The sequence below is a fragment of the Burkholderia sp. AcTa6-5 genome (genome assembly GCF_017815075.1).
GTDB classification, from domain to species: Bacteria; Pseudomonadota; Gammaproteobacteria; order Burkholderiales; family Burkholderiaceae; genus Burkholderia; species Burkholderia sola.
The window spans coordinates 1-57,671 of sequence record NZ_JAGIQE010000015.1; the positions used below are offsets into that span (position 1 = coordinate 1).

A 57,671-nucleotide genomic window follows, 5' to 3' on the forward strand; every position below is an offset into this window, starting at 1 on the left:
ATGAAGGATTCGAAGGTGATCGTCGCGATCAACAAGGATCCCGAAGCACCGATCTTCAGCGTGGCCGACTACGGCCTTGTCGGCGATCTGCACGAACTTGTTCCGGCGCTTACCGCGTCGGTTTGAATCCTGCCATCCGTCAGGATGCATCGAGCCTGCACGCGCGCCGCGTCATCGCGACCGGCGCGCGATTTACGCGAAGAACCGTGACCTGATGTCGGCGGTTCGAGCGAACTCCCAAGCGCAGTTTTCCACCGGTCAGGAGCCGAGCATGGAACGTACCGCTTTACCTGTCGCCAATACGTCGCTGATCGAGCGCCGCTCGATCGACCATATCCCCGATGCCGAGCGCCACGGCAGCCTGTTCAGTCAATTTACCCTGTGGTTCGGCGCGAACCTGCAGGTAACGGCGGTCGTCGTGGGCGCGCTGGCGGTGGTGCTCGGCGGCGATGTGTTCTGGTCGTTGATCGGCTTGCTGGCCGGTCAGGTGCTCGGCGGTGCGGTGATGGCGCTGCACGGCGCGCAAGGGCCGCAGCTCGGGCTGCCGCAGATGGTCTCGAGTCGCGTGCAGTTCGGCGTGTATGGCGCGATCGTGCCGCTCGTGCTCGTGTGCGTGATGTACGTTGGATTCTCGGCTGGCGGCACCGTACTCGCCGGACAGGCCATCGCGGAGCTGCTGAACGTCGGCCATACCGCGGCGATCCTCATCTTCTCCGCGCTCGTCGTCTTGCTCACGGGCCTCGGCTACCGAACGATTCATGCGATGGGGCGCGTATCGAGCATCGTTGGCACGCTGGCATTCCTGTATCTGTTTGCGAGCCTGCTTCACGGGCACGCTTTCGACACATTGCTCGCGAATCGCCACTTCACGCCCGCATCGTTCCTGCTCGCGGTTTCGTTGTCCGCATCCTGGCAGATCGCCTACGGCCCCTATGTCGCCGACTACTCCCGCTACTTGCCCCGCACGACGTCACCCGCGAAAACCTTTGCAGCGGTGTTCTGCGGAACCGTGATCGGGGCGCAGGTATCGATGACGTTCGGTGTGCTGGCCGCCGCGCGCGCCGGCGAGCGCTTCTCCGGACACGAGGTCGCCTTCATCGTCGGCCTCGGTGCGACGGGGGCTATTGCCGCCGTGCTCTATTTCACGATCGCGCTTGGCAAGCTGACGATCACGACGCTCAACGCATACGGTAGCGTGATGTCGGTCGCAGCGATCCTGACCGGCTTCGGTGGGCGGCGCCAGATCCCGTCGCGCACCCGAATCGCGTTCGTACTGCTGAGCGTTGCGGCGTCGAGCGGCATCGCGCTGGCCGGGCAGCACGATTTCCTGAAAGCGTTCTCGTCGTTTCTGCTGTTTCTGCTCGTGTTCTTCACGCCGTGGAGCGCGATCAATCTCGTCGATTACTACTGCGTGACCCGTGAGCATTACGACGTGCCGGCGCTGTTCGATCCGGACGGGCGGTATGGCCGCTGGAACGTCGTCGGCATCGCCGTCTACGTGCTCGGCGTGCTCGTGCAGATGCCGTTCGTCGCGACGGGGTTCTACACCGGGCCGTGGGTCGAGGCACTGGGCGGCGTCGACGTGTCATGGATCGTCGGCATCGTCGTACCGGGGCTGCTGTACTACGTCGCGTCGCGCGGTGCACGCTCGAACGTGCCGGAGCGTCTGATTCTGTCCGATGCCGACAGCGAGTGACACGCGGTGCGCGCGTGTGCATCCGACGGTGCTTCGGTATCGTGCGATGCACGGTGCACCGCCTCCATCGCCCGCGCCAGCGCATCGAACACCGCCGGCCCCTTGCAGCGCGACACGTTGAAGCGCATGTACGACGACGCGCTGCGCGACACGCTGAATACGTCGCCCGGCGCGAGCACCACGTCGTGGTCCAGCGCATGACGTGCGACGCGCGCCGCGTCGAGCCCGTCCGGCAATTGCGCCCACACGAACAACCCGCCGCGCGGCTCCGTCCAGATCCCGAGCCCGGCTCGCGCGAGGCGCCGGATCGTCTCGCCCATCGCATCCGCGAGCCGCGCGCGCAGGCTGTCGAGATGGCGCCGGTACGTGCCGTCGATCAGCAGCCGATGCACGACGTTCGCGCCGATCTGCGCGTTGCCGAACGACGTCGCGAGCTTCAGGTCGACGAGCGCGTCGATCCATTCCGGCCGCGCGGCGACATAGCCACAGCGGATCGCGGCCGACAGCGTCTTCGAGAAGCTGCCGATCGACACGACGCGCGACAGCCCGTCGAACGCCGCGAGGCGCGGCGCGGGCGTGCTCTCGAAATCCGCGAAGATGTCGTCCTCGACGATCAGCAGGCCGTGCTCGGCCGCGAGCGTCAGCAGCCGGTGCGCGACGGGCGGCGCGAGCGTCGCGCCCGTCGGGTTGTGCAGCGCGGCGTTGGTGATGTACAGCCGTGGCCGATGCTCGGCGAGTGCTTGCTCGAAGCGCACGAGATCGGGGCCGTTCGGCGTGAACGGCACGCTGACGATCCGCGCACGGTGCGCGCGCAGCAGCGCCTGGAAGTTGAAGTAGCACGGATCGTCGAGCACGACGGTGTCGCCCGGCTCCAGCAGCAGGCGGCACACGAGGTCGAGCGCGTGCGTGCCGCCGTCGGTCAGCATGATCTGCGCGGGTTCCGCGTGGACGCCGTGCTGCGCGAGCCGCCATGCAAGCTGCTGGCGCAGCGCGGGCAGGCCGAGCGGCGTCGCATAGTCGGTCAGCGCATCGGCTTCGTCGCGCGACACGGCGCGCAGCGCGCGACGCAGGCTTTCGTCGGGCAGCCACGACGACGGCAACCACCCGCAACCGGGTTTCACCGACGTCGGCGCCGCTTCGAGCGACTGGCGCGACAGCCACAGCGGATCGAGCTCGCGATCGAGGCGCGGGCCCAGCTCGGCGAGCGCGAGCGGCGGTGCGTGGCCCGACACATAGAAGCCCGAACCGCGCCGTGCGACGAGCACGCCTTCGCTCGCGAGCCGCTCGTACGCATCGACGACCGTCGATTTCGATACGTTGAGCGCGTCGGCCATCATCCGGATCGACGGCACGCGCGCACCGGGCATCAGCGCGCGGCTCGCGATCCGCGCGCGCAGGGTGTCCATGACGGTTTCCACGCGCGTGCGCGACGGTGCGGGCGGAGCGGGAATCGGGGCGGAAGGGCGCATGGCGGACGATGAACTGTACGGCCGGTTGTCCAGTACAGTTTGTCTGAATTGTATTGGGCTGTAGCTTACGCCGTTTTCGCCGGCGGCGGATCATCGGTCATCCACTTTCCATTCAGGGTTGACCGTGCAAAAGACGACCGACGGATGGCTCAGCGGCATGCTGGGCGTCATCATCTTCAGTGGCTCGCTGCCCGCGACACGGGTCGCGGTGCAAGGGCTCGACCCGCTGTTTCTCACGTTCGCCCGCGCGACGATCGCCGGCGCGCTCGGCCTGCTGCTGCTCGTCGTGCTGAAGCAGAAGCGGCCGTCGCGCACCGAGGCCGTGTCGCTGGCCGTCGTCGCGCTCGGCGTCGTGGTCGGTTTTCCGTTGCTGACGGCGCTTGCGCTGAAGCACGTGACGTCCGCGCATGCGATCGTGTTCGTCGGGCTGCTGCCGCTCGCGACCGCGCTGTTCGGCGTGTGGCGCGGCGGCGAGCGGCCGCGGCTGCCGTTCTGGATCTTTTCGATCGTCGGCAGCGGCGCGGTGGCCGCGTTCGCGCTGCGCAACGGCGGGCACGCGTCGGTGGTCGGCGATGCGCTGATGCTGGCCGCGATCGTCGCGTGCGGGCTCGGTTATGCGGAAGGCGCGCGCCTGTCGCGCCAGCTCGGCGGCTGGCAGGTGATCTCGTGGGCGCTCGTGCTGTCGCTGCCGCTGATGCTGCCGCTCACGTGGCTGACGTGGCCCGCGTCGTTCGACGGCGTCGATGCCGCCGCGCTGTGGGGGCTCGCGTACGTGTCGCTGTTCAGCATGTTGATCGGCTTCGTGTTCTGGTATCGCGGGCTGGCGCTCGGCGGGATTGCGGGCGTCGGCCAGTTGCAGCTGCTGCAGCCGTTCTTCGGCTTCCTGCTCGCGGCCGGGCTGCTGCACGAGACGGTGCCGCCGTCGATGGTCGTCGTGACGGTAATCGTGGTCGGCTGCGTGGCGGGCGCGAAGTACTTTTCGAAGATGGCGCCCGTGCAGCGCGTGGGGTGATGCAGGCGCCGCGGCTGGCGGCAAGCCCGTTGCTGCCGAACGCGCGATAGCGATCCTGCGCGCGGCAGCAAGACCCCAGGCAAAACGGCCAGGCTACCGGTAGCGGCAAGCCTGGCCGTTGGCGTTCGTCACGCCGCGCGCGGGTTACTCGAACGTTTCGAGCGCGAGCAATTCGCCGATCGTCTGCCGGCGGCGGATGAGCCGCGGCGTGCCGCGATCGACGAGCACTTCCGGCGCGAGCGGCCGGCTGTTGTAGTTCGAGGACATCGACGCGCCGTACGCGCCGGCGTCGTGCAGGAACAGCAGGTCGCCGATCTGCGGCTGCGCGAGCTTGCGGTGCGTGACCACGCCGCCTGCGTCCTGCGTGAACACGTCCCCGGATTCGCACAGCGGCCCGGCGATCGCGAGGTCGACGAGCGGCCGGCCGGCGGGCAGCGCGCCATCGTGCGCGTGCACCGACACCGCGTGATAGCTGCCGTACATCGACGGGCGCATCAGGTCGTTGAAGCCCGCGTCGATCAGCACGAAATCGTGCTTCGGCCGGCGGTTGACGGCCTGCACCTCGGTGACGAGCGTGCCGGCTTCGGCAACCAGAAAGCGGCCCGGTTCGATCTCGATGCGCACCGGATGGCCGAGATGCCGTTCGATGCGCTTGCGCGCGGCGTCCCACTGGCTGAAGTAGTGTCCGACGTCGACGCGCGGCTCGCCGTCGCGATACGGAATCGACAGGCCGCCGCCGGCCGAGATCGCGTCGATGTCGTGGCCGAGCGACGTGACGAGATCGACCATCGCATCGCACACCTGCGACAGGTGGCCGTAGTCGACGCCCGACCCGATGTGCATGTGGATGCCGACCAGCTTCAGCCCGTACTGGCGCACGATCTCGATCGCGCGCGGCACGTCGTCGATCCAGATGCCGTGCTTGCTCTGCGGGCCGCCGGTGTTGGTCTTGTTGCTGTGGCCGTGGCCGAACCCGGGGTTGACGCGCAGCCACACGCGGTGGCCGGGCGCGTGCTCGCCGATGCGCGCGAGCATGTCGAGCGAGCCGGCGTTCACGGTCACGCCGTGTTTCAGCACCGCCGCGAGCGTCGGGCGGTCGATCAGGTCGGCCGTGAATACGACGCCTTCCGGCTCGCCGCCCGGGCTGAACCCGGCCGCGAGGCTGCGCTCGATCTCGCCGAGCGACACGGCGTCGACGCATGCGCCTTCGTCGCGCATCAGCTTCAGGATATGGACGTTCGAATTTGCCTTCTGCGCATAGCGGATCACGTCGAACTGGCGCAGTTGGGCGATGCGGTCGCGAATGACGTCGGCGTCGTACACCCACAGCGGGGTGCCGTATTGCTGCGCGAGCGTCGCGAGCTGGCGGGAATCGAGGGACATGGCGGATGAATCGGATCGAATGAACGGATAGCCGGATGATGCGCCTGATTGGCTATACAGTAAAATGCCTGTTTATCTTCATTCGATTCATTTCTGATATATACGACCATGCTGACGCACCGTCATATCGAGGTCTTTCGCGCGCTGATGGTCACCGGCAGCACGACGCGCGCGGCCGAGATGCTGTACACGTCGCAGCCGACGATCAGCCGCGAGCTGGCGCGGATGGAGCAGGTCGTCGGCTTTGCGCTGTTCGAACGCGCGCACGGCCGGCTGCGCCCGACGATGGCCGCGCTCACGCTGTTCGACGACGTGCGGCTCGCGTATGCGGGGCTCGAACGCATCGCGGCGACGGCCGCGCGCCTGCGCGAGTTTCGCGACGGGCAACTGTCGGTAATCGCGTTGCCGGCGTTCTCGCACGCGATCCTGCCCGGTGCATGCCGGCGCTTTCACGACGCGCATGCGGGCGTCAGCGTGTCGGTCGCGACGCAGGAGTCGCCCGTGCTCGAGGAGTGGCTCACCGCGCAGCGCTATGACCTCGGGCTGACCGAGCGCGATGTCGCGCCGGCCGGCACGGTGCTCACGCCGCTGCTCGAAGTGGATGAAGTGTGCGTGCTGCCCGGCGGCCATCCGCTGCTCGCGCAGGACGCGATCGACCTGCTGGATCTCGCCGATCGCCCGTTCGTGAGCCTGTCGCTGAACGATCCGTATCGCATCCTGATCGACGAGGCGTTCGCGCAACTCGGCATCGCGCCGCGCTCGGTGGTCGACACGCCGTCGGCCGTGTCGGTGTGTGCGTTCGTGCGGCAAGGGCTCGGCGCCGCGATCGTCAACCCGCTCACCGCGCTCGATTTCGTCGGCCGCGACCTGCACGTGCGGCCGCTGACGCGGTCGTTTCCGTACCGGGTCAGCGTGATCGTGCCCGAGCACCGGCCGAAGAACCTGCTCGTCGACGCGTTCGCCGATGCGCTGCGCGCCGAAGCGAAGGCGATCCGCCGCCGGCTGGCCGCCCACCTCGGCTAGCGGCACCGCCGTATGATGGGCGTTTCGCCGCCATCGCCGTCATTTTCCGGAATCCCGTCATGACCGACGCATCGTCTTTCCTCGAACAACCGACCCTCACCGGCGCACGTGTCGTCCTGCGTCCGCTCGACACATCCGACCGGCAGGCGCTGCTGGATGCCGCGGCCGACGGCGAGTTGTGGAACCTGAAGGTCACGGTCGTGCCCGGCGCGCAGACGGTCGACGCGTACATCGACACGGCGTTGCAGGGGCGGGCGGCTGGCACCGTGATGCCGTTCGTGATCGTCGATCGCGTATCGGGCCGCGTGATCGGCAGCACGCGCTTCTGGAAAATCGACCGCAAGAATCGCAAGCTCGAGATCGGTCATACGTGGCTGAGCGAATCGGCGCAGCGTACGCGCGCGAATACCGAAGCGAAGCGGTTGCTGCTGGGCTATGCGTTCGACACGCTGCGATGCGTGCGCGTGCAGTTCACGACGGACGAGCTGAACGAGAAATCGCGCGCGGCGATCCTGCGGCTCGGTGCGAAACAGGAGGGCATCGTGCGTCACGAACGGATCATGCCGGATGGCCGCAAGCGCAACTCGGTGCGCTTCAGCATCATCGACGACGAATGGCCGGAAGTGCGGGCGCGACTCGACGCGAAGCTGGCGACGTAACGCGTGACGTGCGAGGCGGAGCGCTCGATGCTCGGGACGTGCGTCGCGCCGCCGGCAGGGGAGGCGGCGGCGCGACGGCGGGGGAAACGGTGCGCCGCGCGCGATGCGCGGCGCTGCATCGGATGAATTACTGCGCCGATGCGAGGTGATGACGCTGCGCGAGCTTCTGTGCATCCGCGTAGTGCGCCTGCAGGATCGGTAGCGCCTGGCGGGCGACTTCCTTCAGCTTGGTGTCGCGGCCCGATGCGATTTCGGCCTGGAACGCCGAGATCGCCTTCTGCTGGCCGGCGAGCGCGACCTGTTCGATATACGCCTTGTCGAACTCGGCGCCGCGCAGGCTCTTGATGCCGTTCAGCACGGTCGTGTCGGGGTCGTTGGCCGGCACGTCGACGCCGCGCGGGCTGGCCGCGCGCATCGCCTGGATGATCTTCGCATCGTCGGTCGACACGCGTTGCGCGAACGCCTTGACCTGGCTGTCCGACGTGCGCGCATCGGCGATGCGCGCGGCGTCGTGCTGGGTCGACACGGTCTTCGTGCCGTCGTTGATGAAGGTCTGGTCGGCTTCGTGGATGCGCGTCGCGGTCGCGGCCGGCGCAGCCGATGCGCCGGGTGCCGGTTGCGCGGTTTGCGCGGTCGCCGTCACGGCGACGAGAAGCAGGCCAGCGGCAGACAAGGCAAGGCGCGAAAGGTGGGGAAAGCGGTTCATGGGACCTCCTCGATCGGGACTCTGGTTGAAAAACGGATCGTGCGATCCGTCGCTGTGCGAGAGACCGGGCGCGCCCGGGCCGGGTTCGACTGCCGCTCTGCCGCGGCGGCGTTCGAAGTGTTTTCCGGCCCGACTGATTCTAGGAGAGCGGTCGGGTAGCAGGTGCAACCGTGCTGTGGCTTGTGTAACGGTTGGTAAGACGAAACGATGAGCACGCGCGCAGCCCGGTAGGGCGTACCTGATACGCATGTGGCGGCGGCAATTTTTGCGTGCGCGTGGCGCATGCAATGGATGAGATGCGTGCGCGTGTCATCGGCATTTCAGCGGTGCGATGTCGTCGCGGCAGTTGTCGTCGCGGCGCGTCGTGCGAGGGGCGGGGTGCGGGCGTGGCGTGCGTGAAAGCGTCACACGCGATCGAGCAGCGCATCGAGGCGCGGCAGCAACGGCGTCGCGCAATGCGCCTGCAACGCGTCGGGCGCGGTGTAGCCCCACGCGACGCCCTGAAATGCAATATGTGCACGCCGAGCCGCGTCGGCATCGCGGATTTCGTCGCCGACGTACAGCACTTCGTCTGCGCGCACTCCGGCCTCGCGAACGAGCGCGCGCAGACGGCGCGCCTTGCCGAACAGCGGAATGCCGCACGCGAAATGGTCGACGCGTGCGCCGGCGCGCGGACCAAGCCGGTCACGCACGATCTCCTCGGTATTCGACGTGGCGATCGCGATGCGGATGCCGCGCGCGGCGAGCGCGTCGAATGTTTCGGCGACGCCGGGGAACAGTTGCACGTGCGCGACGCGCGGCCGCATCAGGCGGCGCATGTCGATCGTCACGCGCGGCACTTTCCACATCGGCACGCCGAGCGCGCGAACGATGTCGCGCGCCGACATCCCGCGCAGCGCCGGGCGCAGTTCGGGCGTGGCGTCGCGAAAGCCGTGCAGGCGCGAGGCTTCCGTCAGCGCGGCGAGAAAACTGTCGAGCGAATCGGCGAGCGTGCCGTCGAAGTCGAAGGCGATGAGGCGGAAGGTCATGAAGCGGCGTCTCGGGTTTATCGGCGGGTGCCATTGTCGCCGAATCGAGGGTGGCAGTGCGGCTGTTCGTCCACGGCGGACTCCAGTGCCCCTTGTCCCGCCCCCCACGGCGCGGTATCGTCGATGCTCCGCCTTCCGCCCCTCGAACCGGAGAACAGACGTGCCCGCAGCCACCCCCGCCACGCTGAGAATTTCCACCGACAAGCGCGAACTCGACATCGACGCGATCTTCGATTTCCTGCATCGCGACGCGTATTGGTCGCAGGGCATTCCGCGCGACGTGGTCGAGCGGGCGATCGAGGGCTCGCTGTGCTTCGGCGCGTATGTCGGCGACCGGCTCGTCGGGTTTGCGCGGCTCGTCACCGATCACGCGACGTTCGCGTATCTGTGCGACGTGTTCGTGCTGCCGGCCGAACGCGGCAACGGCTACGGCCGCGCACTGATCGACCATATCTTCGCGCAGCAGATGGTGCAGCGGCTGCGCCGCATCATGCTCGCGACGACCGACGCGCACGCGCTGTACCGGCCGGTCGGTTTCGGTCCGCCGGCGAATCCCGAGCGGCTGATGGAGATCCGCCGGCCCGACATCTACACGAAACGCTGACGCGCGCCGCAGCGCATACAATACGCGCTTTCCGTTTTTGCCGAAGAGAAGCACACCATGACCGAACAGGAAGCCGAACAGCTCGCGACGCACCGCCACTACAAGGGCGGCCTGTACCGCTACATCGGCGTTGCGCGCCATTCCGAAACCGAGGAATCGGTGGTCGTCTACGAGCATCTGTGGCCGCATGCGCGCGGGCTGTGGGTGCGGCCGGAAGCGATGTTCAACGGCAACCTCGAAGACGGCACGCCGCGGTTTCGCAAGCTGCGCGACTGAGCGGGCGGCACCGGGGCCGGCGCCGGTGTCTAGCCCGCGCTGCCCGGCTTGTCGTGCGGCGATTGTTGCCGCAGCGCCATCGCAAAGAAGCGTCGAATTTCATCCATCAATTCCGTGCGGGCCGACGCGAAATCGAACGCGCGCCGGTTTTCGTGTGCGTAGCGCTGGCGCCAGTCGTCGGCCGCATGCCGCGCTTCGCGTGCGCGCAGGTCGTCGAGTTCGGGCGTGCGCAACGCGTGATCGGCGATCAGCGTCACGCCGTCCCGGCTGACCTCCAGCACGCCGCCCGCGACGAGCAGGCGGCGATGCTCGCCGGTCGGCGCATCGACGAGCATCACGACGCCCGGCCGGATCCGCGTGAGCAGCGGCGCGTGGTGCGGGTAGATCCCCAGTTCTCCGCTTTCCCCCGGAACGACGACGAAATGCGCGTCGCCAGCATACAGCACCGCTTCCACGCTTACGATGTCGAGCCTCATCGACGTCTTCATGCATGCTCCTTCAGACCGCCGCCGCGCCGGCGACGATTTCGCACAGCTCGGTGGTGATCTGCGCCTGTCGCGTCTTCTGGTACAGGTGCCGCAGTTCGCGCAACACGCGGTCGGCGTTGTCTGTCGCGGTCTGCATGCTGAACATCCGCGCGCATTGCTCGCACGCGTAGTTCTCGACGACGGCCTGATAGAGCGTCGCCTCGACGTAGCGCAGCAGCAACGTGTCGACGACCGGTTTGGGCGCGGGCTCGTACAGATAGTCGGACGCGGGTGCGGACACGGGCGCGCCGTCGGTCGGCGCGCCGGTGTCGAGCCCCACGATCGGCAGCATCGCATCGATGCGCGGCTCGTACGCGAGCGGGCTCGTCAGCCGGTTGTATGCGACGTGTACTTCGTCGAGCTCGCCGTTGACGAACGCGGTCAGCGGCACGAGCAGCGCACCGAGCAACTGCTCGAAGTGCGGCTCGGCGGCCAGGCCGCTCGCACGCGCGGCGATGGTCGCGCCGTGGCGCAGCAGCGGCGCGAGGCCGCGCGCACCGATCACGCTCAACTCGCATGCGACACCGGCACGGTCCCAGCGTTCGAGCGCATCCACGCATTCGACGAGCAGCCGCGCATTGAGCGGGCCGCACAGCCCGCGATCGGTGCTGACGACGATCAGGCCGACGCGGCGCACGGTATCGCGTCGCGCCATCAGCGCCGATACGTGGTCGGGACGGTCTCGCAGCACGCGTTCCGCCATCGCGGCGATGCGCGCCGCATACGGGCGGAACTCGCGCGCGCGTCGCTGCGCGCTCGCCATCTTGGTGCGCGCCATCATTTCCATCGCCTTCGTGATCTTGCGCGTGGACGAGGTACTGGCGATCTTCGAGCGGATTTCGCGTATGTGCATGTCAGGGGGGGCGTTGCGGCCGTCCGGATGTCATCGTGCGGATTCATGCTATCGGGACTTCACCTGAAACGATTGACGGAAATCAAACGACTTCGCCCGGTCCCGCACCAGAATCCGTTCACGTGATCCTTGCGAAGGGGCAGTCGATGACCGAATTGCACACGCATCAGAAATACGACGCGCTGATTGCGCGTTGCCACGCGTTGCGGCCTGTGACGGTCGCGGTCGCGCATCCCTGCGACGAGGTATCGCTGCACGCGGCCGCCGCCGCCGCCCGGGCCGGGATCATCGTGCCCGTGCTGGTCGGCCCGGTGGCGCGGATCACGATGCTCGCCGCGACGCTCGGTATCGATCTGTCCGGCTATCGTCTCGTGGACGCGCCGCACAGTCATGCGTCGGCGGCGCGCGCCGTCGAGCTGGTGCGCGCGGGCGACGCGCAGGCGCTGATGAAGGGCAGCCTGCACACCGACGAGTTGCTGGCGGAGGTGGTGTGCGCCGACACGGGGCTGCGCACCGGGCGGCGCCTGAGCCACGTGTTCATCATGGACGTGCCGACTTACCCCAAGCCGCTGTTCATCACCGACGCCGCCGTCAATATCCGTCCGACGCTCGAACAGAAGGCCGACATCGCGCAGAACGCGATCGATCTCGCGCATGCGCTCGGCATCGCCCGGCCGAAGGTGGCGATCCTGTCGGCGGTCGAGACGGTCAGCTCGAAGCTGCCGTCGACGCTCGACGCGGCCGCGCTGTGCAAGATGGCCGAGCGCGGCCAGATCACCGGCGCGCTGCTCGACGGGCCGCTCGCGTTCGACAACGCGATCAGCCCGGAGGCCGCGCGGCTCAAGCATCTCGGTTCCGCGGTCGCGGGCGATGCGGACATCCTGCTCGTGCCCGATCTCGAGGCCGGCAACATGCTCGCAAAGGAGCTGACGTTCCTCGCGAATGCCGATGCGGCCGGCATCGTGCTCGGTGCGCGCGTGCCGGTGATCCTGACGAGTCGCGCCGACAGCGAACGCACGCGCCTGGCGAGCTGCGCGGTCGCGGCGCTCGTCGCGGCGGCGGCGCGCGCCACGGCGACGCCCGTGGACGCGCCGGCGATTGCGGCCGACGCACACTGACGAGGCCGCGATGCGACATCCCGTCCTGGTGCTCAACGCAGGCTCGTCGAGCCTCAAGTTCTCGGTCTACGACACGCGCGACGATCGTTCGCTCGATGCGGGCCTGCACGGGCAGGTCGAGAACCTGCATGGCGCACCGCATCTGTTCGTGGCCGATGCGCACGGCGCAACGCTCGCCGACAGCCCCGTCGCGCGACCGGGGCATCAAGGCGCGATCGAGGCGCTGCACGCGTGGTTCGCCGCGCACGTCGGGCGGGAGGCCGGGTTCGACGGCGTCGGGCACCGGGTCGTGCATGGCGGCCCGTATTTCACCGCGCCGGTGCGGATCGACGCGCACGTGCTCGATGCGATCGCGTCGCTTTCGCCGCTCGCGCCGCTGCACCAGCCGCATCACGTCGACGCGATTCGCGCGGTGGCCGCGGTTGCGCCGAACCTGCCGCAGGTCGCGTGTTTCGACACCGCGTTTCATTCGACGGTGCCGGCGCTCGAACGGGAGTTCGCGTTGCCGCGCGCGCTGACCGAGCAGGGCATCGTGCGCTACGGGTTTCACGGGCTGTCGTACGAGTACATCGCGACGGCGCTCGCGGCCCTCGATCCGTCGTGGGCGCAGCAGCGGACGGTGGTCGCGCACCTCGGCAACGGCGCGAGCCTGTGTGCGCTCGCGAACGGCCGCAGCGTCGCGACGACGATGGGGTTCACGGCCGTCGACGGGCTGCCGATGGGTACGCGCACGGGCGCGCTGGACCCGGGCGTGATCCTGTACCTGCAGCGTCACGCAGGCCGGTCGCTCGACGAGGTCGAGCATCTGATCTATGCCGAATCGGGCTTGCTCGGCGTGTCCGGCGTGTCGAGCGACATGCGCACGCTGCTTGCGAGCGACGCACCGTCGGCCGCGCATGCGGTCGAGCTGTTCGCCTATCGCGCGGCCCGCGAGCTCGCCGCGCTGGCCGGCGTGCTCGGCGGTCTCGACACGCTCGTGTTCACGGCGGGCATCGGCGAGCACGCGCCGCACGTGCGTGAACGGATCTGCAATCGCGCCGCGTGGCTCGGCATCGTGCTCGACGACGCGGCGAACGCGGCCGGCTTGCCGGTGATTTCTAGCGACGCGTCGCGCGTGACGGTGCGCGTGATTCCGACCGACGAGAACCTGATGATCGCGCGCCACACGCGCCGCGTGCTGGACGACGCGATCCCTTCCACGCCGTATCCGACCCGGTGAGACCTCCGATGACAGCACGCGACACGCCTTCCCCTGCCGTCAGCGCCCCCGCGCTGCCGATTTTCTGGCCGATGGCCGCCGCCACGGCGATGTTTGCCGCCGGCTCCGAGATCACGGCGCGCAATCTCCGCTTCCTCGCGGAAGAGGAGAAGCTCCATTTCGAAGCGCATCCGGTGCTCGCATCGGCGAACCGGCCGTTGCTGGAACTGCGGACGATGACGTTCCGCGATTATTCGGTCGCGCCGGCGCACGGGCTGCCGACGATCGTCGATGCGCCGTACGCGGGGCACAGCGCGATGATCGCCGACTACCAGCCGGGGCAGAGCCTGATGCAGACGCTGCGCGAGCACGGCGTGACGCGTCTGTACCTGACCGACTGGCGCTCGGCCACCGAGGACATGAAGGACCTCGAGATCGACCAGTATCTGGCCGAGCTGAACGTGTGCGTCGACGAACTCGGTGGCCGCGTGAATCTCGTCGGCCTGTGTCAGGGCGGCTGGATGTCCGCGATGTATGCGGCGCGTTTCCCGCACAAGGTCGCGAGCCTCGTGCTGGCCGGCTCGCCGATCGACACCGACGCGGGCGACGGCCCGATCAAGCGGATGGTGCACACGTATCCGACGTCGTTCTACGAGGAACTCGTCACGATGGGCGGCGGGCTGATGCGCGGGCGCTTCATGCTGCGCGGCTGGAAGAACATGCATCCGGACCAGCACTATCTCGCCGAGCACGTCGACCTGTACGAGCATCTCGACGATCCCGAATACCTGCGCAAGCGCGAGGTGTTCGCGAACTGGTACGAAAGCCCGATCGACCTGCCGGGGCGCTGGTACCTGCAGGCGATCGTGCAGATCTTCAAGGAGAACCGGCTCGCGAAGGGCACGTTCGTTGCGCTCGGGCGCACGCTCGACCTGAAGGACGTCGCGTGCCCGACCTATCTGCTCGCCGGCGAGGCCGACGACATCACGACGCCGGAGCAGGTGTTCGGTGCGCACGATCTTCTCGGGACGCCCGCGTCGCGGATCGAGAGCCGGCTCGTGCCGGGCGGCCATATCGGTCTGTTCATGGGGACGCGCACGCTGACGACGGTGTGGCCCGACATCGCGCGATGGATCGCCGCGCAGCGCTAGGCCGGCGCGGATCGGCAAGGGAGGCGGCATGACGTTGCGACACAAGCGGGGGCTCGTCGTCGGCATTGCGAACGAACAGAGCATCGCGTGGGGATGCGCGCGTGCGTTTTGCCGGGCCGGCGCGACGCTCGCGGTGACCTGGCAGTCGGACAAGACCTTGCCGCACGTCGAGCCGCTGTTCGCGCAACTCGACGCGCCGATCCGGATGCCGCTCGACGTCGGGCGGCCCGACCAGATGGCGGCGGTGTTCGATGCAATCGCGGCCCAATGGGGCGAAATCGACTTCGTGCTGCATTCGGTTGCGTATGCACCGAAGGCCGATCTGCACGGCCGCGTGGTCGACAGTTCGCCGGAAGGCTTCGCGTTGGCGATGGATACCTCGTGCCATTCGTTCATCCGGATGGCGCGGCTCGCCGAGCCTCTGATGACGCGCGGCGGGAGCCTGATGGCGATGAGCTATCTCGGCGCGGAGCAGGTCGTCGCGAACTACGGGGTGATGGGGCCGGTCAAGGCCGCGCTCGAAGCGAGCGTGCGGTACCTGGCGGCCGAACTCGGCGGCGCGGGCATTCGCGTCAACGCGATTTCGCCGGGCGTGCTGCCGACGCGCGCGGCGTCGGGCCTGCCGGACTTCGGCCGGCTGCTCGACGATACCGCGCGCCGGGCGCCGCTGCATCACGCGCTGGACATCGACGACGTCGGCGCGTTCTGCGCGTTTCTCGCCAGCGACGGCGCACGGGCGATCACGGGCGGCACGCACTATGTCGACGCCGGCATGCACATGCTCTAGCGCGCCGGCGGCGCGCGGCGTTCAGGTCCGCGCGAATGCCTGCACGAGGGCCGGCGGCGCGTGGGCGACCGTGACCTCCGGCGTGCCGTGCCACGCCGCGAGTTTCTCCACGGCCTTCGCGACGTCGGCTGCGAGCCCGGCGCCGAACCGCACGCCCGGCTCGACATGCACGGCTTTCAGCTCGAACGTGCCGAGCGTGCGATGCGCTTTCGCATCGACGCGGCCCACCAGCCGGCCGCGATGCAGCACGGGCAGGCAGAAATAGCCGTAGCGCCGCTTGTGCTCGGGCGTATAGCACTCGATCGTGTAATCGAAACCGAACAGCGTCGACGCGCGCCGCCGGTCCCACACGACCGGGTCGAACGGCGACAGCAGCGTCGTGACCGTCGAGCGCAGCGTGTCGGCAGCGGCCGCCGGCAGCAGCGCATCGAGCGAGCGATGCACGTAGGTCGGTTCCTTCCAGTCGTCGATCTGCACCGGAATCAGGTCGCCGGCCTCGGCGAGCCGCTCCAGTTCCGCGCGGTACGAACGGCGCGGCAGCCGATAGTAGTCGGCCACCCAGTCCGCGCGCACGACGCCGAGCGCGCGGCACGTGTAGTCGAGCAGCGCAGGCAGCACCGCATCGCGCGGCGGCAGGTCGCGCGTATCGTCCCAGTCGGGCAGCACGCGTTCGCGCACGTCGTACACGCGCTGGAAATTGCGGCGTTCCGACACCATCAGGTCGCCCGTCGTGAACAGCACTTCCAGGTGACGTTTCTCGGGCTTGCGGTCCCACCAGCCGTTGCCCTTCACGCCGTCCTCGCGCGCGAAATCGGCCGACCGCACCGGGCCTTCGTCGCGAATCCGCGCGAGCAGCCGTTCGATCTCCGGACGATTCTGCTCGTGCCATTCGGCCGCATATTTCCAGCCCATCCCCGACGGATCGAGCATCTTGTAGCGCATCAGCCCGAACTGCTCGATCGGCAGGAAACACGCTTCGTGCGACCAGTATTCGAACAGGCGCGCCTCGGCGAGATGTTCGTCGAGCCAGCGCGGCGGGAAATCGCCGAGACGGCTGAACAGCACGAGATACGGGCTGCGTGCGACGACGTGGATGGTGTCGATCTGCAACTGCGCCATCCGGCGGATCGTGTCGAGCACGTCGGACTTGGTCGCCTTGCGGCGCGGCGGGGTGAGCAGGCCCTGTGCGGCGAGATGGAGCGCGCGGGCGGCGGCGGGCGAAAGCGTGAGCATCGGCGGGACGGTCGAGGGTGGCGATCGGGAACCACTTTAGCGCGAAAGCGGCGCGCGCGTGCGACGTGCGGCTGCAACACGTCTGACAATGGTTGACAGATGCGTTTCGCAAGTTTCCCTATAGTGCAGTTCATGGCGCGACGATCAATGCGCGCAACGATTCCGCTTCCGACGCACATATGTCCATGGCACGCAGGAAGCGAATCCGGGATTCCCGACCCCCATCGGGAGACCCGGAGCCCTGAGCGGACATCCATGCGGCTGTGCACCGGCCCCGTGTGGATGTCCGCTGATTTTTTTGTTTTTCCGGTTTTCACCCATTGCCGCGCGACGGGTCATGCCGCGGCGCTCGTCTGTCCGGGCCGCAGCGCGCGGGACAGGTCGTAGTGTTTCGCCGCGCCGTAACGCGGCGAACCGAAGTGCCAGTCGTAATTGCCGCGAATGTACGTCCGGGCCTCGTCGAGCAGGCGCAGCGACGCGCGGTCGTCGGTGCGCGCACGTACCTGTTTTTCCAGATCGAGATAACGCGCGAGATAGCGGTTGTGGATGTCCGCCGCCGCGTCGAGCGCGGCTTGCGGCGCGAGCCCGCGTTCGTGCATCAGGACGCAGACGAGATTGCTGCTCGATTCGCCAGCCTCTTTCGGATACGAGAAGATGTCGTTGCACAGGCAGAGGATCAGGCCGGACAGCTTGCGCAGGCGCTCGACTCCTTCGTCGGCGTAGAACGCGGCGGGCGCTTCGTAGCCGGCGGCGATATCGATCAGCGCGAACGCGCCTTCGCCGCAGCCGTTATAGGTGCGACCGGCAAGGTACTCGGCCGTGTCGGGCACGACGTCGGTCGCGAACCGGCCGGCTTCCCACAGCGTCGAGAACAGGAACGTCATCATCCCCGCGACCCAGCGTGCGTACTGCACGCGCGTGGACGTCGCGGCGATACGCGCGCACACATCCTGAGTCGCCCGTTGCAGGGCGGGCAGGAACGCGGCCAGGTGCGGCAGGCGCGCCGCCAGCGCGGCGCGCAGCGGTGCCGGATCGTGGCCGGTCGGATCGGCAATCGTTTCGTACAGCCACAGGTAGAGCGCGCCGAGCTCGCCGGGCGTGCGCGCGACGCCGTGCAGGCTGCACAGGCCGTCGTCGATCGCGAAGATCCAGCCGTACGCGCGGGTCGTCGTGCACAGGCCGTCGAAGGTGGCGTGCGCATAGACGCGCGAGCAGTATTCGCCGACCTTGCCGTGACGGATGCCGTTGGCCCAGCGCGGATCGTCGAGCAGGCCATGGCCGTTCATCCACGCGAGCAGGTCGGCTTCGGCGCGGTCGGCGTCGGGATGCACCGGCGTTTCGAACGGATGGAACAGGTGCGGCAGCACGAGCGTGGGCGCGGCGGCTTCGGCGGCAACGGTTTCGGCGGTGGACATGGCGTACCTCGCGGATGGCGGGTGACAACAGGTGTCGTGAACGGTGGGACGGCCTACATGCCGAACCGGCGCGCGCGCTTGCCGTATGCATCGATCGCCTGTTCGAAATCGTCGCGTCCGAAATCGGGCCAGCACGTCGGCGTGAAATAGAACTCCGAGAAAGCGGTTTGCCACAGCATGAAATTCGACAGGCGTTGCTCGCCGGACGTGCGGATCACGAGGTCCGGCTCCGGCTGGCCGGCCGTATAGAGCCGGCTCGCGATCAGCTCCGGGCTGAGCTGCGCGAGCAACTGATCGACGGTGCCTGCCGCGACGTGCTCCGCGATCAGCGAGCGGACTGCGTGCAGCAGGTCGAGGCGGCCGCTGTACGCGACCGCGATGTTCACGTCGAGCCCGCGCGCGTGAGCCGTGCGTTGTTGCGCGGCACCGATGCGCTCGGCTGTCGCGGGCGGCAACTTCGTCAGGTCGCCGATCACGTGCAGGCGCCAGCGGCCGCCGGCGGCGAGCTCGTCGAAGACGTCGGCGATGACCGCGAGCAGGCCGCGCAATTCCGCGGCGTCGCGATTGAGATTTTCGGTGGACAGCGGCCACAGCGTCACGAACGGGATCCCGGCTTCCTCGCACCACGACAGCAGCGCATGCACGTTGCGCCCGCCAGCCCGATAGCCGTCGACGGCCGGCAGGCCGAGACGGTCCGCCCAACGCCGGTTGCCATCGAGAATGACGGCAAGATGCGTCGGCAACGGCGGCCGGGCCGTTTCTGATGCGGCAGGCGAGTCGATGGCGAACGTTGCCGGCGCGCGCAGAATCAGCTCTTGAGTCATGGCGACTCCTTCGAGGCGAGGAAGCGATCGAAACGTGAAACAGCAGATGGGATCGTTATGGCGACTGCCGCATGCCGGCGTGGGAATTCTGTTCGCACCGATGCGAGCGATTATTATTGATCAATGAATTTCGGATTTTCAAGTCGTTCGCATGCACCATTTCTCGGCGCGCCAGCGCAAGCGACCGAGCAGGCGTGGCGGGGTGCCGGCCGATATCGAAAGCGGTGATGCGCAGTCGATTTTCGAGCCGATGTTATTTCGACATGCGGATACGGCGAATGCTTTTTGCGTTTCGCGAGATTGAATAAATCGCGGAATTGGAAAATAAAGCGATGCAATACGCGGGCGACCGATTGCGGCGAAAACGTTTCCGCCGCGTCGGCCGTCGGGCGCTTATGCCCGCTTGCCGCGCGCGACTTCGTCGCCGGCGCCGGGCGGCAGCCGCCGCGTGATCGGAATCGACGCGAACGAGCACAGCCCGACCACGAGGAACGCGGGCCAGAAATCCGACCACATCATCGTCTGATGGCCCTGGAGCCAGTGCGACACGTGCAGCACGAGGCCGGCCACCGTCACGCCGAGGCCGAGCGACATCTGCTGGACGACGCTGCCGAGGCTCGTCGCGCGACCTGCGTCGCGCGGCGAGATGTCCGCGTAGATCATCGAATTCAGGCTCGTGAACTGCAGCGCGGGGAAGATGCCGCCGACCAGCACGATCAGCCAGATCGTCCAGGTCGCCATGCCGGGATGGAACACGCCGTACGCGGCGATCGCGAGGCCTGCGAATGCCGCGTTGTAGATCAGCACCGTGCGAAAACCGAAGCGGCGCAGCGTATGCGTGGCGGTCGAACGGCTGACCGCGCCGCCGAGCGCGGACGCGCACGTGATGAGCCCCGAGTGGAACGCGCTCATGCCGAGCCCTTCCTGCAGCGCGAGCGGCAGCAGGAACGGCACTGCGCCGAGCCCGATGCGGAACAGCGACCCGCCGACGACGCTCGCGTGGTACGTCGGGATCTTCAGAAAACTGAGGTCGAGCACTGGGCGTTCCTTGCGGCGCGCGTACGGCACGTACAGCGCGAGCATCGCGGCGCCGGCCGCGCACATGATGATGGCGTTCGAGCGCGACGTGAGCGAACCGTCGATCAGCGTGAGGCCCATCAGCAGTAACGCGGCGCCGCTGGCCGACAGCAGGAAGCCGAACCAGTCGAGCGGGCCCGGATCGGGCTCGTGCGTGTTCGCGATGTGCTTGCTGGCGAGGTAGATCCCGTAGATGCCGATCGGCACGTTGATGAAGAAGATCATCCGCCAGTGCAGGTAGGTCGTGATGAAGCCGCCGACGAGCGGCCCGACCGTGGGCCCGAACAGCGCGGGAATCGCGAGGTAGTTCATCGCGCGCACGAGATCGGCGCGCGGCACCGCGCGGAAGATGATGATGCGGCCGACCGGGACCATCATCGCGCCGCCGACGCCCTGGATGAAGCGCGCGAACGTGAGCACGCCGAGCGAGTTGGATGCCGCGCACATCAGCGAGCCGACGACGAAGATGCCGATCGCGGTGCGGAACACGGCGCGCGCGCTGAAGCGGTCGGCGAGCCAGCCGCAGATCGGAATGAACACGCCGAGACCGACCACGTAGGCCGTGATCGCAATGTTCAACGTGACGGGGTTGTGCCCGAAGTCCCTCGCCATCGCGGGCAGGGCGGTGACGATGATGTTCGCGTCGACGCTTTCCATGAACAACGCACAGGCAACGATGAGCGGTGCTAGAAAGACGGGCGACATGGGCAGGGCGCGCGGTAAAGACGCCATTATGCCCACAATGTGACCGCTGCGTCACGTACGACAACAGTTGTTCCGCATGTTGCAACAGTCGTCTTTTCCGGCGGATGGCGCGGAAAGGACGACCGCGCACGTACGAGCGATGTGCTGCCTGGGCGATGAACGACGCGGCATCGTCGTCGCGATGCGCACGCGTTTTCGATGCGAGGCCGGAGGTTGACGCGGTGATCTGCGAACCGCTTGCCGCACGGCAAGTCGACCGCGCGTTCGCGTTGGAATGCGCGACGAGCGGGGACGACGTGGGGCCCGGTCATGTCGATTCCTTTTGACGGCGTGTCCGTGCGTTTCTAGAATATGAGCACTTGCTCACATTCGAAAGCCGCCTTCCCGCCATGTCCGAATCGTCGTCGCGCATTCCGCTTTCGCCGCGCAAGGCGCCGCGCCAGCGCCGCTCGGTGGCCACCGTCGATGCGATCGTCGAGGCTGCCGCCCGCATTCTGGAGCGCGACGGCTTCGACGGTTACACGACGAACGCGGTGGCCGCGCTGGCCGGCGTGAGTATCGGCTCGCTCTACCAATACTTCCCGAACCGCGATGCATTGACGGCCGCGCTCGTCGAACGCGAGAGCGCGCATCTGCTCGACGACGTCGACCGGGCCGCCGCGCTGTCGTGCTGTGACGACGTGCTGCGCACGCTGGTGCGCGGGGCCGTCGCGCATCAGATGCGCCGGCCGGTGCTCGCGCGGCTGATCGATTTCGAGGAGGCGCGCTTGCCGCTCGGCGCGCGCACCGCGCGCGTCGCGGACCGCATCCACGCGACCTTGCTGCATGCGCTCGGGCTGCGCGATGCGCCGCGCGTCGCCGCGCCCGGCGTCGTGGCACACGATCTGCTCGCGATCGTGAAAGGCATCGTCGATGCGGCGGGCGCGCGCGGCGAGACCGATGCGGATGCGCTCGAAGCGCGTGCGTGGCGGGCGGTACGCGGCTATCTCCGCGAGTCGCGCGAATCGAAACTTGCTTGACATGCATGTTTCGTGCGACAGTCAGGCCCATTCGCACCACAACATGACGCGTATCGATCGAAGGCCATCGAGACGAACGCGCGCGCGAACGAGACCTCGTGCCGATCCACTCACCATTCGAAAGGAGGGGACACGCCATGACGTCACGTCGTGCCGCACCGCTTGCATCTCGCTTCCCGTCGCGTCAGTCACCGCCCGCGCCGCGTCCGCGCTGGGCGGCCGCACTGGCCATTGCCTATCTCGCCGTCGCCGGTTGCGCCGCGCAGGCCGACAATGCGCACCAGGCCGCCGCGCAAGCGGCGAGCCCGTCCGCGTTGCCGGCCACCCCCGCAGCCGCATCCGCTCCCGCGTCCGGCACGCTGCTGCCGCCGCCGAGCCAGCTCTACGGCGACCTGTTCGTCGCGGTGCAGACCGCGCAGCTCTATCCCGACCAGAAGACCTTCGTCGACGCCACGCCCGATACCGATCCCGCGACGATCGTGCAGTTGTATCAGCAACAGAAATCGCAGCCGGGCTTCTCGCTGAAGGCGTTCGTCGACCAGCATTTCACGCCGCCCGCGACAGGCGGCGTGACGCCGCCGCCGAACCAGACGCTGCGCCAGCACATCGACTGGCTGTGGCCGCAGCTCACGCGCACGAGCACGACGGCGCCCCCGTACAGTTCGCTGATTCCGCTGCCGAAGCCGTACGTCGTGCCGGGCGGCCGCTTCCGCGAAGGCTACTACTGGGACACCTATTTCACGATGCTCGGGCTGCAGGTGTCGGGGCGCGAGGATCTCGTCGACGACATGCTCGACAACTTCGCATACCTGATCGATACGATCGGGCACATCCCGAACGGCAATCGCACGTACTACGCGAGCCGCTCGCAGCCGCCGTTCTTCGCGTACATGGTCACGCTCGCCGCGCAGGTCGAAGGCGACAAGGTCTACCAGAAATACCTGCCGGCGCTGCGCAAGGAGCACGCGTACTGGATGCAGGGCGAAACCACGACACCGCGCGGGCAGGCGACGCGCAACGTGGTCGCGATGCCCGACGGCGCCGTGCTGAACCGCTACTGGGATGCGAGCGACACGCCGCGCGACGAGTCGTATCTCGAGGACGTGACGACCGCGAAATCGGTGCCGTCCCGGCCGGCGAACGAGGTGTACCGCGACCTGCGCGCGGGCGCCGAAAGCGGCTGGGACTACAGCTCGCGCTGGTTCGGCGACGGCAAGACGCTCGCGACGATCCGCACGACGTCGATCGTGCCGGTCGACCTGAACAGCCTGATGTTCCATCTCGAGACGACGATCGTGAAGGGCTGCGTGGTCACGCGCGACATCGCGTGCGTGGCCGATTTCTCGGCGCGCGCGGGGCGGCGTGCGGCCGCGATCAATCACTACCTGTGGAATCGTCGCGGCTATTACGGCGACTATGACTGGCAGTTGCGCAAGCCGCGCGACGGCGTGACGGCGGCCGCGCTGTATCCGCTGTTCGCTGGCGTCGCGTGGCCGGAGCGCGCGAAGGCGACCGCGCGCGAAGTGCGCAAGACGCTGCTGCAGCCGGGCGGGCTCGCGACGACGACCGAGAACACGGGCCAGCAGTGGGATGCGCCGAACGGCTGGGCGCCGCTGCAGTGGATCGCGATCGACGGGCTGCGCCGTTACGGCGAACCGGCGCTCGCGAAGGACATCGGCACGCGTTTCCTGTCCGACGTGAAGCAGGTGTACGCGGCCGAAGGCAAGCTCGTCGAGAAGTACGTGGTCGAGGGCACCGGAACGGGTGGCGGCGGGGGCGGCGAATATCCGTTGCAGGACGGCTTCGGCTGGACCAACGGCGTCACGCTGAAACTGCTGGGGCTGTACGGCGAGTAACGCACGGCGGCGCGGGCCGCATGCCCGCACGGCAAGCCACCACATGAGCCGGGCCGTCGCGCAAGCGGCCGTCCGGCCCGTGCCTCGATGCGGCGGGCATCAGAACGTGATCGTCGTGCGCACGCCGACCACCGTCTCGTCGCCGATGCGCGCGCCGGCCGCATTCGGGTTCGGGATGCCGCCGCCCGGACGGAAGAAGTGCTGCAGGTCGGCCTGCACTTGCCACCACGGCGCGACCTGATACTGGTACGTCGCCTCGATGACCGTCTCCGCGCGGCGCACCGGATAGCCGGGCGTCGTGTACGCGCCGGTGTCGCCGTCGAGGCCGCGCGCATGCGAGCCGATCTTCGCGTAGCCGATCGCGATGCCGGCGACGTCGTTGTCGCGTCCGACGAACGGCGCCTTCAGCGTCACGCCCGCATTGGCCGCGAAATCGACGATATTGCGATCGCCCGGCGAGCCCATCACGCGCGCGAACACGCCGACCGAGCGCGGGCTGTCGGCCGACGGCCGCCACACCATCTGGTCCGCGACCGCATAGAAGCCGTAGTTGCCGCGATGCGTGGCGGGCGTACCGTTGCTCGCCGGATCGGCGAGCGACAACCCGTCGGTGCCGTAGCGTGGATCGTTCGCGTGCTGCGACTGATACCAGGCGCCGAGTTTGTACGTGCCGGGCAGGCCGGCCGGCGGCGGCGCCTTCGGATCGGCGGCCGGCGCGTTCAGCGCGTACTGCACTTCGCCGATCACGAATGCGCCGCTGCGCAGGTTGAAGTGGGTGCCGTGCGCGTTCAGCACCTGCGCGTCGCCGTCGCTGCGGCCGGCCGGGTTGCCGTCGAACACGCCGACCATCGCGGTCCACGCGTCGGCCGGCTTCACGCGCAGCCGCACGCCGAGCGACGACAGCGGATACGCGGGGCCGCCGGACGGCAGGTCGGTGGACGGCAGCACGGGCCAGCCGAACGTCGCGTTCATGAACGTCGCCGCGTTCTCGCTCACCATGAATTCCTGGTCGACGCTCTGCTGGCCGACTTTCACGTCGACCTTGCCGTCGAGCAGCGACTGCTGATACCAGAGCTCCCACAGGCGCGTGGTCGAATTGGCTTCGATGCCGGTCGCGGTCTGCAACGTCTGCAGGTAGCGCTGCGAGAGGTTGGTGCCGTGGATCTGCAGCCCCGACACGTTGAACGTGCCGCCCGGCAGGCCGATCGCCTTGCCGGTGTCGACGTTGAAGCCGAATTGCGTGAGCCCCTGGTACGCGCCGCCGCGCCCCGTGCCGCCGGACGTGTTGTACAGGTACTCGCTGGTTTCCTGCAGGCTCAGCGTGACGCCGTGCTGGTCGAGCACGTCGCGCAGGCCGCCGATGTTGCCGAGCAGGTTCGAGCGCTCCCACAAGCCGGTGGGAGCGGGCGCGGCAGCATCGGCGGCCTGTTGTTGCGCGGGGGCGGCCGCATCGCGCGCGCCGGCCGCCGGTTCGGTTGCGGCGGGAGACGTCGTTTGCGCGAATGCGGGTGCGGCGGCGAACGACAGCAGCAGCGCGGCGAGCGCATCGACGCGACGCTTGCGCGGGACGGGTGCGAGAGTGTTCTTCATTTGGTTCCGTTGGCAGTTTGATTCGTTAGGCTGAAGAAACGGGAACGGGATGCGGGACGCATGGCGAGACGGCCCGCACGGACGCAGAGGGATTACGGCAGCCAGCCGCCGACGCGCCACACCTGCGCGAAGCCGACGCGTGGCGCGACCGAGCAAAGCAGCGCGGCGAGCGCGAGCGCGGCCGCCGTCGCGGCGATCAGCACGCAATCGAGCAGGCGGGGCGCCGCCGGCACATGGGCGAGCGCGAAGCCGCGCCAGTTGCTCAACACATGGGTGAGCGGCGAAAGGCCGGAAACGAACGAGCGGTCGCACGCGACGTGCACGACGCGCTTGAGCCTGACCGCGAACGATTGAAAGAACATGACGCTGCCTCCGTTTCCGTCCGGCGAACGCCGAACGACGTGATCGAGCGCGGGTGCGTGACGCGACCCTGCGATCGGAGGATGGAACATAACGGAGCGTGCGACTGACGAACCGGCGATGGCCGGCCCGGAAGGAGGCGCGCTAACCCGACGAATGCGAGCTAGCGGCGAAAGACATGTGTCTGGCTGCTATCTCGCGATGGCTTGGCCGGCCTGGACCGGCATCGAACTGCAACTAGAGCATGTGTCCACGGAGGGACTCCCTTGATGAATTGGGGCGGATTGTAGTCGCGACTTTTGCTGCGGCGCAAGCAGAAAACGCACGAAAGATGCGCTGTGTCGCGTGCGCGTCGCCGCGGGGCGGGGCTGGCACTTGGCCGCCGGGCGATCGTCAAAAGGATGCGCAGTAGGGTGCCGCGGCCGTTGCTCGCACGCATCGGCGCCCGGCCGCGTGATGACGGCGCTGAAAGGTTTCGGAACGTTATTTCAAGGGCAAATCTTTCAGTCGCGTCAGGCGGGGAATTTATTTCGAAAAATGGGGTTTCAAGGGGTTGACTTCACTTTCGGGCGGTCCATAGAATCCGCCATCTTCACTCTTGGGGCCGCCGCCTTGGACGCCTGCAGTAGTCGATCTTCGAACGACATTTCCGCCTGAGCGACCGACGTCCGCGCCTCATCGACGCCGCCGTTTGTCTCCCGGGCAAACGGTGCGCGCAGCAGTATTCCGCAGCCACTCCCTACGTGCACCCTGATTCGCGCCGGTTAGCGTGATGCGTTCTCGCATGCGTTGCCCGGTTTCACCGCCGCCAGGCAGGCGGCCGCGTTCGCGCATCCGTTCTCCGGGCGCGCGAACGCCGGCCCGCCCGCCGGACGGCGGTCAACCGTGTTCTCCGGAACACCGCACAGGAGCCGCCGTGAACGACAGTGACAGTTGTCCCTTATGCCCGTTGCATACGCAGACCCTTTTGAACCCGGGTCGCGGGGACTCGCCGGCCGCCTAGCCTGACACGTCGTTCAGGCACCGGACTGGCCCCGCGCCCACGACGCGGCCGGCACGATGCCGTCGCCGCACGGAGCCAGACCATGAACTTCGGCCTTCTGCTGTCGAACCTTCCGCACGTCACGGAATCGCGCCACCACTACGACGCGATGCTGACGCTCGACGCCCGTCCGCGGGTGTTCTCCCGCCTGCTGAACCAGCTGAAAGCGTTGATCCACTGAAAAGAAGCGCCGAGCGCGCCTCGGCATGCGCACGCGCGCGCGCCTTCGAGCGGCCGTCCCGCGCGCATGCCAAGGTCACACGCTCATCGAATCGCATAACCCTTAGCCGTACGGAATACATCATGTCCACGCCCTCCAACGTCTCCCCACCGATCGCGGTCGAGCGCAGCGCCGTGCTCGACGAAGCCCATCTGGGCGACATCCGCGGTGCGCTCGGCACGATCTCGCACCACGACACCGGTGCGCGCGGCACGTGGTGGGCGCGCCTGCGCACGCTGCTCGCGATCATCGGCCCGGGCCTGATCGTGATGGTCGGCGACAACGACGCCGGCGCATTCGGCACCTATACGCAGGCCGGCCAGAACTACGGCACGACGCTGCTGTGGACACTGCTGCTGCTCGTGCCCGTGCTGTACGTGAACCAGGAAATGGTGCTGCGCCTCGGCGCCGTTACGGGCGTCGGCCATGCACGGCTGATCTTCGAACGCTTCGGCAAGTTCTGGGGTGCGTTCAGCGTGATCGACCTGTTTCTGCTCAACGCGCTGACCATCGTCACCGAGTTCATCGGCATCACGTTCGTGCTGGATTTCTTCGGATTGCCGAAGGTGGCCGGCGTGTGCGTGGCCGCGGCCTTGACGATGGCGGCCGTCAGTACCGGCGACTTCCGGCGCTTCGAGCGGTTCGCGATCGGGCTGTGCGTGCTGAGCCTGCTGCTCGTGCCGGTGCTTGTGTCGATCCACCCGCCGGTCGCGCAGATGACGCGCGATTTCTTCGTGCCGAACTGGCCCGCGCACGCGAAGCTGTCGGACGTGATGCTGCTCGTGATCGGTATCGTCGGCACGACGGTCGCGCCGTGGCAATTGTTTTTCCAGCAGAGCTACGTGATCGACAAGCGCATCACGCCGCGCTTCATGAAATATGAAAAGGCCGACTTGTGGATCGGCATCGCGTTCGTGCTGGTCGGCGCGGTCGCGATGATCGGCTTCAGCTCGGCGTTGTTCGGTGGCCATCCGGAAGCCGGCAACTTCACCGACGCGGGCGGCGTCATCGCCGGCCTGGAGCGGTATGCGGGTCGCACGAGCGCGACGCTGTTCGCGGTCGCATTGCTCGACGCGTGCATCATCGGCGCGGCGGCCGTGTCGCTGTCGACCGCCTACGCGATCGGCGACGTGTTCAAGATCCGCCACTCGCTGCACCGCGGCGTGACCGACGCGAAGGGCTTTTATCTCGTGTATTTCGGCATCGTCGCGGCCGCGGCCACGCTCGTGCTGATCCCGGGCAGCCCGCTCGGCCTGCTGACCGAAGCCGTGCAGACGCTCGCCGGCGTGCTGCTGCCGAGCGCGACGGTGTTTCTGCTGGTGCTGTGCAACGACCGCCAGGTGCTCGGCCCCTGGGTCAATTCGACGAAGCTCAACGTGTTCACGGGCGCGGTGATCTGGGTGCTGGTGCTGCTGTCGATCATCCTGACCGCGTCGGTGATGTATCCGGACATCAGCGGCGAAGCGATCGTCGACGTGCTGGTGGGCGGCACCGTGCTCGCGATCGCCGGCTATCTCGCGACGGTACTGATTCGCCGCAACAAGCGCGTCGTCGAGCCGGCCGTCGATCGCTCGCTGCGCGACACGTGGCGCATGCCGCCGCTCGACACGCTGGCGCCGCAGAACATGACGCTCGCGACGCGGATCTGGATGGCCGTGCTGCGCGGCTATCTGGTGATCGCGGTCGGCCTCGTGATCGTGAAGGTCGTGCAGATGACGCTGCTGAAGTAACGGCGATCGTCTGCCAGGAAGCGGCGCCAGACCCGGCGCCGCCCGTCCATGCCGGCCCGCGAGGCCGGCATGTGCGTTTACGCGGGCGATGACGCGCAACGGCGTTGCGCCGTCGCCGCGTGTCAGATCAGCTCGAGCTTCGACGTCAGATACGTGAGCTGGATCCGGTTCGCGACGCCGAAGCGCTTGCGCAGCTTGCGCAGGTGATAGTCGACGTTGTGCGCGCTGGTGTCGAGGCGCCGGCCGATCTCCTTGTCGGACGCGCCTTCGGCGATGCCGAGCAGCAACTCCTGCTCGAACGGCGTGAGCCCGTTGACCGCACGCTCGCGCGACGTCGAGATCAGTTGCGGCGACGCGAACTTGTGGACCGACAGCCCGATCGACAGCGCCTGCTCGATCGTCGCCGGCGTGATCCATTCGCGCGTGCGGCGCGGCGCGGTGAAGCTCATGAACGCGTGCAGCCGCGTGCCGGGCACGGCCATCGAATACATGATGCCGCTGCACATCCCGTCGTCCTGCATCGTCTGCAGGAAGCCGTCGAGCGCGGCCGGGCTCACGGACGGCGCGTCGTCGCGCTCGCGGTGCGCGCGGCGCAATTGCTGCAGATCCCACACGATCGGCATGTTGCACACGCGCGCGCCGAGCGTGCGCGGATCGACGTCGTGATGGCTGTGCCGCACGTAGTCGCCGCGATAGGTGGCCGGCGTGAACGCTTCGTGCAGGTAGAGACTTTCGACGCGCTCGCGCGCGAATTCGAGGGCGAAATACGCGAACGTCGAGAATCCGGTCAGGTGCAGCAGGCTCGTGACGATCCGGTTGCGCTCGGCCGTGCTCTGCGCGAGCGCGAGCGTATCGGCGACGCCGAGCTTCGGCGCGTGCGGCTGCGCGTCGTCGCCGCGCTTCACGTCGTCGCACCAGACGACCTGCACGGCGCGCTCGCGCAGCGCGTCCGCGCCGGCGTTCGACACGCGCGACGAGCGCGGCAAGCTGGTTGGGGCGACCGCTTCTTCATGCAATGCAATTTCGGACATGAGCCATCCCTCGGAATCGACGCGCATCGCCTGGCGGCGGCCGTATCGTGTACGGCATTCGCGGCGGTGCGACCGAGCATCGTTGTGATTGCGCCGTCGTCATCCCTGACGAAACGCGGGGGCATTGTACAAAAATGCCGGTGTGTGGGTAATATGCCGTAATACTAATCGCGGCGAAAGTTTCATGTTCGCGTGCATATAACGACGACCAGAAAATCATAAAGAAAAGACCAGATCGTGACGGGGCGCAGTTTCACATATTGGGAAAGGGCGGGCTCCTCATGACATATGCTGACGGCGCACCACGCGTCGAGTGGTTCTCACAAGCCGATATCGCGGCCGCTGCCGCTTATTCGAACGAATATCACACCATCGAGCGTGACGTTTTTACCGGTATTCAAATCGCGCCCGGTAAAACCGACCTTGCGTCATTCGATTTCGCGCAATGCCATGCGCGATTGCGGCAAATCGGATTCAGTACGCTCGGTTACGGCGCGTACGAAATGATCGGGCGCCGCATCCTGCGCGCGCATCTGCTGCGCGATCTCGCGCCGGCGACGTTCATGCAGCCGTTCATCGAAGGGATGCTGTACGAAAGCGACCCGCGCTTCGCGCAGGTGCGGCAGAGCGGCTTCCCGGTCGCGTGGCGGCTCGACGAGATCGAGGCGGCCGCGCAGGGCAGCGGCGATCGCAAGGTGCTGGCGCTCGCCGGCCACTTGCGTGCGCATGCAATGAATAGCGGCGTGATCTTCAGTCTGTCGGCGCCGCGCCTCGACCTGCGCGTCGCGGTGAACCTGACGTCGGAAACGCACGGCACCGAATGGATCGACGATCGCGTGATCGGCGGCGCGCTGTCGGTCAGTCTTGCCGTGCACCGCGTCGCGCTGCCGTTCCTCGAGGCGCGTGTCGCGCGCATGCGCGGCTTCGCGCTCGGCGACGAGCAGCAGCAGGTGCTCGACCGGCTCGTGCACGGGCTGTCCGACCAGGAGATCGCGAGCGCGCTGCGTACGTCGCTGCACAAGGTCGGGCACCATATCCGCTCGCTGGAAAAGCAGTTCAACGTACAGAATCGCGCGCAGCTCGCGTACCTCGCCGCGCGGCGGCTGCCGTCCTGATCTGACGTCTTCCGGCACGCGCGCCGGCGGCCCCGGCGCGCGATGGAAGCGGTTCCGGCGACGCGTGCCCGAACCGGCCGCCGGGTTTCGTAGTCCGATTCGATCGTCTGACGAAAACGCGCTTTCACGCTACGAGGCGCGCTTCTTTTTCTTTCGGTTCCCGTCGCTACACTCGTCCCATTCAACGGTCCGCGCAGCACGGGGAAGGGTTGCCCGTGCCAGCCGGCGATAACGACAGGACAACGGCACGATGGCTGAACCGAAGGCGCTCCCCCGCGACTGGCAGCGGTTGTTTTCCGCCGGCCGCGGCGTGTCCGGACGGCGCCTCGGGGGCGCATCGCCGCGCGCCGACCTGTTTCTCGCGACCTTCATCGTCGCGGTCGTCGCGCTGTTCATCCTGCCGCTGCCGCAGACCGCGCTCGACGGGATGATCTCGCTGAATCTCGCGGCGAGCGTCGTGCTGCTGACGGTGTCGACCTACGTGCCGTCGGCGGTCAGCTTCTCGTCGTTCCCCGCGTTGCTGCTGTTTACGACGCTGTTCCGGCTCGCGCTGAACATCGCGTCGTGCAAGCTGATCCTGCTGCATGCGAACGCCGGCCACGTGATCGACGCGTTCGGGCGGCTGGTGGTCGGCAACAACGTGGTGGTGGGCGGTGTGGTGTTCCTCGTGATCGCGGTCGTGCAGTTCATCGTGATCGCGAAAGGGTCGGAGCGGGTGGCCGAAGTCGGCGCGCGTTTCTCGCTCGACGCGATGCCGGGCAAGCAGATGAGCATCGACGCGGACCTGCGCGCGGGCATCATCAGCGCCGACGAAGCGCGCGAGCGCCGCGAGAAGCTCGAGCAGGAATCGCAGATGCACGGCGCGATGGACGGCGCGATGAAGTTCGTGAAGGGCGACGCGATCGCGGGCCTCGTGATCGCGTTCATCAACATCGTGGCCGGCATCGCGGTCGGCACGCTGATGCACGGGATGGACATCGGCGAGGCGCTGCAACGTTACGCGATCCTGACGGTCGGCGACGGGATGGCGTCGCAGATCCCGTCGCTGCTGGTGTCGATCGCGGCCGGCATCGTGACGACGCGCGTGGCGACGCGCGATGCGCGGCAGCGCCAGCTCGGCGAACAGCTCGGCGAGCAGCTGGGTGCGCACCCGCGCGCGCTGCTGATCGCGGCGTTCGTGCTGACCGGTTTTCTCGTCGTGCCCGGTTTTCCGAAATGGTCGTTCGCGCTGATCGCGCTCGGCCTCGGTGCGTTCGCGTTCTCGCAACTCAAGCGCAAGACGTCGGCGCCGAGCTTCAACCTGATTCATGTCGCGGGGCGCGTCGGCGCGGCCGACGACGGCCAGCCCGCAAAGGTGTCGCACGCGGCGGGCGTCACGTCGCTGATCGCGGTGTCGCTGTCCGACGAGCTACGCACGGGCCTGAACCTCGCGCAATTGCAGGCGGCGCTGTCGAGCGCGAAGGCGCGCGTCGACGCGGACATCGGCACGGTGTTTCCGCGCATCACGCTGAACGACGACGAGGGCGCGCCGGCCGGCATGTACCGGATCTACCTGCAGGACGTGCTCGCCGCGCACGGCGCGCTGAAGCCGGGCTGGCTGCTGTGGGACGGCGTCGCGCCGCTGCCCGAGCGCGCGGAGCGCCAGCCGGCCGAGGCGTTCGGTCCGTTCGCGACCGCGCTGTGGATCAAGCCGGACGGCGCGGCGCCGGACGGCAAGTGGCTGTCGAGCGAAAGCGCGCTGGCCGCGCACGTCGAGCAGATCGTGCGCCAGCATGCGGACGAGCTGCTCGGCATCCAGGAGACGCAGGCGCTCGTGCATCTGGTGCGCCGCGATCACCCCGAGCTCGTCGGCGAACTGACGCGGCTCGTGCCGCTGCAGCGCGTGACCGAAGTGCTGCGTCGGCTGCTCGCCGAACAGGTGCCGATCCGCAACTTGCGCGTGATCTTCGAGAGCCTGATCACGTGGGCGCCGAACGAGCCCGACGACGTGATCGCGCTGGTCGAACTCGTGCGCGTCGATCTGCGCCGGATGATCACCGACCGTCACGCGGGCACGGCGCGCCAGCTGCGGGTCGTGCTGTTCGAGCAGAACCTGCAGGAGCGGATCGAAAGCGCGGTGATGCGCACGAAGCAGGGCAATTTCCTCGCGCTGTCGAGCGCGGTCAAGCAGGACATCGGCGAGCAGGTGCGCGCGATCGTGCAGGCCGCGCAGGCGGCCGGCCCCGGTGGCCACGGCAATGCGCCGGGCGCCGCTCGGCTCGCGGTGATGGTCGCGCTCGGCGCGCGCCGCTACGTGAAGACGATCCTGCAGCCGGTGCTGCCCGAGCTCGCGGTGCTGTCGTACCAGGAAGTCGAGGAGGACGTGCAGTTGCATACGGTCGGCTGGGTGAAGAACCCGCCGGACGACGGCACGGTCGGCGCGGGCGCCGACGTGCGCGCGCCGGGAGCCATGCAATGACGAGCTCGACGATCCTCGACCTGACGCGCCAGGCGCTGATGCTCGTGCTGCTGTTGTCGCTGCCGATCGTGCTGATCGCGACCGTCACCGGCCTCGTCGTCGCGATCCTGCAGGCCGTCACGCAGGTGCAGGACGCCAACATCGGCATCGCGGTGCGGCTGATCGCCGTGATGGTCGCGCTCGTGCTGCTGTCGGGCTGGCTCGGCGGCGAAGTGCTGCGCTTCGCACAGCAGGCGCTGGAACGCATGTTCGTTTCTTCCACAGGAGTCCTTTGATGCGTCGACGCGTCGCCTCGATCCGGTTTCAACCGCGCAGCCTGCAACGGGCCGCGCTTGCCGTGTGTGCGACCGCGCTGCTCACGGCGTCGCTGTGCATGGCGCCCGCGCAGCATGCGCGCGCCGCGGACCTGCGCTGGCGCAACAAGCCGTTCACGATCGTCGCGAACGGCAAGAAGATCGGCGACTTCATCCGCGAGCTCGCGTCGTCCCAGGGCGTGACGGCGGTGGTCGACCCGAAGGTCGACGGCGTGATCAGCGGCCGCTTTTCCGGCACGCCGCAGCAGACGCTCGACACGATCTGCTCGACCTACGGGCTCACGTGGTACTACGACGGCTCGTTCCTGTACGTCGATCCGGCCGACCAGTCGCAAACGCAGATGATCCCGATCCCGCCGAACGCGTCCGGCGAAATCGGCCGCGCGCTGCAGGCGATGCAGATTCCGGACAAGCGCTACACGCTGGTGATCAACGATCGCGCGAACAGCGTGTACGTGGCCGGCCCGCGCCGCTACGTCGAGCTCGTGCGGCAGGCGATCGGCTCGGTCGGCGATCCGTCGGCGAACGGCGCGCATGCGGACATCCGCGCGTTCCGTCTGAAATACGGCTGGGCGTCCGATTTCACGATCAACCGCTCGGGTAAGGAAGTGACGGTGCCGGGCGTCGCGACGATCCTGCGCCGGCTGTTCGGCAAGACCGGCGATACGACCGCGGCGCCGTCGAGCACGCCGCTCGGGCAGGCCGCGCGCCAGGTGAAGCTCGGCTCGGGGCTGACGATCGCGGTGCCGCGCCTCGACTTTCCCGACATCTCCGGCGGCCCGCGGCAGGGCGGCTATGGCGGTGCGGACGGCAGCATGGGCGGCGGGTTCTCGCCGTTCTCGAACAACGGCGGCGGCGACACGCTGCCGCAGATCGTCGCCGATCCGGCGATCAACGCGGTGATCGTGCGCGACCTGCCGGAGAACATGTACCGCTACCAGTCGCTGATCGGCCAGCTCGACGAGCGGCCGCGCATCGTCGAGATCAACGTGACGATCATCGACATCAACGAGGATTCGCTCGACAGCCTCGGGATCGACTGGCGCCTGCACACGACGCACGGCGACGTGCAGATCGGCAACGGCCAGAACGCTCTGAACGGCAACACGCAGTACAACGGCGCCGGCAACCCGCCGCTGACGTTCGGCATCGGCACGTCGGAAACCGGGCAGACGGGCGCCTTCATGCCGACCGGCATCGCGCTGACCGCGTCGATCGGCGGGTCGCTGCGCAACTATCTGCTCACGCGCGTGAACGCGCTCGCGCAGAAAGGCCAGGCGCAACTGCGATCGAAGCCGAAGGTGCTCGCGCTCGACAACACCGAGGCGATCCTCGAGAACCTCACGCAGTTCTACGTGCAGGTGCCCGGCTATCAGGATTCGTCGCTGTACAGCGTGACGACCGGCACCAGCATCAAGGTGACGCCGATGATCGTCGACGAGGCGATCCGCAATGCGGCCGCCGTCTCAGGCAACCCGCAGAGCGTGATGATGTCGATCGACATCCAGGACGGCAACATCGTGCCGGGGCAGGCCGTGTCGAACGTGCCGGTGATCCAGCAGCGCAACATCGTCACCAAGACGATGATCGACGAAGGCAAGAGCCTGCTGATCGCCGGTTTCAACGACGACGAGGTGCGGCTGAACAAGAGCGGCGTGCCCTGGCTGTCCGACATTCCGCTGATCGGCAACCTGTTCAAGTACACCGACAAGTCGGGCAACCACATGGAGCGGTTCTACCTGCTGACGCCGCGCGTCGTGACGAACGCGTCGATGTATGCGCCCGACGGCTCGCCCGTGAACCCGGGCGTCGACGGTCCGGCGAACCCTGAAGGGCTGTCGATGTATCGGCCGCCGGACAACGACGTCGCGGTGCCGCTGACGCCGAAGCCGCTGCCCGGCACGAAGTTCGGTCCGCCCGCGTTGCCGTCGCCCCCGAAGGATGCGGCGTCGCAGCCGGCGGCGACGACCGCAGGAGTGGTCACGCATGTCGACGAGCATCATTGATCCGCACGGCGACGGCGCGTTGCCCGGCGGCGCGGGAGGCGCGGGGGCCGGTTCGGCCGCGCTCGCGTCGCCGTGGAACCTGTGCTTCCTGAGCGGGCCGATGTACGGCCGCACGATGTCGCTCGCGCGCGGCGCGAACTGGGTCGGCACGGCGGCCGATTGCGAAGTGATCCTGCCCGATCGCGAGATCGGCGCGAAACAGGTGTGCCTGCAGGTCGGCGCGCTCGCGGTGACCGTGCAGAACCACGGCGGCGACGCCGGTGCGCCGGTGCTGTTCAACGACGAGCCGCTCGGCAGCGGCCGCCGCTCGCTGACGCCGAACGACGTCGTGACCGTCGGCTCGATCCGGCTCGGCATCGCACGGCATGCGCAGGCGAGCGTCGCGTTGCCCGACGAAACCGATACGCCGGACACCGCGCGCGAGGCCGCATGGCTCGGCTGGCTCACCGGCGGGCTGCGGCGGCTGGGCAGCCGGCGGCTCGTGATCGCGCTGGTCGCGCTGTGGGTCGGCGTGCTGCTCGGCGCACTCGGCTACGGCTTCGTCGCATGGTCGGGGCGCCTGCCGTGGCAGCACGAATCGGTGCTCGCGCGCACGCACCGGCTGCAGCAACTGCTGCACGCGTATCCGGAGCTGGCGGTCGCGCCGCGCGACGACGGCGTGATCGTGTCGGGTTACGTGAGCGACCCGGCCGCGCGCGAGCGCGTCGCGCAGATCGTTGCGGGCGTCGACAACGCGGCGCTCGGCAACATCTACGTGGTCAGCGATCTGGTCGCGACCGCGCAGACCTATTTCAGCGATACGGCGCTGACGGTCACGTATCTCGGGCGCGGCCGGATCGAGCTGACGGGCACGGCCGCGCGCGCGCAGATCGAGCCGCGCATCCGCAACTACATGAAGGATGCCCGGCCGGCGCTCGAGGTGGTCGATCACGTGCGCGACGCCGATGCGGCCGCGCCGCGCACGGCGACGACGCTCGGCGGCACGGCGGGCATTCCGGAGATCACGACCGTGTTCGCGGGCGACGGCGACCAGCGCTACATCGAGACGATCGACGGCAGCCGCTATTTCGAAGGCGCGCGGCTGAAGGAGGGTGCGACCGTCGTGTCGATCGGCCCGGACGAAGTGGTGTTCGAGCGCAACGGCCAGCGCATCACGATGCCGCTCGGCGGCCCGTCGGCGCATGCGCCCGAGCAGGCGCCGGCGCCGCCCGTGGCGCCGCTCGCGAGCGGGGCGGCGGCCGGCGTCGCGCAGCCGGTGCCGGGACCGACGCTGTTGCCCGATGCGCCGGCGACGCCAGCCGTCGCGGCGGCCGGCGCATCGAAAGGCGCGACGCACTAGCGTCGCGACAGGATCAGCGCAGCGCGTTTCGCGATGCGCGCATTACGCGACACGCCGCGCATGCGGCGCGTCACGTCGCCGGCGGGGCATGGGGCCGCCGCCGGAAGGTGGTGTGTGGTTCACGTAAAGGAGCGAAGCATGGGTACCTCGGCAACAGGTGGTGTGACGAACACGGGCGACGTGCAGAAGCAGGCCGACGACCTGACCAAGACGCAGCTCGAACTGACCAAGATCAACTTCCAGGTTCAGCAATCGACTGCGACGTTCGAAACCAGCAACGCAGTGACCGCGCAGGAAGGGACGGCGAACGCCCAGGTTGCGCAACACCTGAGTTCCGCCGGCCGCGCGTGACGCCGGTCGCCGGCCGCGCCGCGCGACGTCGCATGCCGGGGCCGCCCGTGACGGGCGCCCGGTGTGGCGTCGATGCGTGCCGGCCGGCCCGTTCCCGGCTCTGCCGGTCAAGGAGGACACGATCATGTCGGTAACAGGCGTAGGCGCGGCGCCGCCGGGCGCGGCGGCGCTCGCGAGTGCCGCGCAGCAAACGGGCACGGCGTCCGATCCGGCGCAGGTGCGCCAGTTCGATGCGCTGATGCAGCCGGGCGCGTCGGCGGTCGTCCCGCCGTCTTCGTCGGGCGTCGCGATGGCGCGCGCGCCGGCGGATGCGGCGCCGGCCGTGCAGATGACGCCCGCGCAGGCGAACCAGTCGTCGCTCGTCGAGCGGTTGCGCACGTACGGCAACGATCTCGATTCGCGGTACGCGAACATCGACAAGCATCGCAACGAGATGCTGACGTCGATGGCGGACAGCCGCAGCGACCCGCTGATGACGATGGTGAAGGCGATGGATTTCCAGTGGACCGCAACCACCACGATTTCGGAATACCAGTTGAGCCTGTCGGTTGCGCAGGCGGCGAACGGCTTCACGCATACGGTGCTGAAGACGCAGGAGTGAAAGCGCGTGCGGGCCGGAGGATACGGCCTCATGCGCCCTGACGCGGAAAAACGATGACGACGATCGATTCGACGCCGCGCATGCATGCGTGGCGCAGCCGGGCGGCGCGCGCGCTGCTCGCGGGGCTGCTCGTGCTGTTGGCCGGGTGCCAGAAGGAGCTGTACTCGGGCCTGTCGGAGCGCGACGCGAACCAGATGATCGCGGTGCTCGGCGACGCGGGCATCAGCGCGTCGAAGGACAACGACGCGCGCGACACGTCGGACCGCAACGCGTGGCTCGTGAGCGTCGCGGACGGCGACATGCAGTCTGCGCTCACGGTGCTGCACGCGAACGGGCTGCCGAAGCCGAGCTATGCGAGCCTGGGCGAACTGTTCCAGAAGCAGGGCCTCGTGTCGACGCCGGCCGAGGAGCGCGTGCGCTACCTGTACGGCGTGTCGCAGGACCTGTCGCGCACGCTGCAGGACATCGAGGGCGTGGTCGTCGCGCGCGTGCAGGTCGTGATTCCGGAGAACGATCCGCTCGCGGACAAGATCAAGCCGTCGTCGGCCGCGGTGTACATCCGCTATCGGCCGGGCGTCGACTTGCGCGCGATGGCGCCGATGGTCAAGGATCTCGTCGCGCACAGCATCGAAGGGCTGCAGTACGACAACGTGTCGCTGTTCCTGCAGCCGGCCGCCGCGCGCGCGACGCGCGTGGACGGAATCGGCAGCGCGGTGTCGGACATCCTGCGGCTGCGCTCGCCGCTCGGCTGGCTCGTGTTCGCGCTGATCCTGCTGACCTGCGCGGTGATCGCGCTGTCGGCCGCGCGGCGCGGGATGTTCGGCGCGCGGCTCGCGGGGCTGCTCGGCGCACCGCGCGGCGCGAACGGCGGCGGCGCGGCCCCGCAGCAGGCAGGCGGCGGGCTGCGCACGCCGGACGGCGCGCGCGACGGCGCATGAGCGATTCGCACGCGCGGCCGCCGGGCGACGCGTCCGATGCGACGCTGCTGCCGTGGCTGCACCCGCTTGCGCCGCCGCCGGCCGCGCGCGCTGCCGCGTTCCATGCGCTCGTCTGCGATTTCAACCTGCGGCCCGACCGCTATCTGCACGTGACCCGCGTGCCGGCCGACTGGCCCGCGCGCTACCGTTCGCCGGACGCGTTCGGCGCGGCCGGCCGCAAGCTGCTCGCGCGGCATTTGCTCGACGCGAACGGCGTGGCCGACCGGCACGACTTCGACGTCGCGAACCCGTGCGCGCGGCTCGCGCTGCTGCCGGGCGCGGCGCTCGAGCAACTGGCCGCGTATGCGGGGCTGCTGCTGCATCGCGCGTGGCTGCGCGACGCGCTGGCCGGGCGCCGCATCCGCGCGGAAGTCGCGGCGCGGCTCGGCGGCGATGCGCTCGAGCTGGCGCTCGAACGCGCGCCGGAATTCGGCGCGCTCGCGGAAACGCTCGAACCGTGGCGCGCCGATCCCGCCGCGCTGCCGGTCGTGATCCGCGCGCGCGGCGGCCGGCTGCTCGCGGATTTCATCGGCGTGGCCGGCGATGCGGTCGCGCGGCGCGTGCGCCTGAAATTCAACCGCGCGATCGACGACGAGGCGCCGTACTGGCTGAACCGCGCGCAGCGCGATCAGTTCGGCGAACTGATGTTCCTGTTTCTGATTCCCGAGAGGCTTGCGTCATGGGACTGGCTTTTCTGATCACGAGCGACAACCTGCAGCTGCTGTCCGAGCGCAAGGTGCTCAAGGAGCGCGAATACGCGGCGCTGCTCGACGCGTCCGCGGTGATCGCGACCGCGCATGAAGAGGCGGCACGCATCGTCGCCGACGCGCAGCGCGAATTCGACAAGCGCCAGGCGGCCGGCTACGACGAAGGCATGCGCCGCGCGCAGCGCGAGCAGGCCGCGCAGGCGTACACGCAGGCGCTCGCCGCCACGCGCACGATGGAGACGATGAAGGACGCGATGGCCGATATCGTCGTGAAGGCCGTGCGCGCCATCGTCGGCGAGATGAGCACGCAGAAGCTGTACGAGGCCGCGCTCACGCGGATCGCGCCGCTCGTGCGCGACGAGGCGTTCCTGATCGTGCGTATCGCGCCCGGCCGCACCGACGAGATGCGCGATGCGCTCGACGGCGCATTCGCCGGGCAGTCGAACCGGCAGAAGATCCGCATCGTCGAGGACGCTCGACTCGAACGCCACGCGTGCACGGTCGAGACGCCGTCCGGGCGCATCGACGCGAGCCTCGACCTGCAGATCGACGCGCTGCGCCAGGCGATTCGCCGCGACGCGCTGAAGGGGGCCGCGCGATGAACGCGCCGCTCGACGATCCGCCGTCGTTCGGCGACGACGACGGCGCGCCGTTCGATCGCGGCCGCCTCGTCGGCGAACTCGACGCGGGGCTCGCGTTTTTTTCGCCGGTGTCGGTGCAGGGCCGCGTCAACCATGCGGTCGGGCAGATATTGAACGCGACGGGCATCCGCGCGCGGCTCGGCGAGATCTGCGAGCTGCGCACGCCGAACCAGCCGACGCTGCTTGCGGAGGTGGTCGGCTTCTCGCGGCAGACGACGCTGCTCACGCCGCTCGGCGACGTGGCCGGGCTGTCGCCGGAGACGACCGTCGTGCCGTCCGGGCGCGAGCATGTGTTCCCGGTGGGCGAAGGGCTGTTCGGCCGCGTGCTCGACGGGCTCGGCCGGCCGCTCGACGATCGCGGGCCGGTGACGGGCGCCGCGTGGGTATCGACGCAGCAGGACCCGCCGAATCCGCTTGCGCGCAAGCTGATCGACACGCCGTTTCCGACCGGCGTGCGCGTGATCGACGGCCTGATGACGCTCGGCGTCGGGCAGCGCGTCGGCATTTTCGCGCCGTCGGGCGTCGGCAAGAGCACGCTGCTCGGGATGATCGCGCGCGGCGCGCAGGCCGACGTGAACGTGATCGCGCTGGTCGGCGAACGCGGTCGCGAGGTGCGCGAATTCATCGAGCACAGCCTGTCGCCGGAGGTGCGCGCGCGTTCGATCGTCGTCGTGTCGACGTCGGACCGCCCCGCGATGGAGCGCGTGAAATCCGCGCTGGTCGCGACCGCGATCGCCGAGCACTTTCGCGATGCGGGCAAGCGCGTGCTGCTGCTGGTCGATTCGCTGACGCGCTTCGCCCGCGCGCAGCGCGAGGTCGGCCTCGCGAGCGGCGAGCCGCCAACGCGGCGCAGCTTTCCGCCGTCGACGTTCGCGGTGCTGCCGCGCCTGCTCGAACGCGCGGGGCAGGGCGCGCGCGGATCGATCACCGCGCTGTACACGGTGCTCGTCGAAGGCGATGAGGAATCCGACCCGATCGCCGAGGAAGTGCGCTCGATTCTCGACGGCCATATCGTGCTGTCGCGCAAGATCGCGCTCGCGAACCGCTATCCGGCGATCGACGTGCTCGCGAGCCTGTCGCGCGTGATGCCGCTCGTCGCGAGCCGCGCGCACCAGCATGCGGCCGCGCGCGTGCGCGAGCTGATCGCGAAGTACCAGGAAATCGAGCTGCTCGTGCAGATCGGCGAGTATCGCGAAGGCAGCGACCGGCTCGGCGATCTCGCGCTGCGTGCGCGCGACGCGATCGGCGCGTTCTGCGCGCAGGCGTCGGACGAGGACGTGCGCTTCGACGCGCTGTTCGCGAAGCTGACGAAGCTGGCGAACGATCATGTCTGAAGCCGACGACCGTCTCGTGCTCGCGACGCTCGCCCGCCTGAAGCGCGTGCGCGAGATGCGCAGCCAGATCGCGCGCGTCGCGGCCGCGCGCCAGCAGGGCATCGCCGCGCAGAGCCGGCGCGCGCTGGCGGCCGCGCAGGCGCAGCTCGCGCAGCAGGTCGCCGCGAAGGCCGCGATCCAGACACGGCTCGCCGACGACGTGCGCGAAGCGCGCGCATTGCAGGACGCGGCGGCCGATACGCGCACGTTCGACCGGCATATCGGCACCGCGAACGCGTCGGTGAGCGAGGCCGCGCACGTGCATCGCGGCCACGAGGCGACGCTCGCCGACCTGCAGCGCGCCGCGCGCAAGGCGAAGGCCGCCGAGGACAAGCTGGACAAGGCCGGCGAGAAGGCGCTGCACGCGCGCGCCGCGCGGGTCGAGCGCGACGCCGACGAGGTCGCGGACGGCTACGCGGTGCGGCGCTTCGCGACGGGCGGCACCTGGGTGGCCGGCGCGGGCGACGCGGCCGGTCATGCGTCCACGCCGCCGGAGGCCGCCGCCGCGTTCGATGCGGCAATGACCGAAGCGGAAATCGGTGCCGACATCACGGCTGAAACCGGCCCGTCCGCCTCGCCCGACGACTCCGCCCCGCCCGCCGTCGCGGAGCGCCGATGCTAGACCAGGCCGCGGGTTTCAACGACGTCGCCGGCATGCTGCGGCCGCTGCTCTACGTGATGCCGCGCCTGCTGCCGATCATGTTCGTCGTGCCGGTGTTCAACGAGCAGATCATCACCGGCCTCGTGCGCAACGGGATCGCGGTCGTGATCGCCGCGTTCGTCGCGCCGACGATCGACGCCGCGCAGGTCGCTGCGCTGCCGTTCCTGATGTGGTGCCTGCTCGTCGCGAAGGAGGCGGTGGTCGGCATGCTGCTCGCGGGCGCCTTCAGCGCGGTGCTGTTCGCGATCCAGGGCGTCGGCTACCTGATCGACTTCCAGACCGGCAGCGGCAGCGCCGCGTTCTTCGATCCGATGGGCGGGCACGAGGGCGGCCCGACGTCCGGATTCCTGAATTTCGTCGCGATCGCGCTGTTCGTCACGGCGGGCGGCTTGCAGGTGCTCGTGCAACTGTTCGCGCAGTCGTACGCATGGTGGCCGATCGGCTCGCTCGGCCCCGATTTCTCGTCGATGCTGCAAACCTTCATCGTGCGGCAGACCGATACGATCTTCGAATGGATGGTGAAGCTCGCCGCGCCGGTCACGATCGTGCTGGTGCTCGTCGAACTCGGCATCGGCCTGGTCGGGCGCGCGGTGCCGCAGCTCAACATCTTCGTGTTCTCGCAGCCGCTGAAGAGCGCGCTCGCGCTGCTGATGATGGTCCTGTTCCTGCCGGTGGTGTACGCGTCGCTGCATTCGCTGCTGAGCCCCGACAGCGGGCTGATGGCGCTGCTGCGCGCGCTGTTCGCCGCGCACGGCGGCGGCTGAGCGCGCGGGAGCCGACATGGCCGAAAAGGACCAGAAGCCGACCGCGAAGCGCCTGCGCGAGGCGCGCGAGAAGGGTGACGTACCGAAGAGCGCGGAAACGGTGTCGTCGGCGTTCTTCGTCGGCGTGTGCGTGGCGCTCGCGGTGGGCATCGGTTCGATGTTCGCGCGATTGCAGGCGCTGTTCCGGCTCGTGTTCGACGCGGTCGGCGCCGCCGATCCGTCCGCGCGGCTCGCGGTGCTGATCGACGGCGCCGCGCGCGACTGGGCCACGCAGTCCGCGCAGATCGTCGCGGCCGGGCTGCTGGCGGGGCTGCTTGCGGGCTTCGTGCAGGTGGGCGGCGTGATGGCGTGGAGCCGCCTCGTGCCGCAGTTGTCGCGGCTCAACCCGGCCGAGGGGATGAAGAACCTGTGGTCGCTGCGCAACCTCGTCAACCTCGCGAAGATGCTGCTGAAGACGGCGCTGCTCGTCGCGACGCTCGGCTGGCTGATCGTCGAGTCGCTCGATCCGTCCGTGCAGTCGGGCTTCACGCGGCCGGTCTCGATCCTCGCGCTGATCGTGAAGCTGCTGATGCTGCTGTTCGGCTGGGCCGCGCTGATCTACATCGTGATGGCGCTGATCGACATCGTGCACCAGCGGCACGAATTCAACCAGAAAATGAAAATGTCGATCGACGAAGTGCGGCGCGAGCACAAGGAGGACGAAGGCGATCCGCACATCGAGGCGAAGCGCCGCCAGCTCGCGCGCGAAGTGCAGTTCGCATCGCTGCCGGACCGGGTCGGCTATGCGTCGGTGGTCGTCTATTCGCCGCGCGTCGCGGTCGCGCTCTACTACGGCGGGATGGGCTCGCTGCCGTGGGTGCTCGCGCGCGGCGAGGGCGACGCGGCCGAGCGGATTGTGCGGCTGGCCCGCGACGCGTTGCGCCCGACGCTCGCGAACGTCGGGCTCGCGCAGGCGCTGTACGAGACGACGCCCGAGAACGGCACGATCCAGCCGCAGCACTTCCGCGAGGTCGCGCAGTTGCTGAAATGGGCGACCGGCGCCGCGTGACGCGGCGTTCCGGAGGGCGTCATGCCGGTATGCCCCCCTTTTTTGCCTGCCTTGCCTGCCGGCCATCCGGCGGGATTCGATATGGCCCCGTGATCTGGCCATCCGCACGCGGCGCTTGACGTCCATTTTTTTCCGGACGGTGCCCGCATTCACTGGTGAATTATTGCTGATTTATTTCTTCGTAATATGGCTCGACCGTCATGCCCGACGGCGGGCCGCGAGGTGCGCGGTGCGTGACGGAACAGGTCAACAGGGGCAGACAAATCAATGTGCGGAATCGACGGCTTTCTGAATAGCGTCGCCTTCGATGAGGAGACAGCGCGCGGCACGCTCGCGCGAATGACGGCGAGCCTCGCGCATCGCGGGCCGGACGGGCAGGGCATCTGGGTCGACCCGGAAGCCGGCATCGCGCTCGGTCACCGGCGGCTCGCGATCGTCGACCTGTCGGTGCACGGCCGGCAGCCGATGGCTTCCGCGTGCGGCCGCTACGTCCTCGTCTTCAATGGCGAAATCTACAACCATCGCGAACTGCGCGCGGAGCTCGAGCGCACGGGGCGCGCACCGGCGTGGCGCGGCCACTCCGACAGCGAGGTGCTGATCGCGGCGATCGTCGCGTGGGGCGTCGAGGCCACGTTGCGGCGCGCGACCGGCATGTTCGCGTTCGCGCTGTGGAATCGCGCGTCGCGGGTGCTGACGCTCGCGCGCGACCGGATCGGCGAGAAGCCGCTCTACTACGGCCGGATCGGCGACGCGCTCGTGTTCGCGTCCGAGCTGAAGGCGTTGCGCGGCTATCCGGGCTTCGACGGCACGATCGACCGCGACGCGCTGTGCCTGTATCTGCGCCAGTCGAGCGTGCCCGCGCCGTACACGATCTATCGCGGCATCCGCAAGCTGCCGCCCGGCACGTACATCCAGTTCGAACATGCGCGCGACACGCCGCGCGTGCGTGCGTACTGGACGCTCGAACAGGCGATCGAGGCGGGCCGCGCGCAGCCGTTCGAGGGCAGCGCAGGCGAAGCCGTCGATCAGCTCGACACGATCCTGCGCCAGGCCGTCGCGCGGCAGATGGAAGCCGACGTGCCGCTCGGCGCGTTCCTGTCGGGCGGCATCGATTCGTCGGCGATCGTCGCGCTGATGCAGGCGCAATCGGCGTCGCCGGTCGACACGTTTACGATCGGCTTTCACGAGGCCGGCTACGACGAGGCCGGTTACGCGAAGGCCGTCGCGCGCCATCTGGGTACGCGCCATACCGAGCTTTACGTGACGGCCGACCACGCGCTCGGCGTCGTGCCGAAGCTGCCGTCGATCTACGACGAGCCGTTTTCCGATGCGTCGCAAATCCCGACCTTTCTGGTGTCCGAACTGACGCGCCGGCACGTGAAGGTGAGCCTGTCCGGCGACGGCGGCGACGAGCTGTTCGGCGGCTATACGCGCTACTTCCTGACGCCGCGCCTGTGGCGCAAGCTGCATCGCGTGCCGGCGGCGGTGCGCGCGCGGATCGCCGCCGCGCTGCATGCGTTGCGGCCCGATCACGCGGACCAGCTCGCGGCCGTCGCGCAGGGCGCATGGGGCGGCGGCGTGGAAGCGCGCGAATCGTCGTCGCGCATCGGCGATCGCCTGCACAAGCTCGGCCATGTGATGACCGCCGAGAGCCGCATCGGGCTGTACCGGCTGCTGATGTCGTCCGTGCATCATCCGGAGCGCATCGCGCTGGCGGGGCAGGAGCCGCCGACGCCGCTCGACACGGTATCCGCGTGGCCCGCGCACCTGAGCTTCGCCGAGCAGGCGATGGCGATCGACACGCTCACGTATCTGCCGACCGACATCCTCGCGAAGGTCGATCGCGCGGCGATGGCCGTGAGCCTCGAGACGCGCATGCCGTTCCTCGATCATCACGTCGTCGAATTCGCGTGGCGCGTGCCGGCGTCGGTGCGCTTGCCGGAAGGGCAGTCGAAGGCGCTGCTGCGCCGGCTGCTCGACCGGTACGTGCCGTCCGCGCTGATCGACCGGCCGAAGCAGGGCTTCTGCGCGCCCGTCGACCACTGGCTGCGCGGCGCGCTGCGCGACTGGGCCGACGCGCTGCTGCGGCCGTCGCGCCTGCGCGACGAAGGCTTCTTCGATGCGGCGGCGGTCGAGCGGCTGTGGCGCCAGCACCAGACGGGCCGGATGAACTGGCAGCACCAGCTGTGGACGGTGCTGATGTTCCAGGCGTGGCTGGAACATCAGCGAGCGACGTGATGCGGCGTGCCGCGCGCGGCGCCACGCGCACCGCGCGCGGGGATCAGCCGACGATCAGCGGCGTGCCGACCGACAGGCGGTTCGGATCGCGTGACACCGACGGATTGAGCTGCAGGATCTCGTTGAACGCGCGCGTATCCTGCTCGCCGCGCGTCATCGCCTGCTGATCGGCGCGCGACACGTGCGCGGCGTCGAGCAGCGACTGGCGATGCTGGTCGGCGATGACCCACAGCGAATCGCCCGCGACGACGATGTAGGGCTGCGGCGACGCCGATGGTTGCGCGGTCGACGGCGTGGCGCTGGCGGACGGCGAAGCCGGCGCGGCAGGCGACGTACTGGGCGATGCGCTCGCCGAAGCGCTTGGCGCGGCGCTTGCCGAAGGACTGGCCGAACGGCTGGCCGACGCGCTCGGCGACGCACCGGGCGCGAGATTCGATTGCGACGAATTCGACGAATTCGACTGATTCGACGAACCGGACCCCGAGCCGAAGAACGTCGTCAACAGACCTTCGATCAGCTTGTACGCGAACGCGCCGACCGGAATCAGCACGACGGCCGTCGGGATCTTCTTGATCAGCGGCGTCGCGTTCGGGAAATGCGTGTTCAGACGCCCGCCGAGCAGCAGCGCGGTGGACACGCCGGTCGCGATCGCGAGATCGTAATGGCCGCCGCTCCACTGCACGCCGGTGCCGAGACCGCCGTACGCGACGGCCATGAAGTCGCTCGCCGAATCGGTGAAGCGCACGATGCGGCTGCGCTTGTCCGCATTCACGCGGTGCGCGCCGATCGTGTAGACGAGGCCCGCATACGTGGCGCCGAACGCACCGCTCGCGATGGCGGCCGAGCCGTAGGCGAGATCGAACGCCCCGTGCGCGTGCACCACGCCGCTGATGCCGACCGCGAGCGTCGCGGTCGACGTGATCGCGGCGCCCGCGCGGCCCGCGATCCCGAACAGGTGACGCGGGTTACCGGTATGGAGCTGCTGCAGCGACGTGCCGCCGACGGTGCCCTGCATCTGCGCGAGCACGTCCGCGGCGAGCGCCTTGATGTGGGTGGTCGCGTCGTCGAAACTCATCAGCCCGACGCGGTTCAGTTCGACATACTGCGCGGCCAGCGTCCGCGCTTCGTTCGAGATCTGCTCGAGCTGCGCGCGCCGGTTCTGGCCGTAATCGTGCGCGCCCGAGCGCAACTGCCGCGACAGCGTCACTTCGAGCCGCGTGAGCACCGCCTGCGCGGCTTTCGGATCGCCGGCCTGCAGGCTGCGCACCGCGCCCTGGTGCATGACCTGGAACACGCGACCGAGACGCGAGCCCAGCAGGAACGACGACGTCGCGCTGCTCAGCATGTCCTGCCGCAGCACGTGCGTCGCGCCGAGCGTATCGGCGATCACGAGCGCGCCCGCACCGGTGACGAGCGAGCTGAAGCCGATCGACTTCCACAGCTCCGCCTTGCGGAACGACGGCCGATGCACGCGCAGCGCGTTGATCTGCGCGAGCGCCTGCAGTTCCTCGATCATCTTCGCCTGTTTCGGGTTCGCCGCGATCTGCCGGCCGACGCTGATCGGCTTCGACGGATCGTTCTTCAGCGCTTCGCGCTCGACCACCGATTGCCAGTACGCGCGACTGTCGGGCAGCGGCCCGGCGGGATCGGCGGTCGACACGACGGTGCCGCGCGCCGGTGCGCGGCCGCCCGCTTCCGCGAGCCAGCGTTCGCCGAAGCGGCGGGCGAGTTTTTCGGTGCGCGTGGCGGGCGGATGATCGGCCGACGCCCACTGCGTCATCGCATGCTCGATCGTCGCCTTGCGCGCCTGGTTGACGAGCGCGGTCGTGTTGCGTTCGTACAGTTCGCCGCGCAGCGTCGCGAGCGCGTCGTCGGACAGCCCTTTCGACTTGCCGATGCGCGCGATCTCCGCGAACAGCACCTGTTGCTGGTTCGCGAACGCCTCGGGGCTCACCGGTTCGAACACGCGCGTGAGCGCATCGGCGCCGTGCAACCGTGCGAACTTGCCGTGACGGTCGGTCTGGTAATAGTCGACGATCCGTTCCGCCAGCGCCCGCGTCAGGTCCTGGTTCGCGATGAAGTCGGCGCCGTGCGTGCCGTACGACAGCCCGACGTGCAGCCAGTCGATCGCCTTGCGGTCGAGCAGCGCATCGAGCAGCTCGACGTGGCCGGCGCCAGGCACCGGTTCGAGCACGGCGTCCCATCCGTGAAAGCTCAGCATCACGTTCGGCGCGGGCTCGCCGGCGTGATCGTGCGACCACGTCTCGAACGACGTCATCAGCCGTGTGTACTCGGCATAGCTGTCGTTGGTGCCGGCGATCGTGCGGCGGTCGTCCGCGGAGACGAGCGGGCGGCCCGACGCCGCTTCGAGACGAAGCTGGAAGCCGTGGCGCGATGCCGCGGTGAGCCATTTGTGCAGATGCGCGATGTCGTCGAGCTCGAGCGTGCGCGTGGTGCCGTCCGGCGCCTCGCGCGTGATCGTCGCGTCGGCCTCGTTGTAGCGCGCGCCGATCGGGGAGCCGAACTGGCGCGCGCGCCGGATGAACGCCGGATCGTGCTTGCCGCCGCGCGCGGCCGCGAGCGTATGCGGATCGACCGGAATCGATACCACCGGCATCGCGCCGCCATATTGCTCGACGTGGCGCACCGCGAGCGCGGGATCGTCGCGCAGATTGAACGCACGCGCCATCGGCGCGACGCGGTCCTGGATCTCGGCCGGCGCGCGCACGAACGCCTGGATCGCGCGCTTGTCGATCATGCGTGCCGCGCTGTGGCGCGTGGCGTAAGCCTGCATCCACTTCACGAAGCGGTTGTGATCGCCGCCGGGATCGGCGACCGGCCCGCGCGACGGCATGCTCGACACCTCGCGCGCGAGACCGATGGGGATGCCGAGCGCCTTCAGCATCGGTGCGTCGGCCAGGATCGTCTGCGGTTCGTCGGTCAGCGCGAGGCCGCCGGCATCGGGCTGGTTCTTGCGTGCGGTGACCGCCTTCACGCGGTCGATCGTCGGGAACCAGTCGGCCACCTTCGCGGCGCCGTAACGCATCACCCATTCCGCGACCGTGCTCGAACCCAGGCTCGGCTGGTAGGGCCGCAGCGTCAGCGGCTTGGCCGCCGGCGTTTTCGGCGGCTTCGGCGCATTCGACGCGTTTGCCGCGTTCGCGGCGCGGCGGTTGCGCCGGCCGCCCTTGCCGCGCAGCGCATTGCGGACCCGGCTGGCGGGGCCGGTTGCGCCGCTGGCGCCGCCGCCCGCCGGCTGCGCGGCTTGCTGGGCCGCGGCGAGGTCGGCCTGAGCGGCTTTCACGCGATCGATCTGGCCGGCGATCTGCGTGCGGATCCACCGCGTGGCGAGGTCGAACTTCTGCGGCAGCGCATCGAAATACGACTTCTCGTCGAGCAGCTGCGTGAGTCGTTGCGCGAGCGCGGCTTTCTGCGTGGCGGTCGCGCGCGGATCGAACGCCTCGGGCGCGAGCGTCGACAGCAGGAAGTGCTGGTTCGCGCCGAACGGGCCGCGCCCGAGCGGCATCTCGTCGAGCGGGCGGCCCGCGTCCGGGTGGTCGCGCAATTGCTCGGCGTTGTCGTACCAGAGCGCGTTGCCGTCGTGGATCGCGATGATGCCGCGGCGCGTATGCAGCGATTCGGCAACCGGATGATCGGTCTCGTACACGTACACGTAGTGATCGCCGCCCAGCGCCTTCAGTTCCAGCGCACGCATCAGGTGGAGCGTGTTCGCGCCGCTGAAGTCGATCGCGAGCTGCTTGCTGTCCGGGACGAGCTTCGGCGGCAGGAACGGACTGTCGGCGCCTTCGATCTCGGCGATCTTGCGGCGCACGCCGGGGTCGGCTTTCGCGAGGCCGCGCTGCACGCGCGTGCCGAGTTTCTGCATCGGCGGCTTCTCGTCGCCGAGCGCCTTGCGCATTTCCGCCGGCGCAAAGCCGCCGTAGCGTTCGACCGTGTCGTGCGCGACGTCCGTCACGACGAATCGCACGCCGCGCCGGCCGCCGGACAGGTTGCGCGCGCGCCGGCGGAATGCGGCGCCGAGATCGCGCGGCGCGATCGTCGCGTCGCCGAGCGAGGTCGACTCGTGATAGGTCCAGTCGTGCGCGGCGTTGCGCGTCGCGTAGCCGAGCACCTTGCCGGTTTCCTTGTCGATCGCGTAAAGCGTCGCGCCGTCGCCGGCCGCTTTCGCCGCCTGCTTCGGCCGGCGAAAGCGCGGCGCGTCGGCAAGCGACTTCAGCGTCGTGACGACGTCCGCGTCGGGCGTCGCCGCCGCCTGTTCGGCTTCCCACGTGCGGCCGTCGCTGCGCGCGGTGATCCGCGCGGCGCCGCCGTACTCGCGCAATTCCGCGAGCGGCACGGGCGACACGTAGAAATCGACGTCCGCCCGTTCCGCGCTGCCGTTGTCCTTCAGCGCGCGATAGACCGCGTCGGGGATCGACACGGCCGGATCGGCGGACGCCTTGTCGACGAACGTACCGTGCTCGTCGGTGCGCATGCTCGCGACGAATTTCGGCTGCGCATGGCGCGCGTCGATCGACGCGTCCGGCCGCGCTTCATGCTCGGCGATCAGCACGTGCGCATTCGTGCCGAACGCATCCTTCATCTGCTGGAGCGACGCGAGTTGCGAACCGTCGATGCGGATCAGGTCGCGCTTGCCGTGCGAGGCGAGGTGATCGAGCGCATGCTGGCGGCGCGCGGCGTCCGCCGCCGCTGCGGGCACCGGCGCGTTCGACCCCGGCTGCGGCGCGGGCGCCGGCATCTCGCGCGGCACGCCGAGCGCGTGCATCGCGTCGGCCTGGCTCGCATAGTACGCGCGATAGGTCGCGTGGCCCGGCACGGACGGCGCGACGTCGCCGAAGGCGGTCGCGAGCCGGCGCAGCCCGGCTTCGTCGCCGGGCATCACGTGGTCGGCTTCGCGTGCGATCGTATCCGGCAGGCGGGCGTCCCGGGCGATGTCGATGCCGCCATCGTCGAGAATTTCGCGGCGCACCGCGAACGCATTCGCCTGCGCGCGCGCTTCGGCCATCAGCGCGCTGTCGGTCAGCGCGTCCGGCGACGAGCGGTCGAGCGCGAGGCGGCGCGTGATCGTCTCGACCGCGTGCTGCGCTTCGTGTGCGAGCGTGTAGACGAGCGTGCCGGCGCCGTAGAACTGCCCGTCGAGCACGATCCGCTGCTTCGCGGTATCGATCCGGCTGCCGCGCCCGGGCCGGCCCACCACGATTTTCCAGCCGGCCTCGCCGGCCAGCGCGACCTGCTGGCGCAACAGGCTCGAGCGGTCGACCAGCGCATGGGCGGCCTTGGGCAGCGGCGCGCCGCCGAACCGCATCCGGATGCGCGTGATGACGGACGGCTTCTGCACGAACGCGTCGGGCGGCAAGTGCTCGGTGATGCCGGGATGCGCGAGCTCGATCGCGCCGCGCGCGATGCCGTCCTCGAGCATCACGCGCAGCGTGCCGATCTCGCGGACGATGCCTTCCACGTTCAGCTTCGGCGCATCGGTCATGACCGTCGACGGATCGCTCAGGTAGAAGTCGCCGTGCGCATCGAACACGCCTTCGAAGTCGTAGTACAGACGGTGCTGCGCGGTGATGTCGCGCGCGCGGTCGAGCTGCGCGAAGGCGTCGCGGGTGACGCGCGACGGCAGCATGCCGGCCATCACGTCGTGGCTGCTCAGCGACGCGAACGGCGCGTACATCACGGCCACGCGATCGAATGCCGCGAACGGGCCGCCGACCGTCAGCGTGCGCAGCCCGTGTGCGCGCAGCGCCGCGAGCCCTTCCTGTTCGAGGCGGATCGATTCGATGTGGCCGAGAATCGCGCGATTGTCCGTGCCCTCGTAGAGACCGATCGCATTGCGCCGGCCCAGTTCGAACACGGTCTTCTCGATGCCGGCGCCGGTGGCCGCGCCGGTGAAGCGCTCGACCGGCACGCGTGCGGCCGGATCGCCGCTCGCGTGGACGCCGTTGCCGTCGACGTCGAGCGCGCCGAGGTCCGGGCGCTGGTGCGGCGCCGGATCGTAGCGCAGCCATGCGTTGGTATGGCTGAGCCGCGCCTCGGCGCCGAGTCCGACCGCGATCGTCGGCGGCGCGTAGACGGGGCGCTGCCAGACGTTCGCGAGCCAGGCGGCGGCGTCGCGGCCGTTGCGTGCCGACAGAATCACCGACGAGCCGGGCAGGCCGAGCACCGAGCGGTGCGCGAGCGTGACCTCGACCGGCGTGTACGGCCGGCCGTCCGGATCGACGAGGCGGCCTTGCGCGTCGGTGACGCCATGCACGATCACGATGCGGCCGTCGCGGTCGTAGGACAGCGGACCCGAGCGATCGAGCGTCAGCGCGTCGACGCCGGCGACCGGCTTGCCGTCGAACGGCGAGGCCTTCACCGCACGTGCGCGCGACCATGCGGTTTCTTCGGCGAGTGTCGCGGCCGTCTCGCGTGGCGCCGGCATCGTCACGCCGGCGCGCTGCGCGGCCTGCGCGTGGCGCCGATACAGGTCGCCGTAGGTGACGCCGCCGTCGAGCGACGTCGGGCTGTGCTCGAACGCGTCGGCGAGGCGCGCGAGCGAGGCGGCGTCGCCGGCCCGCGCGCGGCCGTATTCGTTGGCGATCGCGTCGGGCAGCGCGACATGGCGGCCGATGTCGATGCCGAGGTTCGCGCGGATCTCGTCGCGCACCGCGAATGCGTTGACCTGCGCGCGCGCCTCGGCAAGCAGCGCGCTGCGCACGTAGCGCTGCGTCGAGCCATAGTCGAGCCCGAGCGTGCCGGTCGCGGCCTCGAGCGCATGGCGGGCTTCGTGCGCGAGCACGTAGACCATCGATCCGGTCGACTGCAGGCCCCCGTCGATCGTGACGCGCCGCCGTCGCGTGTCGATCTTGCTGCCGCCGCCCGGCTTGCCGCGCACGACTTTCCAGCCTGCGTCGGCGCCGAGCCGAAGCTGCTGCGACAGCAGGCTCGATGCGTCGATCAGCCGGTAGGCTTCCTTCGGCAGCGGCGCGCCGCCGAAGCGCATCCGCACGCGCGTGATGACCGACGGCTTTTGCACGAACGCATCGGGCGGCGGCGTTTCGGCGAGTCGCGGATGCGCGAGTTCGACGTGGCCGCGCTCGAGGCCTTGCGTCAGCGCGCGTTCGATCACCGCGAGCCGCTGCAGCGTGGTGAAATGCTCGCCCGCGCCCATGCCGATCGCACCGGGGTCGCTCAGCAGGAAATCGCCGCCGCGTGTGAAGAGGCCTTGCAGGTCGAAGCCGATGCCGGTGCGTTCGACGACTTCGCGAATCTGCCGGATGTGCTCGAGCGCCGCGCGCGACACCACGCGCGGCAGCGCGCCCGTCTCGAAGCCGAAGCTGTGGAACACGCCAAGCGGCCGGTACAGCACGGCGACGCGATTCAGCGCGGAGAACGGACCGTCCATCGTCACGGTCTTCAGCCCGTACGACGCGAGATCGTCGAGTGCGATGCTCTCGTCGATCGCCGCCTCGATCTGGCGCGCTTCGGACGTATGCGGGCCGTTGTCGTAAACCGCGAGCGCGGCATCGTGACCGAGCGCGAACACGGTTTTTTCGGCACCGGCGCCGAGCAGCTCGCCGACGTGACGCTCGACGTCGATCCGCGCCGCCGGATTGCTTTCGAGGTGCACGCCTTCGGCGTCGGCCGCCAGTTGCCCGAGATCATGCGGCGCCGCGGGCGCGGGATCGTAGCGGCGGAATGCGCCGGTGTCGAGCAGCGCCGCGTGTTCGCCGACCGCGTGCGGGGGCGGCGCATATACCGGCCGCTGCCACAGATTCGCGAGCCCGGCGGCGGCCGCCTCGCCGCCGTGCTTCGCGGACAGCACGATCGAATAGCCATCCTTGACCAGGAACGACGGCGCCTGGTCGAGCGCGTATTCGTGCACGCCGGCCGGCCGCCCGCCGGCGAGCAGCGTGCCGTCCGGCAACGTGTCGGCGTGCAGCATCAACACGCCTTCGTCCTCCAGCATCGTGAAGTGGCGGCTGCGCGCCGCCTGCAGGTCGGCCGCCGCGGGCACGGGCCCGTCGCCGAACGGCGACGCATATTCGGCATGCGCGCGGCTCCATGCCACGCGTTCGTCGAAGCTGCGCACCCCGTGCGGCACGTCGCCCGTCTCGTGCGTCTGCGGCGCGGGCATCCGGCGCGGGATGCCGCCGCGGCGCTTCTGGCGCGACCATACGTCGTCGTAGAAATCGCGGTAGGTCTCGCCGTCGCGGCCCGACACGGGCGCATCGGCGAATGCGTCGACGAGGCGTCCGACCGTGCCCGCATAGTCGCGCGACGGCGCGCGCCATGCGGCGCCTTCGCGCTCGATCGCATCCGGCAGGCGCACGTGCGCGGCGATGTCGCCGCCGCCCGCGAGCTCGATTTCGTAGCGTGCCTCGAACGCGTTGATCTGCGCGCGCGCCTCGGCTTCGAGCGCCTTGCGCGTGAAGCGGCTGCGGTTGCCGTAGTCGAGGTTCAGCACGCCGGCCATCGCCTCGACCGCATGGCGCGCTTCGTGCGCGAGCGTATAGGTGATGCTGCCCGGATGCTGGAGCGCGCCGTCGATCGTCACGCGGCGCTTGCGCGGATCGATGCGGCTGCCGCCGCCGCGCTTGCCGAGCGTCACGCGCCAGCCGGCGTCCTGCAGCATGCGCAGTTGCGTGGCGAGCGTGCCCGACTGCATCGCGAGCGCCTGCGCGGCTTCGGGCAGTGCCGCGCCGCCGAAGCGCATCTGCATCCGCGTGACCCAGCCCGGCTTCGCGGCGCCGGCGTCGGGCGGGGCGGTCTCGGTCGTTTCAGGGTGCGCGGCGGCGAGGCCGATGTCGTCGTTCGCCGCGGTGCGACGTTCGCCGCCCGTCGGCGCGCGGTCGGCCTGGCCGTCGGCGTCGTCGAGCGCGCGTGAGCCGCGGTTGGCCGCGGCGGTTTCGCGTTCCGCCATCCGCTCGGGCGTGCCGGCGTGTTCCGGCTTGACGAGCACGAGCACGCGGTTCGGCGCGCTGAACACGCCATCGAGCGCGTTGACCGGCTCGGGCGGCGCAGCCGTCCGCGGCATCGCCGGTTCGTTCGGGCCGCGCTTGCCGGCCAGCACGATCACCGTGTCGTCGGCAGCCGCGCGGGGCGCAGCCGGCGGCGCTTCGTCGGGCGCGATGCCGGCCGGCAGGCCGGCTTCGTGGGCCGCGACCGTCTCCGGCGCGGGATCGAAGCGCAGCACGCGCGCGCCCGCGCGCAACTGGCCGTCCGCCCCGAATGCATCGGGCGCGGCTGCATAGACGGGCTTCTGCCAGCGGTTCGCGAGCTCGGGTGCGAGCGCCGCGTCGTGTTCGCCGGCGACGACGATCACCGGTTCCGCGAGATCCTGCGGGCGCGGCGACGATGGCCGCGCACCCGGCGCGTCGGGCGTCGCGCCGCTGCGCACCACGTAGACCGTGCGATCGCCGATTTCCATCGGCTCGGCGTTCGGCCCGCGCGGCACGGCGATGCCGGCCGGATCGGACGTCGCCGCGCGCGCGACGGGCGCGTCGTCCGTCAGATCGACGACCTTCGCGTTGACGCGCGGCGGCGTGCCGTCCGGCTTCGCGCGCGTGCCCGGGCCGGCCGGCTCGTCGGCCGCGACGGGCCGCCAGCGCATCGATTGCGTGTCGGCGCTGCGCCGGTTGGTGCTCGCGGTCGTGCTGCTTTCGGCATCGGTTTCGTCGCGCTGCTGCTGTACGCGGGCGTGTTCCTCGCTGGTGCGGCGCGTGCTGCGCGCGTCGGCGGATACGCTCGCGGCTTCGCCTTCGGCCGCCGTCTGCGCGAGGCGGCGCGGCGCCTGCGCGCCGGCGACCGTCTGCCGGTATGCGTCGCTCGCCTGGTCGAGCACGTGTTGCAGCACGTCGAGCGGCGTCTTCGCGACGATCTTCGGCGTCACGCTCATCTCGCCGTCGGGGCCGAACGACATGCGTTCGCCGGTGCCGGCCACGTCGTCGACGCGCGTGCCATTGGTCCAGGCCTTCGGCGACACCGAGACGACGGACAGCGTGCCGTCCTCGCCGAGCACCACCGATTTGCCCGGCGGCAGGCGCTTCGCGGATGCGCGGTCGAGCACGCGAATCGGCGTGTTGTCGTAGGTGAGCACCTTGTCGCCCACGCGGAGCGTGCCGTCCGGCGACACCTTGACGGCTTCGCCGTCGAGCGTCACGCGCGTGCGGCCGGCCGCGAGCGACGACGCGTCGCCGCTGTTGAGAATCCGGCCGATCGTCCGGCTGTCGACGCTGACGGTCTTGCCGTCGGCCCCGCGGATCGGCACCGGCTGGCCGATGCGCGTGCGCACCGACGTCACCGCGCGTTCCTTGAGGCCGCCGGCGGCCATCAACGCGACGTTGGTGATCCCGGACTTGAGCTGCTCGCCGGCCGCTTTCTTGTCGCCGGTGACGAAATACTCGTAGCCCGCTTCGCCGAACGCCTCGACCGCGCCGCCCACGCCCGTCACGACCGCGGTGGTCCGCGCGCCGGTGGCGAGCACCGACGCGACCTTCGGCGTGCGCGTGAGCGCGGTGACCGCGCGCGTGAACAGCTTGCTGCCGGCCAGCTTCGCGGCGCCCGCCGCGCCCATCGGCACGAGGTTGATGAAGTCGGCCCGCGCGCCCGGGTCGGTAAACGGATTGAGACTGCGCCCGTGGTCGGCGCGATTGGCGAGATCGAGTCCGGCGCTCGTCATCGTCGCGCCGATCGCCGTATACATCATCCCCGCACCGAGGATGTTCAGCGGCACGCCGACGATCGCGCCGATGCCGGTGCCGTCGAGCAGCGTGCCGAGACCTTCGAGCGCCATCCCGCCGACCATCATGCCGATGTTCAGGCCCGTGCTCGTCAGCGTGTTCAGAAAACTGTCGAAACCGCTTTCGTGATGCGCGGCCTTCGACACGAGCTGCAGCGTGCCGTCCGCGTTGTGGCCGGTCGCGATGTCGACGGTGCCGTCCGTCGACAGCTCGTTGTTGTCGATGTAATCGTTGATGTCGTCGTAGTTGCTCGCCGTCTCGTCGACGTACTGCGTGCCGTCCTTGCCGCTGACCTTGAACAGCGCGCTGGTGGTCATGCCGGCATCCTTGGCCGCGTAGACCATCGGCAACACGCTGACCTGCGTCGTCGCGCCGCCGCCGATCGACAGCAGCTTGTCGCGCACGCTGTTGATCGTCTTCAGCTTGTCCTTGTCGGTGTAGCGCGCGACGTCGTCCTTCGTCGGCGATACGGGATCCGAACCGTCGCTCGACGCCGCGTCGTTCTGGACGTCCGGCTGCATGCCGAGCGCGACGCCGATCAGATTGCGCTGCTCGTTGTCGGTCAACTTGCCGAACGCGATCGTGCCGCCGTTGTTCGTGCTCGCGCTGGCTGCGTCGAGCAGCGAATTCGACAACTCGCCGCGATGCGCTTCGTAGAAATCGTGCAGCGCCTTCTTGTAGTCGTTCTCGGCGTCCGAACCGGGCGCCGCATAGCGCAGCCGTTCGTCGAGGCCGGCGTCG

Annotated in this window: 43 protein-coding genes and 1 pseudogene (1 of these 44 running past the window's edge); 30 read left to right on the forward strand and 14 right to left on the reverse strand. The window is 69.1% G+C overall.

Annotated features, from left to right (window positions below; all coding sequences use genetic code 11):
- Positions 1–126 (forward strand): annotated as a pseudogene (locus J8I33_RS20360) (electron transfer flavoprotein subunit alpha/FixB family protein); the annotation flags it as partial.
- A gap of 145 nt (positions 127–271) precedes the next feature.
- Positions 272–1,696, forward strand: coding sequence for a cytosine permease (locus J8I33_RS20365; RefSeq protein ID WP_209938979.1), 1,425 nt, complete (start codon positions 272–274; stop codon positions 1,694–1,696).
- On the opposite strand, the gene J8I33_RS20370 is transcribed toward J8I33_RS20365, so the two are convergent.
- A complete protein-coding gene (locus J8I33_RS20370) occupies positions 1,624–3,165 on the reverse strand; it encodes a PLP-dependent aminotransferase family protein (RefSeq protein ID WP_245172261.1) in 1,542 nt (513 codons plus the stop codon). The two genes, J8I33_RS20365 and J8I33_RS20370, sit on opposite strands and share 73 nt — an antisense overlap.
- 124 nt (positions 3,166–3,289) lie before the next feature.
- Between J8I33_RS20370 and J8I33_RS20375 the strand changes: the two genes are divergently transcribed.
- Positions 3,290–4,177 carry a DMT family transporter gene (locus J8I33_RS20375; protein ID WP_050014976.1) on the forward strand — a complete coding sequence of 296 codons (888 nt, stop codon included), beginning with the start codon at positions 3,290–3,292 and terminating at the stop codon, positions 4,175–4,177.
- A gap of 144 nt (positions 4,178–4,321) precedes the next feature.
- On the opposite strand, the gene lysA is transcribed toward J8I33_RS20375, so the two are convergent.
- Positions 4,322–5,560, reverse strand: coding sequence for a diaminopimelate decarboxylase (gene lysA / locus J8I33_RS20380; protein ID WP_124556027.1), 1,239 nt, complete (start codon positions 5,558–5,560; stop codon positions 4,322–4,324).
- Between the two features lie 108 nt (positions 5,561–5,668).
- On the opposite strand from lysA, the gene J8I33_RS20385 reads away from it, so the two are divergent.
- Entirely contained in the window at positions 5,669–6,583 is a 915-nt protein-coding gene (locus J8I33_RS20385) for a LysR family transcriptional regulator (RefSeq protein ID WP_050014980.1), read from the forward strand.
- A 59-nt stretch (positions 6,584–6,642) separates the two neighbouring features.
- The gene (locus tag J8I33_RS20390) at positions 6,643–7,242 is read left to right on the forward strand and encodes a GNAT family protein (protein WP_209938980.1); all 600 of its coding nucleotides are present in this window, start codon (positions 6,643–6,645) and stop codon (positions 7,240–7,242) included.
- 127 nt (positions 7,243–7,369) lie between these two features.
- Here J8I33_RS20390 and J8I33_RS20395 read toward each other — a convergent pair whose 3' ends face one another.
- Together J8I33_RS20395 and J8I33_RS20400 are read right to left on the reverse strand one after the other, a co-directional pair.
- Positions 7,370–7,948, reverse strand: a complete 579-nt coding sequence (locus J8I33_RS20395) for a DUF4142 domain-containing protein (protein ID WP_089489553.1) — start codon at positions 7,946–7,948, stop codon at positions 7,370–7,372.
- Positions 7,949–8,352: 404 nt separating this feature from the next.
- On the reverse strand, positions 8,353–8,976 hold the full coding sequence (locus J8I33_RS20400; protein WP_050014984.1) for an HAD hydrolase-like protein: 624 nt from the start codon (positions 8,974–8,976) through the stop codon (positions 8,353–8,355).
- Positions 8,977–9,136: 160 nt separating this feature from the next.
- Here J8I33_RS20400 and J8I33_RS20405 point away from each other — a divergent pair, with 160 nt between their 5' ends.
- On the forward strand, positions 9,137–9,580 hold the full coding sequence (locus tag J8I33_RS20405) for a GNAT family N-acetyltransferase (RefSeq protein WP_050014986.1): 444 nt from the start codon (positions 9,137–9,139) through the stop codon (positions 9,578–9,580).
- A gap of 57 nt (positions 9,581–9,637) precedes the next feature.
- A complete protein-coding gene (locus tag J8I33_RS20410) occupies positions 9,638–9,856 on the forward strand; it encodes a DUF1653 domain-containing protein (protein WP_006480837.1) in 219 nt (72 codons plus the stop codon).
- 29 nt (positions 9,857–9,885) lie between these two features.
- Here the strand turns inward: J8I33_RS20410 and atpC are convergent, their stop codons facing one another.
- Together atpC and atpG are read right to left on the reverse strand one after the other, a co-directional pair.
- Positions 9,886–10,344: an ATP synthase F1 subunit epsilon gene (atpC, locus tag J8I33_RS20415; protein ID WP_209938981.1), complete on the reverse strand. Its 459-nt coding sequence runs from the start codon at positions 10,342–10,344 to the stop codon at positions 9,886–9,888.
- A gap of 10 nt (positions 10,345–10,354) precedes the next feature.
- A complete protein-coding gene (gene atpG / locus J8I33_RS20420) occupies positions 10,355–11,236 on the reverse strand; it encodes an ATP synthase F1 subunit gamma (RefSeq protein ID WP_089489552.1) in 882 nt (293 codons plus the stop codon).
- Between the two features lie 35 nt (positions 11,237–11,271).
- On the opposite strand from atpG, the gene J8I33_RS20425 reads away from it, so the two are divergent.
- From J8I33_RS20425 to fabI, 4 genes are read left to right on the forward strand one after another with little or no spacing between them, the layout of a single operon-like run.
- Positions 11,272–12,354, forward strand: coding sequence for a phosphate acetyltransferase (locus tag J8I33_RS20425; RefSeq protein WP_348636022.1), 1,083 nt, complete (start codon positions 11,272–11,274; stop codon positions 12,352–12,354).
- A 10-nt stretch (positions 12,355–12,364) separates the two neighbouring features.
- Positions 12,365–13,573 carry an acetate/propionate family kinase gene (locus tag J8I33_RS20430; protein ID WP_209938983.1) on the forward strand — a complete coding sequence of 403 codons (1,209 nt, stop codon included), beginning with the start codon at positions 12,365–12,367 and terminating at the stop codon, positions 13,571–13,573.
- A gap of 8 nt (positions 13,574–13,581) precedes the next feature.
- Positions 13,582–14,703: an alpha/beta fold hydrolase gene (locus J8I33_RS20435; protein ID WP_124556023.1), complete on the forward strand. Its 1,122-nt coding sequence runs from the start codon at positions 13,582–13,584 to the stop codon at positions 14,701–14,703.
- A gap of 28 nt (positions 14,704–14,731) precedes the next feature.
- Positions 14,732–15,490: an enoyl-ACP reductase FabI gene (fabI, locus tag J8I33_RS20440; RefSeq protein ID WP_050014998.1), complete on the forward strand. Its 759-nt coding sequence runs from the start codon at positions 14,732–14,734 to the stop codon at positions 15,488–15,490.
- Positions 15,491–15,511: 21 nt separating this feature from the next.
- Here fabI and J8I33_RS20445 read toward each other — a convergent pair whose 3' ends face one another.
- From J8I33_RS20445 to J8I33_RS20460, 4 genes are all read right to left on the reverse strand, one after another.
- On the reverse strand, positions 15,512–16,723 hold the full coding sequence (locus tag J8I33_RS20445) for a crosslink repair DNA glycosylase YcaQ family protein (RefSeq protein WP_209938984.1): 1,212 nt from the start codon (positions 16,721–16,723) through the stop codon (positions 15,512–15,514).
- Positions 16,724–17,058: 335 nt separating this feature from the next.
- Positions 17,059–18,138 carry a terpene synthase gene (locus tag J8I33_RS20450; RefSeq protein WP_209938985.1) on the reverse strand — a complete coding sequence of 360 codons (1,080 nt, stop codon included), beginning with the start codon at positions 18,136–18,138 and terminating at the stop codon, positions 17,059–17,061.
- Positions 18,139–18,191: 53 nt separating this feature from the next.
- Positions 18,192–18,962: a polyprenyl diphosphate synthase gene (gene uppS, locus J8I33_RS20455; protein WP_124556019.1), complete on the reverse strand. Its 771-nt coding sequence runs from the start codon at positions 18,960–18,962 to the stop codon at positions 18,192–18,194.
- Between the two features lie 393 nt (positions 18,963–19,355).
- Positions 19,356–20,744 (reverse strand): MFS transporter, encoded by a 1,389-nt coding sequence (locus J8I33_RS20460; protein ID WP_050015005.1) that lies wholly within the window; start codon positions 20,742–20,744, stop codon positions 19,356–19,358.
- Between the two features lie 389 nt (positions 20,745–21,133).
- Between J8I33_RS20460 and J8I33_RS20465 the strand changes: the two genes are divergently transcribed.
- Together J8I33_RS20465 and treA are read left to right on the forward strand one after the other, a co-directional pair.
- Complete coding sequence (locus J8I33_RS20465) at positions 21,134–21,763, forward strand: TetR/AcrR family transcriptional regulator (RefSeq protein ID WP_124638780.1); 630 nt, start codon at positions 21,134–21,136, stop codon at positions 21,761–21,763.
- Positions 21,764–21,900: 137 nt separating this feature from the next.
- On the forward strand, positions 21,901–23,619 hold the full coding sequence (gene treA / locus J8I33_RS20470; RefSeq protein WP_124630688.1) for an alpha,alpha-trehalase TreA: 1,719 nt from the start codon (positions 21,901–21,903) through the stop codon (positions 23,617–23,619).
- A gap of 99 nt (positions 23,620–23,718) precedes the next feature.
- Here treA and J8I33_RS20475 read toward each other — a convergent pair whose 3' ends face one another.
- Together J8I33_RS20475 and J8I33_RS20480 are read right to left on the reverse strand one after the other, a co-directional pair.
- Positions 23,719–25,209, reverse strand: a complete 1,491-nt coding sequence (locus J8I33_RS20475) for a carbohydrate porin (RefSeq protein ID WP_209924799.1) — start codon at positions 25,207–25,209, stop codon at positions 23,719–23,721.
- 92 nt (positions 25,210–25,301) lie between these two features.
- Positions 25,302–25,571: a hypothetical protein gene (locus J8I33_RS20480; protein ID WP_209938986.1), complete on the reverse strand. Its 270-nt coding sequence runs from the start codon at positions 25,569–25,571 to the stop codon at positions 25,302–25,304.
- A 1,083-nt stretch (positions 25,572–26,654) separates the two neighbouring features.
- Between J8I33_RS20480 and J8I33_RS20485 the strand changes: the two genes are divergently transcribed.
- Complete coding sequence (locus tag J8I33_RS20485; protein WP_162838124.1) at positions 26,655–26,792, forward strand: hypothetical protein; 138 nt, start codon at positions 26,655–26,657, stop codon at positions 26,790–26,792.
- A 122-nt stretch (positions 26,793–26,914) separates the two neighbouring features.
- Positions 26,915–28,561: an NRAMP family divalent metal transporter gene (locus J8I33_RS20490; RefSeq protein ID WP_050015013.1), complete on the forward strand. Its 1,647-nt coding sequence runs from the start codon at positions 26,915–26,917 to the stop codon at positions 28,559–28,561.
- Between the two features lie 122 nt (positions 28,562–28,683).
- Here the strand turns inward: J8I33_RS20490 and J8I33_RS20495 are convergent, their stop codons facing one another.
- Entirely contained in the window at positions 28,684–29,592 is a 909-nt protein-coding gene (locus J8I33_RS20495) for a LuxR family transcriptional regulator (protein ID WP_209924800.1), read from the reverse strand.
- Positions 29,593–29,873: 281 nt separating this feature from the next.
- Between J8I33_RS20495 and J8I33_RS20500 the strand changes: the two genes are divergently transcribed.
- From J8I33_RS20500 to asnB, 15 genes are all read left to right on the forward strand, one after another.
- Positions 29,874–30,707 (forward strand): autoinducer binding domain-containing protein, encoded by an 834-nt coding sequence (locus J8I33_RS20500; protein ID WP_050015015.1) that lies wholly within the window; start codon positions 29,874–29,876, stop codon positions 30,705–30,707.
- 250 nt (positions 30,708–30,957) lie between these two features.
- Positions 30,958–33,165, forward strand: a complete 2,208-nt coding sequence (gene sctV, locus J8I33_RS20505) for a type III secretion system export apparatus subunit SctV (protein ID WP_209938987.1) — start codon at positions 30,958–30,960, stop codon at positions 33,163–33,165.
- Positions 33,162–33,440, forward strand: a complete 279-nt coding sequence (sctS, locus tag J8I33_RS20510) for a type III secretion system export apparatus subunit SctS (protein WP_006480854.1) — start codon at positions 33,162–33,164, stop codon at positions 33,438–33,440. Before sctV ends, sctS begins: the two co-directional genes overlap by 4 nt.
- Positions 33,440–35,485 carry a type III secretion system outer membrane ring subunit SctC gene (gene sctC / locus J8I33_RS20515; RefSeq protein ID WP_209938988.1) on the forward strand — a complete coding sequence of 682 codons (2,046 nt, stop codon included), beginning with the start codon at positions 33,440–33,442 and terminating at the stop codon, positions 35,483–35,485. Before sctS ends, sctC begins: the two co-directional genes overlap by 1 nt.
- A complete protein-coding gene (gene sctD / locus J8I33_RS20520) occupies positions 35,466–36,824 on the forward strand; it encodes a type III secretion system inner membrane ring subunit SctD (RefSeq protein WP_209938989.1) in 1,359 nt (452 codons plus the stop codon). Before sctC ends, sctD begins: the two co-directional genes overlap by 20 nt.
- A gap of 138 nt (positions 36,825–36,962) precedes the next feature.
- On the forward strand, positions 36,963–37,175 hold the full coding sequence (locus tag J8I33_RS20525; RefSeq protein ID WP_050015022.1) for a hypothetical protein: 213 nt from the start codon (positions 36,963–36,965) through the stop codon (positions 37,173–37,175).
- A 124-nt stretch (positions 37,176–37,299) separates the two neighbouring features.
- Positions 37,300–37,776 carry a hypothetical protein gene (locus J8I33_RS20530; protein ID WP_209924802.1) on the forward strand — a complete coding sequence of 159 codons (477 nt, stop codon included), beginning with the start codon at positions 37,300–37,302 and terminating at the stop codon, positions 37,774–37,776.
- A 53-nt stretch (positions 37,777–37,829) separates the two neighbouring features.
- Entirely contained in the window at positions 37,830–38,714 is an 885-nt protein-coding gene (gene sctJ / locus J8I33_RS20535) for a type III secretion inner membrane ring lipoprotein SctJ (protein ID WP_050015026.1), read from the forward strand.
- On the forward strand, positions 38,711–39,451 hold the full coding sequence (locus tag J8I33_RS20540; protein WP_124638774.1) for a SctK family type III secretion system sorting platform protein: 741 nt from the start codon (positions 38,711–38,713) through the stop codon (positions 39,449–39,451). Before sctJ ends, J8I33_RS20540 begins: the two co-directional genes overlap by 4 nt.
- Positions 39,433–40,062, forward strand: coding sequence for a type III secretion system stator protein SctL (sctL, locus tag J8I33_RS20545; protein WP_050015029.1), 630 nt, complete (start codon positions 39,433–39,435; stop codon positions 40,060–40,062). Before J8I33_RS20540 ends, sctL begins: the two co-directional genes overlap by 19 nt.
- On the forward strand, positions 40,059–41,435 hold the full coding sequence (locus J8I33_RS20550) for a FliI/YscN family ATPase (protein ID WP_209938990.1): 1,377 nt from the start codon (positions 40,059–40,061) through the stop codon (positions 41,433–41,435). The genes sctL and J8I33_RS20550 overlap by 4 nt, the downstream gene beginning before the upstream one ends.
- A complete protein-coding gene (locus J8I33_RS20555; protein WP_209924803.1) occupies positions 41,428–42,096 on the forward strand; it encodes a hypothetical protein in 669 nt (222 codons plus the stop codon). The genes J8I33_RS20550 and J8I33_RS20555 overlap by 8 nt, the downstream gene beginning before the upstream one ends.
- Positions 42,090–42,899, forward strand: coding sequence for a type III secretion system export apparatus subunit SctT (sctT, locus tag J8I33_RS20560; RefSeq protein ID WP_069619387.1), 810 nt, complete (start codon positions 42,090–42,092; stop codon positions 42,897–42,899). The genes J8I33_RS20555 and sctT overlap by 7 nt, the downstream gene beginning before the upstream one ends.
- 16 nt (positions 42,900–42,915) lie before the next feature.
- Positions 42,916–43,947 carry an EscU/YscU/HrcU family type III secretion system export apparatus switch protein gene (locus J8I33_RS20565; RefSeq protein ID WP_124595235.1) on the forward strand — a complete coding sequence of 344 codons (1,032 nt, stop codon included), beginning with the start codon at positions 42,916–42,918 and terminating at the stop codon, positions 43,945–43,947.
- Between the two features lie 267 nt (positions 43,948–44,214).
- Positions 44,215–46,185 carry an asparagine synthase (glutamine-hydrolyzing) gene (gene asnB, locus J8I33_RS20570; RefSeq protein WP_050015037.1) on the forward strand — a complete coding sequence of 657 codons (1,971 nt, stop codon included), beginning with the start codon at positions 44,215–44,217 and terminating at the stop codon, positions 46,183–46,185.
- A gap of 43 nt (positions 46,186–46,228) precedes the next feature.
- Here the strand turns inward: asnB and J8I33_RS20575 are convergent, their stop codons facing one another.
- On the reverse strand, positions 46,229–57,671 hold the 3' portion of the coding sequence (locus J8I33_RS20575) for an LWXIA domain-containing protein (protein WP_209938991.1). 2,078 nt of this gene lie beyond the right edge of the window; the window shows 11,443 of its 13,521 coding nt (coding positions 2,079–13,521); the start codon falls outside the window, past its right edge; it ends in the stop codon at positions 46,229–46,231.

Coding starts and splice junctions, on each gene's coding strand:
- J8I33_RS20565 (WP_124595235.1), top strand. CDS start 42,916: ATGGCCGAAAAGGACCAGAAGCCGACCGCGAAGCGCCTGCGCGAGGCG.
- J8I33_RS20390 (WP_209938980.1), top strand. CDS start 6,643: ATGACCGACGCATCGTCTTTCCTCGAACAACCGACCCTCACCGGCGCA.
- J8I33_RS20395 (WP_089489553.1), bottom strand. CDS start 7,948: ATGAACCGCTTTCCCCACCTTTCGCGCCTTGCCTTGTCTGCCGCTGGC.
- atpG (WP_089489552.1), bottom strand. CDS start 11,236: ATGCACATACGCGAAATCCGCTCGAAGATCGCCAGTACCTCGTCCACG.
- J8I33_RS20445 (WP_209938984.1), bottom strand. CDS start 16,723: ATGCTCACGCTTTCGCCCGCCGCCGCCCGCGCGCTCCATCTCGCCGCA.
- J8I33_RS20385 (WP_050014980.1), top strand. CDS start 5,669: ATGCTGACGCACCGTCATATCGAGGTCTTTCGCGCGCTGATGGTCACC.
- J8I33_RS20450 (WP_209938985.1), bottom strand. CDS start 18,138: ATGTCCACCGCCGAAACCGTTGCCGCCGAAGCCGCCGCGCCCACGCTC.
- J8I33_RS20485 (WP_162838124.1), top strand. CDS start 26,655: ATGAACTTCGGCCTTCTGCTGTCGAACCTTCCGCACGTCACGGAATCG.
- J8I33_RS20430 (WP_209938983.1), top strand. CDS start 12,365: ATGCGACATCCCGTCCTGGTGCTCAACGCAGGCTCGTCGAGCCTCAAG.
- atpC (WP_209938981.1), bottom strand. CDS start 10,344: ATGAAGACGTCGATGAGGCTCGACATCGTAAGCGTGGAAGCGGTGCTG.
- J8I33_RS20365 (WP_209938979.1), top strand. CDS start 272: ATGGAACGTACCGCTTTACCTGTCGCCAATACGTCGCTGATCGAGCGC.
- lysA (WP_124556027.1), bottom strand. CDS start 5,560: ATGTCCCTCGATTCCCGCCAGCTCGCGACGCTCGCGCAGCAATACGGC.
- sctC (WP_209938988.1), top strand. CDS start 33,440: ATGCGTCGACGCGTCGCCTCGATCCGGTTTCAACCGCGCAGCCTGCAA.
- J8I33_RS20410 (WP_006480837.1), top strand. CDS start 9,638: ATGACCGAACAGGAAGCCGAACAGCTCGCGACGCACCGCCACTACAAG.
- J8I33_RS20530 (WP_209924802.1), top strand. CDS start 37,300: ATGTCGGTAACAGGCGTAGGCGCGGCGCCGCCGGGCGCGGCGGCGCTC.
- uppS (WP_124556019.1), bottom strand. CDS start 18,962: ATGACTCAAGAGCTGATTCTGCGCGCGCCGGCAACGTTCGCCATCGAC.
- J8I33_RS20480 (WP_209938986.1), bottom strand. CDS start 25,571: ATGTTCTTTCAATCGTTCGCGGTCAGGCTCAAGCGCGTCGTGCACGTC.
- J8I33_RS20435 (WP_124556023.1), top strand. CDS start 13,582: ATGACAGCACGCGACACGCCTTCCCCTGCCGTCAGCGCCCCCGCGCTG.
- sctD (WP_209938989.1), top strand. CDS start 35,466: ATGTCGACGAGCATCATTGATCCGCACGGCGACGGCGCGTTGCCCGGC.
- sctJ (WP_050015026.1), top strand. CDS start 37,830: ATGACGACGATCGATTCGACGCCGCGCATGCATGCGTGGCGCAGCCGG.
- sctT (WP_069619387.1), top strand. CDS start 42,090: ATGCTAGACCAGGCCGCGGGTTTCAACGACGTCGCCGGCATGCTGCGG.
- sctS (WP_006480854.1), top strand. CDS start 33,162: ATGACGAGCTCGACGATCCTCGACCTGACGCGCCAGGCGCTGATGCTC.
- J8I33_RS20495 (WP_209924800.1), bottom strand. CDS start 29,592: ATGTCCGAAATTGCATTGCATGAAGAAGCGGTCGCCCCAACCAGCTTG.
- J8I33_RS20460 (WP_050015005.1), bottom strand. CDS start 20,744: ATGTCGCCCGTCTTTCTAGCACCGCTCATCGTTGCCTGTGCGTTGTTC.
- J8I33_RS20475 (WP_209924799.1), bottom strand. CDS start 25,209: ATGAAGAACACTCTCGCACCCGTCCCGCGCAAGCGTCGCGTCGATGCG.
- treA (WP_124630688.1), top strand. CDS start 21,901: ATGACGTCACGTCGTGCCGCACCGCTTGCATCTCGCTTCCCGTCGCGT.
- J8I33_RS20465 (WP_124638780.1), top strand. CDS start 21,134: ATGTCCGAATCGTCGTCGCGCATTCCGCTTTCGCCGCGCAAGGCGCCG.
- sctV (WP_209938987.1), top strand. CDS start 30,958: ATGGCTGAACCGAAGGCGCTCCCCCGCGACTGGCAGCGGTTGTTTTCC.
- sctL (WP_050015029.1), top strand. CDS start 39,433: ATGGGACTGGCTTTTCTGATCACGAGCGACAACCTGCAGCTGCTGTCC.
- asnB (WP_050015037.1), top strand. CDS start 44,215: ATGTGCGGAATCGACGGCTTTCTGAATAGCGTCGCCTTCGATGAGGAG.
- fabI (WP_050014998.1), top strand. CDS start 14,732: ATGACGTTGCGACACAAGCGGGGGCTCGTCGTCGGCATTGCGAACGAA.
- J8I33_RS20370 (WP_245172261.1), bottom strand. CDS start 3,165: ATGCGCCCTTCCGCCCCGATTCCCGCTCCGCCCGCACCGTCGCGCACG.
- J8I33_RS20400 (WP_050014984.1), bottom strand. CDS start 8,976: ATGACCTTCCGCCTCATCGCCTTCGACTTCGACGGCACGCTCGCCGAT.
- J8I33_RS20500 (WP_050015015.1), top strand. CDS start 29,874: ATGACATATGCTGACGGCGCACCACGCGTCGAGTGGTTCTCACAAGCC.
- J8I33_RS20555 (WP_209924803.1), top strand. CDS start 41,428: ATGTCTGAAGCCGACGACCGTCTCGTGCTCGCGACGCTCGCCCGCCTG.
- J8I33_RS20490 (WP_050015013.1), top strand. CDS start 26,915: ATGTCCACGCCCTCCAACGTCTCCCCACCGATCGCGGTCGAGCGCAGC.
- J8I33_RS20525 (WP_050015022.1), top strand. CDS start 36,963: ATGGGTACCTCGGCAACAGGTGGTGTGACGAACACGGGCGACGTGCAG.
- J8I33_RS20550 (WP_209938990.1), top strand. CDS start 40,059: ATGAACGCGCCGCTCGACGATCCGCCGTCGTTCGGCGACGACGACGGC.
- J8I33_RS20540 (WP_124638774.1), top strand. CDS start 38,711: ATGAGCGATTCGCACGCGCGGCCGCCGGGCGACGCGTCCGATGCGACG.